The 57,671-nt window shown below is 67.4% G+C and carries 37 protein-coding genes and 1 pseudogene (1 of these 38 running past the window's edge); 20 read left to right on the top strand and 18 right to left on the bottom strand.

Going from position 1 to position 57,671, the window contains the following annotated elements; translation table 11 throughout:
- The 5 genes from QNO00_RS16845 to QNO00_RS16830 form a co-directional block, all read right to left on the bottom strand.
- Positions 1-368 carry the 5' portion of a hypothetical protein gene (locus tag QNO00_RS16845; RefSeq protein ID WP_284025363.1) on the bottom strand. The gene continues 301 nt to the left of window position 1, outside the view, so only the first 368 of its 669 coding nucleotides appear in the window; the start codon lies at positions 366-368; its stop codon lies beyond the left edge, outside the window.
- 38 nt (positions 369-406) lie between these two features.
- Positions 407-1,417 carry a glycosyltransferase 87 family protein gene (locus QNO00_RS16840; RefSeq protein WP_284025424.1) on the bottom strand — a complete coding sequence of 337 codons (1,011 nt, stop codon included), beginning with the start codon at positions 1,415-1,417 and terminating at the stop codon, positions 407-409.
- A 588-nt stretch (positions 1,418-2,005) separates the two neighbouring features.
- Entirely contained in the window at positions 2,006-2,302 is a 297-nt protein-coding gene (locus QNO00_RS16835) for a hypothetical protein (RefSeq protein WP_284025361.1), read from the bottom strand.
- A gap of 373 nt (positions 2,303-2,675) precedes the next feature.
- Complete coding sequence (locus tag QNO00_RS17445; protein WP_502863514.1) at positions 2,676-2,852, bottom strand: HIT family protein; 177 nt, start codon at positions 2,850-2,852, stop codon at positions 2,676-2,678.
- Between the two features lie 349 nt (positions 2,853-3,201).
- A complete protein-coding gene (locus QNO00_RS16830; RefSeq protein ID WP_284025360.1) occupies positions 3,202-5,280 on the bottom strand; it encodes a hypothetical protein in 2,079 nt (692 codons plus the stop codon).
- A 248-nt stretch (positions 5,281-5,528) separates the two neighbouring features.
- On the opposite strand from QNO00_RS16830, the gene QNO00_RS16825 reads away from it, so the two are divergent.
- From QNO00_RS16825 to QNO00_RS16800, 6 genes are all read left to right on the top strand, one after another.
- Positions 5,529-14,186, top strand: coding sequence for a DUF6603 domain-containing protein (locus QNO00_RS16825; protein WP_284025359.1), 8,658 nt, complete (start codon positions 5,529-5,531; stop codon positions 14,184-14,186).
- The gene (locus QNO00_RS16820; protein WP_284025357.1) at positions 14,176-17,292 is read left to right on the top strand and encodes a hypothetical protein; all 3,117 of its coding nucleotides are present in this window, start codon (positions 14,176-14,178) and stop codon (positions 17,290-17,292) included. The genes QNO00_RS16825 and QNO00_RS16820 overlap by 11 nt, the downstream gene beginning before the upstream one ends.
- Positions 17,293-17,314: 22 nt before the next feature.
- Positions 17,315-23,626 (top strand): hypothetical protein, encoded by a 6,312-nt coding sequence (locus QNO00_RS16815; RefSeq protein ID WP_284025355.1) that lies wholly within the window; start codon positions 17,315-17,317, stop codon positions 23,624-23,626.
- Between the two features lie 9 nt (positions 23,627-23,635).
- Positions 23,636-25,450: a hypothetical protein gene (locus QNO00_RS16810; protein ID WP_284025354.1), complete on the top strand. Its 1,815-nt coding sequence runs from the start codon at positions 23,636-23,638 to the stop codon at positions 25,448-25,450.
- 269 nt (positions 25,451-25,719) lie between these two features.
- Complete coding sequence (locus QNO00_RS16805; protein WP_284025353.1) at positions 25,720-26,307, top strand: hypothetical protein; 588 nt, start codon at positions 25,720-25,722, stop codon at positions 26,305-26,307.
- An 88-nt stretch (positions 26,308-26,395) separates the two neighbouring features.
- A complete protein-coding gene (locus tag QNO00_RS16800) occupies positions 26,396-26,794 on the top strand; it encodes an alcohol dehydrogenase catalytic domain-containing protein (protein WP_284025352.1) in 399 nt (132 codons plus the stop codon).
- A 174-nt stretch (positions 26,795-26,968) separates the two neighbouring features.
- Here the strand turns inward: QNO00_RS16800 and QNO00_RS16795 are convergent, their stop codons facing one another.
- Together QNO00_RS16795 and QNO00_RS16790 are read right to left on the bottom strand one after the other, a co-directional pair.
- Positions 26,969-27,214, bottom strand: a complete 246-nt coding sequence (locus QNO00_RS16795; RefSeq protein ID WP_284025351.1) for a hypothetical protein — start codon at positions 27,212-27,214, stop codon at positions 26,969-26,971.
- A gap of 10 nt (positions 27,215-27,224) precedes the next feature.
- Entirely contained in the window at positions 27,225-28,658 is a 1,434-nt protein-coding gene (locus QNO00_RS16790; protein ID WP_284025349.1) for an aminotransferase-like domain-containing protein, read from the bottom strand.
- Here QNO00_RS16790 and QNO00_RS16785 point away from each other — a divergent pair.
- Positions 28,657-29,581, top strand: a pseudogene (locus tag QNO00_RS16785) (DMT family transporter). The gene QNO00_RS16790 and the pseudogene QNO00_RS16785 sit on opposite strands and share 2 nt — an antisense overlap.
- 12 nt (positions 29,582-29,593) lie before the next feature.
- On the opposite strand, the gene QNO00_RS16780 reads toward QNO00_RS16785, so the two are convergent.
- Together QNO00_RS16780 and QNO00_RS16775 are read right to left on the bottom strand one after the other, a co-directional pair.
- Positions 29,594-30,229 carry an FMN-binding negative transcriptional regulator gene (locus tag QNO00_RS16780; protein WP_284025348.1) on the bottom strand — a complete coding sequence of 212 codons (636 nt, stop codon included), beginning with the start codon at positions 30,227-30,229 and terminating at the stop codon, positions 29,594-29,596.
- 78 nt (positions 30,230-30,307) lie between these two features.
- Positions 30,308-30,877 carry a hypothetical protein gene (locus tag QNO00_RS16775; RefSeq protein ID WP_284025347.1) on the bottom strand — a complete coding sequence of 190 codons (570 nt, stop codon included), beginning with the start codon at positions 30,875-30,877 and terminating at the stop codon, positions 30,308-30,310.
- Positions 30,878-31,062: 185 nt separating this feature from the next.
- Here QNO00_RS16775 and QNO00_RS16770 point away from each other — a divergent pair, with 185 nt between their 5' ends.
- On the top strand, positions 31,063-31,650 hold the full coding sequence (locus QNO00_RS16770) for a DJ-1/PfpI family protein (RefSeq protein ID WP_284025346.1): 588 nt from the start codon (positions 31,063-31,065) through the stop codon (positions 31,648-31,650).
- Positions 31,651-31,735: 85 nt separating this feature from the next.
- Here the strand turns inward: QNO00_RS16770 and QNO00_RS16765 are convergent, their stop codons facing one another.
- Positions 31,736-32,773 carry a TIM barrel protein gene (locus tag QNO00_RS16765; protein ID WP_284025344.1) on the bottom strand — a complete coding sequence of 346 codons (1,038 nt, stop codon included), beginning with the start codon at positions 32,771-32,773 and terminating at the stop codon, positions 31,736-31,738.
- A 248-nt stretch (positions 32,774-33,021) separates the two neighbouring features.
- Entirely contained in the window at positions 33,022-34,221 is a 1,200-nt protein-coding gene (locus QNO00_RS16760; protein WP_229966102.1) for an ROK family transcriptional regulator, read from the bottom strand.
- A gap of 252 nt (positions 34,222-34,473) precedes the next feature.
- Here QNO00_RS16760 and QNO00_RS16755 point away from each other — a divergent pair, with 252 nt between their 5' ends.
- The 7 genes from QNO00_RS16755 to QNO00_RS16725 all read left to right on the top strand — a co-directional run bounded on the left by QNO00_RS16755 (position 34,474) and on the right by QNO00_RS16725 (position 43,934).
- Positions 34,474-35,688: an inositol-3-phosphate synthase gene (locus QNO00_RS16755; RefSeq protein WP_229966039.1), complete on the top strand. Its 1,215-nt coding sequence runs from the start codon at positions 34,474-34,476 to the stop codon at positions 35,686-35,688.
- Positions 35,685-36,566, top strand: coding sequence for an SCO3242 family prenyltransferase (locus QNO00_RS16750; RefSeq protein WP_284025342.1), 882 nt, complete (start codon positions 35,685-35,687; stop codon positions 36,564-36,566). Before QNO00_RS16755 ends, QNO00_RS16750 begins: the two co-directional genes overlap by 4 nt.
- On the top strand, positions 36,563-38,068 hold the full coding sequence (locus tag QNO00_RS16745; protein WP_284025341.1) for an EboA domain-containing protein: 1,506 nt from the start codon (positions 36,563-36,565) through the stop codon (positions 38,066-38,068). The genes QNO00_RS16750 and QNO00_RS16745 overlap by 4 nt, the downstream gene beginning before the upstream one ends.
- A 2-nt stretch (positions 38,069-38,070) precedes the next feature.
- Positions 38,071-38,949 carry a TatD family hydrolase gene (locus tag QNO00_RS16740; RefSeq protein WP_229966036.1) on the top strand — a complete coding sequence of 293 codons (879 nt, stop codon included), beginning with the start codon at positions 38,071-38,073 and terminating at the stop codon, positions 38,947-38,949.
- Positions 38,949-40,073 carry a metabolite traffic protein EboE gene (gene eboE / locus QNO00_RS16735; RefSeq protein ID WP_284025338.1) on the top strand — a complete coding sequence of 375 codons (1,125 nt, stop codon included), beginning with the start codon at positions 38,949-38,951 and terminating at the stop codon, positions 40,071-40,073. Before QNO00_RS16740 ends, eboE begins: the two co-directional genes overlap by 1 nt.
- 39 nt (positions 40,074-40,112) lie before the next feature.
- Positions 40,113-41,513: an alkaline phosphatase family protein gene (locus tag QNO00_RS16730; protein ID WP_284025335.1), complete on the top strand. Its 1,401-nt coding sequence runs from the start codon at positions 40,113-40,115 to the stop codon at positions 41,511-41,513.
- Between the two features lie 309 nt (positions 41,514-41,822).
- Positions 41,823-43,934 (top strand): PQQ-dependent sugar dehydrogenase, encoded by a 2,112-nt coding sequence (locus QNO00_RS16725; RefSeq protein WP_284025334.1) that lies wholly within the window; start codon positions 41,823-41,825, stop codon positions 43,932-43,934.
- Between the two features lie 102 nt (positions 43,935-44,036).
- Here the strand turns inward: QNO00_RS16725 and QNO00_RS16720 are convergent, their stop codons facing one another.
- The 4 genes from QNO00_RS16720 to QNO00_RS16705 form a co-directional block, all read right to left on the bottom strand.
- Positions 44,037-45,287, bottom strand: coding sequence for an ROK family protein (locus tag QNO00_RS16720; RefSeq protein WP_284025332.1), 1,251 nt, complete (start codon positions 45,285-45,287; stop codon positions 44,037-44,039).
- 151 nt (positions 45,288-45,438) lie between these two features.
- Positions 45,439-46,518, bottom strand: coding sequence for a polyprenyl synthetase family protein (locus QNO00_RS16715; RefSeq protein ID WP_229966031.1), 1,080 nt, complete (start codon positions 46,516-46,518; stop codon positions 45,439-45,441).
- Positions 46,519-46,589: 71 nt separating this feature from the next.
- Positions 46,590-47,642, bottom strand: a complete 1,053-nt coding sequence (locus tag QNO00_RS16710) for an ABC transporter permease (protein ID WP_442860497.1) — start codon at positions 47,640-47,642, stop codon at positions 46,590-46,592.
- Entirely contained in the window at positions 47,639-49,156 is a 1,518-nt protein-coding gene (locus tag QNO00_RS16705; RefSeq protein ID WP_284025331.1) for a sugar ABC transporter ATP-binding protein, read from the bottom strand. Before QNO00_RS16705 ends, QNO00_RS16710 begins: the two co-directional genes overlap by 4 nt.
- 151 nt (positions 49,157-49,307) lie before the next feature.
- Here QNO00_RS16705 and QNO00_RS16700 point away from each other — a divergent pair, with 151 nt between their 5' ends.
- The 4 genes from QNO00_RS16700 to QNO00_RS16685 all read left to right on the top strand — a co-directional run bounded on the left by QNO00_RS16700 (position 49,308) and on the right by QNO00_RS16685 (position 55,310).
- A complete protein-coding gene (locus QNO00_RS16700) occupies positions 49,308-50,351 on the top strand; it encodes a substrate-binding domain-containing protein (protein ID WP_284025330.1) in 1,044 nt (347 codons plus the stop codon).
- Between the two features lie 79 nt (positions 50,352-50,430).
- Positions 50,431-51,609 (top strand): Gfo/Idh/MocA family protein, encoded by a 1,179-nt coding sequence (locus tag QNO00_RS16695; RefSeq protein ID WP_284025329.1) that lies wholly within the window; start codon positions 50,431-50,433, stop codon positions 51,607-51,609.
- A gap of 44 nt (positions 51,610-51,653) precedes the next feature.
- A complete protein-coding gene (locus tag QNO00_RS16690; RefSeq protein ID WP_284025327.1) occupies positions 51,654-52,655 on the top strand; it encodes a sugar phosphate isomerase/epimerase family protein in 1,002 nt (333 codons plus the stop codon).
- 177 nt (positions 52,656-52,832) lie between these two features.
- Entirely contained in the window at positions 52,833-55,310 is a 2,478-nt protein-coding gene (locus QNO00_RS16685; protein ID WP_284025325.1) for an alpha/beta fold hydrolase, read from the top strand.
- Between the two features lie 25 nt (positions 55,311-55,335).
- Here the strand turns inward: QNO00_RS16685 and QNO00_RS16680 are convergent, their stop codons facing one another.
- Genes QNO00_RS16680 through QNO00_RS16670 form a run of 3 tightly spaced genes read right to left on the bottom strand, consistent with a single transcriptional unit; the run spans position 55,336 to position 57,014 of the window.
- Entirely contained in the window at positions 55,336-55,602 is a 267-nt protein-coding gene (locus QNO00_RS16680; protein WP_229966025.1) for a hypothetical protein, read from the bottom strand.
- A gap of 39 nt (positions 55,603-55,641) precedes the next feature.
- The gene (locus tag QNO00_RS16675; RefSeq protein WP_284025323.1) at positions 55,642-56,454 is read right to left on the bottom strand and encodes a putative protein N(5)-glutamine methyltransferase; all 813 of its coding nucleotides are present in this window, start codon (positions 56,452-56,454) and stop codon (positions 55,642-55,644) included.
- The gene (locus QNO00_RS16670) at positions 56,451-57,014 is read right to left on the bottom strand and encodes a DUF4334 domain-containing protein (protein ID WP_284025321.1); all 564 of its coding nucleotides are present in this window, start codon (positions 57,012-57,014) and stop codon (positions 56,451-56,453) included. Before QNO00_RS16670 ends, QNO00_RS16675 begins: the two co-directional genes overlap by 4 nt.
- Before the next feature lie 408 nt (positions 57,015-57,422).
- Between QNO00_RS16670 and QNO00_RS16665 the strand changes: the two genes are divergently transcribed.
- Positions 57,423-57,671: hypothetical protein (locus tag QNO00_RS16665; RefSeq protein WP_284025319.1), on the top strand; the 249-nt coding region annotated here is incomplete at its 3' end.

The raw sequence follows: 57,671 nt of genomic DNA, 5'->3' as shown, positions 1-57,671 counted from the left end.
TCAAGGTCGTAAAGCTTATCGTGGAGCGTGCTGCTGGTCTCGGCGTGCCTCCGGTCCAGGGCCTCGGTGTTCAGGAGCGTGAGGTCATCCCAGGCGGATCCGGTAAAGACATGCTCATCAATCAGGGCAGCCACAGCGGGATCGGCCTTGAGGAGCCGAACTTCCTCCTCGGTCTCCGGATCGATGGCTTCATCAGCAATCCGAATAATGTCTGCGACGAGGGGCCGGTCGTTAATTGCCGCGGCTTCGGCGGCTTCCGCTTTGTCGATGCTGATCAGGGCACCGATGCAGCTGGCAAGAACGGCGGCCAGACCCAGGCCCAGGAGTGCGTAAACATACGGAGGCAGGCGTCCGGCGGACGTGGTCATGGGATTCCTCACTGGACGCGCGGACGTTTTCGTCCATGCTAGCGGGAGGATTCCGGGGACGGCGCGGCACTGCTGCCGACACGGTCGGTCGCCCAGTAAACCAGCGCCAGGACCGGCAGAATCACGCCGAGACCGGTGAACAGTTCCAGCGCCACCGGCCCCTGCCCGCTGACCTCGCCCGTGAGCATCATCGTGACGGTGATGGAGGAGAGCATAAACACCGGCAGCATCGCGGCCCCCAGCGCGATGCCCCGGGCGGGCGCCGCCGCGCGTCGTCGTCGTACCGAGACCCACAGCGCCGGCAGGACCAGCGCCATCCAGACCCAGTGGTGGAACCAGGAAATCGGCGAGATGGCCAGCATCACCACGGCATTGGCGCTGATGGCCGCCAGCGTGTCCCCGCGCCCGTCGGCACGCTTGATGGCGAGGAAACCCAGGACGACGACGGCGGCGGCGGCGAGCAGCCAGAGTGGACGCTGCAGGAACCCGGGAGCGCCCAGATGCGTGATCAGCGAGTTCAGCGACACGTTGTACATGTCGGTGGTGTCGCCCACCCGGCTGGGATCGGAGAGGGCATGAAACCAGAAGATGCGGGACTGCTCGGGCGCGGCCAGCCAGCCCGCGGCGACCGTGGCCGCGAACGTGAGACCCAGGGTCAGGATGGCCCGCCAGTCGCGCCGGACCAGGAAGATCAGGCCGAAGGCCAGCGGCGTGAGTTTGATGCCGGCGGCCAGACCAATCAGAATACCGCGGGGGATCCGGCCGGCGGGACGGATCAGATCCGCCACGATCAGCACCATGAGCATCGGATTGATCTGCCCGAAGCCCAGGCCCTCGCGCCACGGTCCGAGCACGCCGATCAGCAGGGTCGCCAGCACGACGACGCCGGCCGTGCCGCCCAGCGCTGCCCGGATCCGTTCCGGCAGGGCGTCGTTGTCGCGGAGGTAGCGGGCCACCAGGATCGCGGTCAGCACCAGGCAGAGGCAGGAGGTCGCCGTCAGCAGCACCAGCCCCGCAGCCTCCGGAAGGAAGGCGAAAGGCGTCAGCAGCAGTGCAGTGAACTGGTGCTCACTGGACGTCTGAAATCAGTTGTTCGTTCGGACGTCTGAAATCAGTTGTTCGTTCGGCAAGCGCTGTCGTCCCCGAACAGCCTGTCGACTTGCCCAGCGGCGGCCATCTGCAAGGCGAGATTCGGGTCCGCACTGGATACGCGGATGTATCTAAGCTCTGACCTGGATGCTGTGTCCAGCCCAAGAGCTTTGCGCGATACTGTTGCGGTAGGACTAGAGGCACCAGGTCGGCCTCGGAGCGGACGACGCCGACGGGCCGGACAGCTGACGCGCGCGGGAATGCGGGCAGTGGGGGAGCCTTGTCGGTCATGTATTCCACTGTGCGGCGGGGAGCTGTGGGCTTCGCCAGAGGGAGACTCGTTCGACCGTTTGTGACCGATTTCGGCGGCTCCAAGCGGTCGGAGGCCTATGCATCATGGGGGAGAGGGGTTCACGACTCCAGGCCTACCGGTCATCAGGTCCCGACTATTCCGGATTTCCGTCTTTGACGTCGCGCATGCCGTCGCCTCTACCGGTACAGCGACCCTGGCATCCGCCCGCAGGCCGCGCGGAACGCGGTGATGAACCTCAGATCGCCGACACGACAAACACACCTGTTCCTAGGAGAATCAGCGCGATGCAGAAGGGAGCGATCGACCACGAAGTCCAGATCGACCGCTCAGGCACGTACTGGCGGATAGCCGCCCTCCAGTTCGACAACGCTGGTGCGTCATCCGGAAGCGGCTCGTCGGCATCCACGGGGTCAGGCGTGAACAGCGGGATCTTGCCGCTGGACCGCGCGACGGTGTTGTAGAGCCTGCGGAACTGCTTCTCGCTCCGGAGGTAGTTCGCGTCGAGGTAGGCGAACAGCACCACGGCCACCATGCCGAGGCAGCCAGCGGCCAGGAGCTTTGCGTGAGCGCGCGAAGCCGAACGTGGCCGTGACGATGGGGAGCAGCACTCCTTCGCCGACGCGGAGGCCGCCGCTTGCCTCGTGACCACGGCCTGGATGTAGTCGAGGTGCTTGCGTCGGTCCTCTGGGGCGAGCGGAGGCTCGGCCGAGGCCCGAGTCGTTGCACTGCGCCTCGGACGTCGAGCATCGCGCGTTCCTTCGAGGTCTCTGGGTAGTCCGTCTCATTCGGCCAGATCCGGCCCATCGCGTCATTCGCCCACCGTGGCACGGGGTGGACGTGGAGGTGGGGCACGGACTGGGTCGCGGCTTGGCCGTTTGACTGGATGATGTTGGGGCCCTCCGGCTTCACGGCGTCCCGGATTGCAATTGCAAGGAGCAGCGCTGCCCCCGTGAGAGCTGTGACGTCTCATCGGGCTGCAGCCCCCAGAAGTCCGGTACGTGTCGCCGTGGCACGAGCAGCACGTGTCCGAGAACCGCGGGCTCCGTCGGGAAGAAGGCGACGAAGTTCTCGTCGCGGTACACCTCCCGGACGTCGAGATCATTGCGGTCGATGATCTCCGCAAGACTCGCAGGTGTCGATCACGATAGACGAGCCTTCGCCTGAGCGACCCATCTCTCCAGATTGTTGACGAGGTTCGCGTAGGTGGCCTTCGTGTCGATGTTCCCGGTCCAATCCGTGCTCAGGTTGGATACGCGCGGCCGTGTAGATCGCCGCACTTATGGCGGTACATCAATGCGCTCGTCCTGACAGCCATTCCCCCAACTCGTCCAGTAGTGGCTAAAGGACCTCGAGCTGGAAAACCGTAACCGACGACGATCACAGGTCACTCCCTGCCTCGTGTGAGTACGCGCAGCTCGAGGTGTACCGCGTTCAGTCGTCCCACTGGGCGGCGATCCAGACACGCTGCGGTCTGTTGAACCATGTGATCTGTCCGCCGACGACCGCACACTCACTGTCCTTGCCGAATTGGTCGACGACCACGAGGCCCGACGGCGTTCCACCGACGACAGGCATATAGGTGCGGAACAAGGGCGAGTGGCCGTAGCACTTGATCTTCCCCACTCGGCTGCGCTCCACACGGTAGTCGTCGGCGCGGTTCCAGAACTGCAGCGTCGTGCCGGGCGTGAGCGCCATGAGCATGTCGTTGACATTACTCGTCAGCTCGGCGGCGGTGGGGCTCGGCGCGACGTGCGGCGGCCGAGTGATGTATCCCGTCGACAGGCCGATCGCCACGATTGCGCCCGGGGCGCCGCATCCGACGTGGTCGTTCGAGAAGTTGCGCTTGGTGCCGTCGGCCTTCAGTACATCCTCGATCGTCTGCCACAGCGTGTAGAACATCTGCCCGCCGCTCAAGACCAGGGTGCGGTCGAGGACCCCCGTGCCGTCGATGTCTTTCGCGGGAACATCCTGGGGGAAGCACGCGATCCAGACCTGCTCGAGATCGCGAGCGCGCCCCGGCGATGCGTCGGGCGGTGGGTTGGCGTTCAGCAGCATGCGCGGTGCGGCGGCCAGCGCCTTCTTCACCCGCGCGGAGGCCGTGGGATCGTCGGGCCACGCGTTCTTCATGAGGTCACGGGTGACCTGCGACGTTTTCAGCCCCTCGTTGGTGAGCCGACCGCCGGTCATGCGGTGATCCACGAACGCCCGCGTGGCACGACGCAGCGACATGTATGTGCAGCGGTCTTCGCCCGGAGCCGGAAAGACGGGGTCGGTGAGGATCTCGTCCTTGAGCGGTCGCCGCAGGATGACGTGGGTCGGGGCGGCGGTCGACAGCGGAACGGCTGTCGTGCCGCTCTTGACGCTCCACGCCTTGGGAGTCGCGCCCGCGAGGAACGTCGTCGGCAGCGGCGTGAACGACCTGAGCGACAACGTAGGGATGGGTGGCGGCGCACCACCACCCGGGTCCTGGGGCACGTACACCTCGCCGTGAGCGGGCACCTTGAGAGTGATGGATGCCGCCGGCCCCGTGCTGACGACGGCGCTGCGGGGCGGGAAGAGCACCGAGAAGTTCGGGATCTTCTGCCACGTGCGAGTGATCTGGAACGGGAAGTAGCGGCGCGCCGCCGGCCACGCCGTGAGACACGCGTCGGGGACCGCGGTGCCGACCGCGGCATCGATCATGTGAGGCCGCAAGACCCGGTACGCGTGGCGCGCCGGAAGGGGTGCATTGCGCGGATGCCGGGTGTCAGTCGCATCGATGCCCGGCGCCAGTGCGTCGAGCGCCGCGTCTGGGCCGTCCTGCGGTGTCTGCGCCCGGGCGATGACGATCTTCAGCACGACTTTGCCGTCGGCGGCCATCACCACCGTCGGCATGTCGTGCGCGATCACGTCGTCGTCGGTCGCCTTTTTGCCCAGGCGCAGAACGGGCTGGTACTTGCCCTGCAGAAACCGCGAGACGGCATGCTTTGGCCACTCCGGCCGCGTCGGCTTTACGGAAGGCGGCGGGGTGGCGACGTTGTCCTTCTTGAGCTTCGTCGTCAGGGTCGTCAGTAGGAACGACTGCGTCAGCTGGATCGGGGAGTAGAACGCCGCGTTCGGCTGCACCTCGAGCGCGGATCCGTGATCCAGCAGCGCCTGCGCGGTCCAGGCATCCATCACCATCACCCGCAGCGAGCCCCGGGTGCGCCAGGTTGCGAAGCCCGCCGCTGTGAGATCCGTTGCCGCGGGTTCGGGCAATGCCCCCGGCGCTGCCGGGTCGGCCGTGAACGTCATGGCGCCGGGAAACAGCGGCCGCAGCTGGGGAGCGCCGGACAGCGGGTCGGCGATCGTGAACGAGACCTCCATCGTCGCCGGTCCGTCGATCGGGCCCTCGCTGACGGTCAGGCTGCCGGGCTTGACGCGGGCCTGGTCAGAGGCAGTAAGGAAGAACCGCAGGAAGTCCCGGTTGCCGCTTGCCGTGGTCACCCCCAGTCCCAGGGCCTTCAGGATGTCGTCGACGACTGTCATCATGCACCTCCTGTCGCGATGATTTTCGCACACCTGTGCGGCGCGCGCACCACCGGTCTTTCGGCGACCGCGGCACACAGCGCCCGCATCGCGAGGCGCCCCTGTTGCCGGGAAGAAGGTTCGGCTAGAGTGTGGCTAACGTCGCGCTTGTTCCGGGATGACACCGCGAAGTCGACCTTCATGGTGACCCGGATCGGGGGGCGCGCCGCGGACCGTGGCCAGTGCACTGGCTGCCTGGCAGGGGGCGTTCGATGACTCTCGACATCAGAGTTGACCCACAGACCGCGTCCTTGTTGACGGCAATCGGGGTCACGGATGCCGATGGACAGCTGGTCGGCGCCTGGTTCGATAACCCGCTCATCGCCGTCCGCCAGGTGCTCTCGAACCCGACCCAGCGTGCTGCGCTGCTGCGTCTGCTCGACGACCTGCTGACTCCGGATCCGAGCCTTCCAGGGTGGTATCCCCTGCTCGATACCGAGGTCGGGAATCTTTACCTGACCGTCGAGAACGACGTCGTCGGCGTCGCGGCGGCGCTGCACAGCGGAGTGCTCGGCTCGGGCGTAGGCCAGGTGCAGGGCACTGTGCGCGTACCGCTCATAAGTGTCGCGGGTGACTTCGAGGCGATCGCGGGCACTGCCGAAGGGCCCCTGCTCATCGGCGTCGACGTCGGGTTCACGGATGTCGCGATCCCGATGTCGCGCATCGGCGCGGCCGTGACCGTGCACCTCGACGACACCGCGGCGCTCGGCGTTCAGGCCGGCGTGCGGGTGACCGTCTACGACTTCAACCTCGGCGGCGGAGACCCCGTCGACCTCGTGATCGAGTCGGCGAGGGTCGGGGCCGATCTCATCAGCGCCCTGAAGCTGCTACTCGAAGAGGTCGTCGACCTGCTCGTCGCCGAAGCCGGGGGCAACGAGCAGCTCGCGAGGCTCGGCGACCACCTGTTCGAACTTCTAGGCATGAGCCGCGATCCGGCATCCGACATCCCGGCCCTTCCGATCGAGGATCTTTTCCAACGGCCCGGGGCAGTGCTCGACTGGCTCGTCGACATAGTCGACACACCCGACACGCTGACCGCATGGGCGACTCATCTCGCCGGGCTCATCGGCGACGACTTGGAGATGACCGGTACCGGAGAAGAGGGGTCGCCGTTCCGGGCGCGGCTGCTCGACTCCGACGTCGTCGACCTGTTCCTGCTGCTCGAGGTGTCGGCGGATCGCCAGCTCGAGATCGGGCTCGAGGTGCGTGTCGACGCCGGGCCCGTGGCGCTGTCGGCAGTCGCGACGGTGCTGCGAATCCCGTTGCCCGCGGTGCCGGGCGTGCCTGCCGATCCCAGCGCACCGCCGCGGTTCACCAGACTCGCGCCCGAGGTCACCGTGGGCCTCGTCGCGCCGACCGCCGGCAACCTCGTCGACGACGCGCCCGCTCTGCAGATCGGCCGGGTCGGCGCGGGATTCCGGCTCGTCGACGGCGACGTGGAGCCGTGGCTCGAAGTCTCGGGGGTGGTGATCGACGGCGACGACTACGGCGCCGTCAGCCTCGCGGACGCCGACGCGGTCATCGGGGTCGCATCGGGTGCCGCGCTCAGCGTGCTCGAGGACGCCCTCGGCGACGTACCGGTCGCGGGAGCGCTACTCACGCTGCTCGGGCTTCGCCGGCCCATTCCCGACAACACGTGGCCGCTGCTCGATCCGGCAGCCCTCGGCCGGGGCCCGACAGTCGCGCTCGGTGGGCTGCACCGGGAGCTGCTGGCGAGCACCGCGCACCCCTGGTCGCACATGCTCGAGCAGGTCGCGGTGCTCGTCGGACTCGCGCCCGCCGTCTCCGGCAGCGGCAGGACCGACGAGCCGTGGGTCACACCGATCGCCACGGCGGGGTCGGTCACTCTGTCGCTCGCGGCGTGGAACGCGCGCGTCGACACCGATCCCGCGGGGCTGCAGCGGCTGCGCCTCGGGATCATGGCGGGAGCGACCCAGGGCGTCTTCCAGGGGACGCTGCTCCTTGAGCTGCTGGCGATCGACCTGCCCGAGACGGGCTCGGGCTTGGTGTCGCTCATCGGCCGCTCCCAGCTCGCGATCCAGCTCACCCCAGACGGGCCGCTCGACCTGTCGGGCCTCCAACTGACGGCAGGACGCGCCACGGCGATGGTCGGCTGGCGACCGGGCGAGGCTCCCGTCTGGCGGGTGGGCATCACCGATGTCACCATGACGGTCGACGGCGGGACGTTTGGTCCCTACGCCTTCGAGCTGCCGGGCCTCGAGCCCGACCTCGGGCTGGGCGACGATGCCATCCGCCTCCTCGGTCAGCTCCTGAGCTCCGCTCTGCGTTCGTGGGCGGGCAAGCCGGCCTACGTCCTCACCGCGCTGCTCGGCATGCACCGCGACCAGCGCGAGCTCGCCGACGACTGGCCGCTGCTGAGCGACCTGTTCACGGGCGCGGGACAGCTGCAGCAGCTGCTGGACGACCCGCGCACGGTGCTGCGCGCGCACCTCCAGCGTCTGCTGACCGGCATCTCCGCAGACGACACCGCCTACGTCACCGCTGTGCTGCAGCTGCTCGGACGCCTGCTGCCCGACGACGTCTCGCTCAGCGGGCTCGGCGGCGCGGTCGGCGACCTCGACTCGTCCACGCTGCGCTCGATCACCGGCAACGGCAGCTATGACGACCCGTGGGTCATCCCGATCGTCGAGAGCACGAGCGACGACTCCACAGGCGTGACGAAGGTCGACGGCCTGGTGTGGCTCGATCCCGCAGGACCGCCCGCCGAGTGGATCGCCGCCCTCGCACAGGTGGCCGACGCGGTAACAGACGGCGAGCTGCTGACGAGCTTCCTGTCTCGCGCCTCGGCCTTCCACCCGCGGCTCGCGACGCTCCTGCGCGGTCGCAATCCGGATGCCGTCGCGGTGGGCTTCGATGACCTCTCGGCGTGGCTCATCGAGGGCGACGGCCTGGTACCGCTCGTGTCGCAGCTGCCCGACGGCTGGGTGCACGGCACGACGGTCGGCTCCCCGCACGGCCTGCTGCCACAGGACCCCGCGGTCATCAGTCAGGTCGTCACGCGGCTGGCAGCAGCGACCGGGCCCGTGCTGATGATCGCCCCGCCGTTCGCCGACCGCACGATCTTCGTCGACATGATCCGCGCCGTGACCGGGGCCCCGCCCAGCGCGGGACGCCACTTCGACCTTCGCGCGCTCCCCGACCCCGCAGAGGTCGACCTGACCCAGGTGGTCGCGGTCGCGGGCGTGTACACGGCAGACCTCCTGCCCGACAGCGCGGTGACCGAGGTGGAGCAGCTGCGCCGGGTCGCGCAGCGCATCCGTACCCTCACCGGGCAGGCGCCGCGCGTGGTGGGCCACTCGACGTCGGGCGTGGTCGCCCGCACGCTGGCCGCCGACGATGCGAGCCTCGTCGCGGGGCTCATCACCCTCGGCTCGCCACACGCCGGCTCCGACCTGTTGCCGCTCGTCGACGACATGACGGCGGATGCCGTCCGTGCCGCCTCGTCGGTGTCGGATGCCATCTCGACCAGCACGCTCGGCAGCGTCGTCAGGTCGCTAAACGGCCTGCTCGACGGCACCGGGGGAGCGCTCGGCGGGGCGATCACGCCGGTCTGGTTCGCGGGTGCCGCGATGGACATCGTCGACACGGTCCCGCGCTTCGCGATCGGCTCTCAGCTCGACGGAGACCTGATCGGCCTGCTGGTCGGCTCGACGATCTCAGGGCTCGCCGCCACCGCGCCGCCGACCCACGTGAGCTTCGGCATCCGTCTCGGCCTCACCACCCCGCACTCCGACGAGGACGGCTCCGACCCCGACGTGCCCCGCGACATCGTGCTCAGCGCGGATGCGCGGCTCGATCTCGCTCGTGTTCGTCTCGTCGAAGGCGCCGTCGAACCGGCGCGGCCCGCGACGGCGCTCAGCGTCAGCACCGCGACGTTTCGTCCCAACGGCTGGCTCGTCGGCGCGGGCACTCTACCCGACGGCCAGATCTCGGCGCGCGTGCGGCTGATCGAGGCGGGCGTCACGGTCACCCCGGGCGGTGCGCCCGCGACGGGGACCCCCGGTGCCGATGTCTCGGCGGGCGGCCTCGGCATCAAGCCCTGGCTGCGGCTCGTGGATGCCTCGGTCGACGCCTCTCTCGTGCGCGAGGCGATCTCACTCGGCGACGACGGGCTACGAGAAGCCCTCGATGCAGTGCTGGCCGAACTGCGATCGGCGCCCGCCAACCCCGCAGCGCAAGCCGTACTCGACCTGCTCGAGGCGGCCGGTGCGACGATCGCCACCACGGAAGGGCCGCGCGCGTCGATCCAGGGCATCACGGATCTCGCGACGGTGCCGATCCGCACGCTGACCGAGCGCCGCGCCGCGCTGGGGGCGTGGCTGCGCGGCACCCTCGGCGATCCCGACACGACCGGCATCGACCTCGGCGGCCTGGACGCGGGCGCGCTCTCGATCACGCTGCCCGAACTGCCGCTGCGCCTGAGCCTCGACGACACCACCATGGTGGTCCGCCTCGAGACCGTGGAAGACATCACGCTCACCGAGCCCTTCCAAGTCGGCGGGCACATCGACTTCGACACCCGGACTCTCGCGGCGACGCTCGACGTGTCCCTCTTCGCGGGGCCCACAGTGCTGCGTCGCACAACCGACGGCACGATCACGGTGAGCGGCGCCCCATACATCGCGAGCCCGATCGTGATGCGGCCCTTCGACGGCGCGGTGCTGCAGTCCCGACTAGTCGAGCTCATCCCCGATCTCGCGGTGTCTGCCGTGGTGACCGCTGTGCTCGGCGACATGGCATCGAGCGGCATCTCGGTGCCGCCCATCAGCGCGCTCGTGCGCGACCCCGTCGGGTGGCTGAGCAGCACGGCCGCGCTCGGCACGGCCACGGGACTGCTCGACGGCGACACCATCAACGACCTCCTGCGCACGATCGCCGGGGCCCTGGGCCTCGACGACGCCCTGGGTCTGGCTCTTCCCGGCGGGTTCCTGCTCACGGCCTCTGGGAGCGACCCGCTGCACGTGCAGCTGTCGGGCGCGTTCGTCGAGGACTCCGACGTCGTCAGCGCCACCGTCCGGCTCGGGCTCGACCTGCGCACGGCCGGTCCGGTGCCGGACGACGTGCAGGTGACGCCGGCCGGCGACATCACGATCGACCTCACGCTGCCGGGCGACTGGGGCGACCTCTCGATCGCGTTCGGTGTCGCCGCGTCGGGCGTACGGCTCGTCGTCACGCCCGACAACGTCGGTCAGATTCAGCTGCTGCCGACCGTCACGGGGCTCGGCGAACTGCTCGGAACGGCGGGCGCGGCGCTCGTGCCGAAGGTGCTGCAAGAGATCACGGATGCGCTCATGCCGAACGCGCCACACCCCGTGCTCGACATCGCGCTGCAGATCGCCGAGGCGCTCGGCATCTACGACCCCGCTGCCGGCGGATTCGTCGGCGCCGGGCAGGCGGCGCAGCTGCGGAGCATGCTTGACCCCGACTGGCTCCAGGCGCAGGTGACCGATCCTGCGCTCATCATCGGGCACATCCAGAGCCTCTTCCCGAGCGGCGCCAACCCGGGCGTCATCCCGCTGCCCGCCGGTCACCGGATCACCCGCGTGGAAGACCGCCTGCGGTGGGAGATGGACCTCTTCGCCGGCAGCGTGCTCGGCGCCGAGCTGGGCTGGGCCGCCGCCGGACACCCGCAGGTGCTCGTGTCGCTCACGGGTTTCGACACGGGTCCCGTCACGATCGGCGAGGCCCGGCTCGGCTACCTCGATGACTTCGAGGGGCTCGTGCAGGCACGGCTCGAGGTCGGCGATCCGATGGACTGGTTCACCCCCGAGGTGGCGTTCAGCCTCGTCGGCGACCGGGTCGGCCTGCGAATCCTCCCGCTGGGTGACGAGGCGGCGGACCAGGTAGCGGTCGTGCTGGTGCCGGTCCCCGACCTCACCCTCACCCCCGAGGGAGGACTGCGGCTGGCGGGTTCGTGGCTGCTGCCGCTCGTCATCCGGTATGTCATCCCCCAGCTCGAGGCGCTGCTCGAGCAGGTGCTGTGGAGCGACGGACCGAGCGCTCGGGATCTCCTGGCCGGAGCCGGAATCATCACGAGCGCCACGGGTCCGCTGCGCATCGTCGCGCGGTTCCCCGAGCCGCCCGTCATGGGCATCGGCGCCCTCGAGGCCGCGCTGTCGGGCGTCGGCGTGCAGCTCACGGAGGGACTCGACCTCCAGTTCGCCGAAGACGACGGTCGTCTCGGCATCCGTCTGCAAGGAGCCGTGACCATCCCCGGAGACGTGTCGGTCACGATCCTCTTCGGCGAACAGCAGTGGATCGGCGACGACGCCGGCATCACCGCTTGGGTGATCGGCCCCTCGCACACCCCGGCCATGCCGATCGCCCCGGCCCCTGGCCTCGACGTCATCGGCGTGGGCCTGCGCATCTCGGGCGCCGACGACGATCACCCGCTGTTCGGCGGCGAGGAAGACAGCGTCGTACAGCTCGGAGGCATCGGCGCGATGTTCTTCGGCAACTTCGCATTCTGGGACCCGGCGACCAGTCAGGCGACGTTCGCCGTTGACAGCTTGGGTGCCGCCGTGGAGTTCGACAACACCGCCATCCGAGTCAACGGCAGCGACGGCGACTCGTTCGTCGCGAAGCTCATTCCGCAGGAGCTCGGCGCGGGCTTCACCATCGCCGTCGCGTACCGCAACGATCGACTGGAGGTGCACGGCGGGCCAGGCGACCTCGAGAACGGCATCCAGCTCACCTTCCCGTTGAACGTCAACGTCTTCGACGTCATCCTGCTTCGCGAGCTGTACCTCGCTGCCGTCTTCGGAGACCGCACCGACATCGTCGCTGCGCTCTCGGGCAATGCTGAACTCGGCCCCATCGCCGTCACGGTCGACCGCGTCGGACTTCGCGTCACGATCTCGGGCTCGGGTGCCGTGCTGTCGTTTAAGGCACCCGACGGCTTCGGATTCTCGCTGGATGCCTCGACCATCCGTCTCGGCGGCTTCCTGCTCGTCGACGAGGCGCGCGGCCGGTACGTCGGCGCGCTCGAGATCGCGGTGCTGCAGAAGTTCTCGCTCACCGCGATCGGGATCATCACCACCAAGAGGCCCGACGGCTCACCAGGGTTCTCGCTGTTGATGCTGATCACCGTGACGCTGCCGGTGCCGATCCCGCTCGGCTACGGGTTCTTCTTCGCGGGTGCGGGTGGCCTTCTGGGGCTCAACCGCGGCATGGATGTCGACCGTATCCGCGATGGCCTCCGCACCGGCACGGCCGACTCCATCCTGTTCCCCACCGACATCATCAACCGCATCGACGTGATCGTGCGCGACCTGGAGGAGGCCTTCCCCGCGCAGGAGGGTCACTTCCTCATCGCCCCGATGGGCATGATCACGTGGATGAACCCGGCGCTGGTCACGCTCAAGATCGGCATCATCCTCGAGATCGCCCCGCAGCCGAACATCGCCCTGCTCGGGGTGCTGCGCCTCGCGCTGCCCACGCCCGACGAGGCCGTCGTCGACCTCAAGGTCGCCTTCATCGGCGGTATCGACATTGGCGCGAGCCTGCTGTACTTCAACGCGGCGATCTACGACTCGTTCATCGGCTACGCCGACTTCAAGCTCAGCCTCGAAGGCGACATCGCGATCCGGCTGTGCTGGGGTGCCAAGCCCGATCTGGTCGTTTCGATCGGCGGCTTCCACCCGAGCTACAAGCCGGCATCCCATCTGAAGCTCCCGGCCATGCGCCGGCTCACGCTGTCGCTGCTGAAGGGCAACCCGCGTCTCACGCTGAAGCTGTACTTCGCGGTGACGAGCAACACGATCCAGTTCGGCGCCCAGCTTGCGTTCTTCGTCGGCGTCGACGGGTTCTCGATCAGCGGCGATCTGGGCTTCGACGTGCTGGTGCAGTTCGTGCCGTTCCTCATCGAAGCGCACATGTGGGGCAGGCTCGCCGTCACGGCGGGCGGCACCGACGTCTGCTCGATCAAGTTGGATCTGCAGCTGCGCGGGCCGACGCCCTGGTACGCGCACGGCACCGCGAGCATCGGCTTCCTGTTCTTCTCGATCAGCGTCGAGGTCGAGGCCAGGCTCGGCGACGCGCACGAGACGAGCATCCCGGCCGAGCCCGTGCTGTCGAAGCTGCTCGATCAGTTCCGCGATCCGCTCAACTGGACCGCGTCCCTCGCCGCATCCGCGTCGGTGGGCGTGACGCTGATGCCGCTTCCGAGTGGTGCTCTCGTCGTGGATGCCGCCGGGCTGCTGTCGGCGCAGCAGAACCTCATGCCGCTCGAGACCGACATCGGTCTCGTCGGCAAGACCCCGCCGAGCGATGTGCAGCGGGTCTCGATCACGGGGCTCACGTTCGGCACCACTTCGCCGCAGCCCATCACGTTCGCCGATGTCACGGCGCCCTTCTCACCCTCGACGTTCGCGGGCTCGACCAGCACCAACCCCGACCTGCTGACGGCTCCCGCCTTCGAGGATCGTCCGAACGGCGTGCGGGCGAGCTCCGGAGAGTCGCTTGAGGCGGACTTCGTGCTGCACCACCCGCAGGCCTTCGAGATGATCGTGATCGACGACCCGGATCCGGGCGCGCCGACGCCGCCCGCCGTGCCGGCGAATCCGAAACTCATGTTCTCGAAGCTCATCGCCGGGGGCGCGATCGCGAACTCGGCCGGGTCGCGCCTGCAGGCCAAGCTCAACGAGGGAGGCAGCGTGCGGCAGGCGGCGGTCACCGAACAGCTCTTCGCCGTGACGGCCAAGGACTCGCTCGCGCCCGTCGGTGCGGCGGGCGAGCCTGTGGCCGAGACCGTGCTGCTCAGTCGCACCGACGCCGAGCAGCGACTTGCGAACATGCCCGCCGACGGGCGCCGTTTCCAGATCGTCCCGGGGGTGCAGGTTGGCCTTTGAACTGCCCGAGTACAGCTTCCTGCCGTGGTCGCGGCGGGGCATCGCGACGCGGGTCGACCAGGTCGACCACCTGGGAAGCACCCCGAATGCGGGGCCGAAGGATCGCGCCACGCTGACGGCATCCATCACGCTCGAATCTGTCCCGATTCCGGGTGCCGCACCGCTCGCGCCCGCCGCCGTCAGCCAGCAGGTGTCGCTCGTCGGCCCGGGTGACATCAAGAACTTCCGACCGGATACCGTGCTCCGCGTCATGCCCGTGGCCGGCAGCGTCAGCGCCAGCCCGGGTGAGCTCGCGTACGTCGAGTTCTACGACGAGGACTTCCCGTGGCGGTACACCCCCGCCCGCGCCACGGTCGACCACAAGTTGCGGCCATGGGTGGTGCTGCTGGTGCTCGCGGAGGGGGAGTACTCGCTCACCCCCGTACCCGGTGAGGTCGCGATCCTCACGGTGAAAGACGCTGCGCCGCTGCCGAGCCTCAGCGAGACATGGGCGTGGGCGCACGTGCAGACGAGCGGCGACCTCCGCGGCGGCGACGCCGGGGACAAGCTCGACGCGAAGGTGACGCAGGCTCCCGATCTGGCACTGTCGCGGCTCATCAGTCCCCGCCGGCTCGACCTCAACATGGGGTACCGCGCATTCGTTGTGCCGGCCATGGAGGCCGGCCGGCTCGCGGGCCTCGGCTCGCCGGCCGCGCCAGGCACGATCCCGGCGCAGCAGCCGTCGTGGGGGCAGGGGCAGCCGCGCGTGTTCCCCGTGCTGTTCGACTGGAGTTTTCGCACCGGCGAACTCGCCGACTTCGAGGTGCTCGCGCGGCGCCCGAGGGCCTTCCGGATCGAATCCGGAGCGTTCGGCACGCGCGATCTCGACATCTCCGACCCCGGCGCCGGTGTCGAGGTGCCTGCGGGCACCACGGTCGGCTTCGAGGGTGCGCTTGCTCCGGTCGCCTTTGACAGCCGCGTCACGTATCCCGCATCGCCCGGAGCGCCCGTCATCAACCAGTTGCGCGAGGTCGTCGACCTCTCGGTCGAGTTCCGCGACAGCGGCGCGGACGGTGGCGAGGACCCGATCGTGACGCCGCCGGCGTATGCGCGCAAGCACGCGGGCCTGGAGCGCGTCGCGGATGCCACCACGCCCGACACTCGCTGGGTGGCCGAACTGAATCTCGACCCGCGCAGCAGGGCCGCCGCGGGGCTCGGCGCCGAGATCGTGCGCCTGCGCGACGAGGAGTACATGGAACGTGCCTGGGCGCAGGTGGAGCAGCTGGGTGCCGTCAACCAGCGCCTGCGCGAGGCTGATCTCGCCATCACCGCGAGCGACCGGGTCTACGTCAAGCACATCTCGCACTCCAGTACCGACCGGCTCATGGGCCTGAGCGCCGGGGTGCAGTCCGCGCTCCGCGCCGCCAGCACTGGCGATACGACGGTCCGCGGCGTGATGGATGCGAGTCGCGTACCGGCGGCCGCGCAGGCGCCCGCCTTCCGGCGGATCACGCGCCCGGCTCGCCCGCTTATCCAATCGCTCGCACCGGGATCCGTGATCGAAGCCGGGCTCATCGGCCACCTCAACACGTTCGCCGTCTCGGCCGCACCCGACATACCCGAACCCGTGCTGGGCGTCGCGCCGACGCTCGTGCAGGCCGCGGTCGCGGCGGTGGCGGCCCAGGTGCCGCACGGCCGCGACGCGTTCCCCGTGCTGGCGGGGACCGAGGTGGAAGCCCGCCGGGGCGCCGGCACGCTGGCGGGGACGACCCTTGCGCAGCTGCGCGCGGCCATCCGCGCCCGGATCGACCTGGAGTTCCCGGCAGCCGTCGCCGCCAATGCCGAGATGCGCGCCGAGGCCATCGCCCTCGGCGACTCTCTGACGACGCTCACAATCGGAACCGGGAGCGATCCCGCTCTGCTGTCGCTGCCCGACGCGACGTTCACCCAGTACTACGGGCCTAACATCGACGGTAAGAACTACCTCGGTGTTGTCATCGCTCGCGGTGCTACCACGACGTTCACGGCGCTCGCCCAGACCGCCGACTTCGACAATGCCAGCAACTTCGCCGCGGCCCTCTCCGACTTCTCCGCGCTCGCCACATCGCGGCCCATCCCGACACCGGCCGCGGCGCTCACGGCGCCCGACACCTTAGCCACGCAGGTGGCGATGCAGCTGCGGCCGCTCGTGGCGATGATCGCGCGGGTCGCGACCGTGGTGGAGGACGTGGATCTGGATGTGGATCTCGCCAACAACCGCCACCTCACCCCCGTGATGGCGTACCCGACGTTCGACGACCCGCTGTTCGAGCCGCTGCGGGTGCTCGGCCAGGACTACATCATCCCCAACATCGCCGATCTTCCCGCCGAGTCGATCGCGCTCATGGTGCCCAACGTGCGCTTCATCGAGGCGATGCTTGCCGGTGTCAGCACCGAGTTCGCCCGGGAGCTGCTGTGGAACGAGTACCCGACCGATCAGCGTGGCACGTACTTCCGCCGGTTCTTCGACGCGGCCGATGCCGGCGACACGCGGCCGCCCGATATACCGGAGCTCCACCGCTGGAGCGACGACCTGGGTGAGAACTCGCCGCAGCTGTCGGGCCTGCTGGTGCTAGTCGTCCGTGCGGAGCTGCTCGTGAAGTTCCCCGACACGATCGTGTTCGCCCAGCGCGGCAAGTACGTTGGATCGGGCGCGAGTAGGCCGCGCACGCTCGACCTGAACGGCGAGATCCGCTACCCCGTCGTGCGCGGCGGGCTGGATCCCGACATCTCGCTGTACGGCTTCGAGATGACGCCCGCTGAGGCGGCGGGCGATGACACCGACGCCGGCTTCTTCTTCTGCTTCATGGAGCGCCCGGGGAGGCTCCGCTTCGGGCTCGACGTCGACGAAGACGCCACGACGCCGCCTCCCGCCCTCGCCAGCTGGAAGGACCTGAACTGGAAGCACCTGCAGCTGCTGGCGGGTCAGGTGCCCGCCCAGGTGCTCGTCGGGGCGAACGCAGGGCTCACACCGGCCACGGGCGGGCTTCCGGCCTGGGGGCTGACATCGGCCCACATGGCATCGATCCTCTGCCAGAACCCGGTGTGGCTCGCCAGGCACGCCACCGACATGCTGCCCGTCGACTGATGCCGAGGGAGGGACGGATGCCATGAGCACGAGCGCTATCGATTGGTCGACGTTGACCACCGACTCCACCACCGCGGCCGCGGTGAACGCGCTCGGCGCGCTCGCGGCGGGCTTCGACACGGGCGTGCCCGCGGTGCTCATGCCGGTGCGGGTCGAGACGCGCTTCACGACGGCCGAGGTGCCGGACGTGGCCGATCACTTGGGCGATCTGATCGACAGCCTGAGCAAGCTCCATGCGGTCCTCGAGCGCCTGCGCGGGCGCCAGTACGCCACGGCGCTCGTGGGCAATGTACGAGAGAAGGCGATCATCAAGGCGACGGTCGAGGAGCCGCTCTACAAGGCGACCGACACCGACCTGGCCGCCGTCGGTGCGCAGCTCGAAGCGATGCAGGAGCAGCTGGAGCAGCCGATCCTCACCGGCACGGCCGAACAGCAGAAGCAGCTCGCGAAGATCGTGCCGGCGGTGCGCGAAGGCTTCACTGCAGCGCGCACAACAATCGCGTCGCTGCGGTCAGACTTCCAGCGCGAGCAGTACACGGCGCAGCTCGACGCGCTGGATTCCGCCACCGCGGCCGTCCTCAAGGCGATCGACGGCCGGGTCACCCCAGCCATCACGTTCATTGGCCAACTCGGCCTGCGCACCGGCGCGCAGGCCGCGCGCGAGCTCGGCCGCACTCCCGCGGGCAGGCCGCTGCGGCCCGAGGTGCTGACTCGACGGGATGCTGCAGCCCCTGCGGTGCGAGCGGGTGCATCGCCACAGCTGCCCGGCGCGGCGCGCGCGACATCCACGCCCGTCAGGCGGATCGTGATCGACGACGGCACCGCCGCTGCCGCCCTCGGGGCAGAGCGCGTCGTGCGTGTCGAGCGATCGCAGCTGGTCGCATCAGCCGAAGCGGCCGAGCTCATCGCCGGTCGGCTGGCCGATCCGATGGCGGCGCTCGACACCGACCTCCACGCCGCTGCGGCAGGGATCACGGTGCTGCCCGGTGCGGTCAAGGTCGACCTGCTGGCGAAGCTCGACGCCGCGGCCGGCCGCAAGGGCGCGGCCGAGCTTCGCGTCGAGATCGAGGCGACGCCGAGCGATCGGGCCGACCTCGACAAGAAGGTGCCGAAGCGTCCGGCGGGGACCGTGTTCACGGTGGCCGGTGCGACCACGACCGTGCACCAGCTGCTGATCCGCGTCTACCCCGAGTCGCTCGCAGTCGACACTCACGAAGAGGAGCTGACCGAGACCGAGCGCAGCGACGGGACCGCGTTCTGGGCGGAGACGGCCGCCGCGTCGACCGAAGAGCTGCGCAAAGGAGCCTGGCGAGGGCTCTGCATCGGTCGTAGCACGCATCGCGCCGCATGGATCGCCCGCGTCACGGCTCCGGTTGATCCCGCCGACACCGCGCCGACGGCCGGAGCCCTCGCGGCGACCGCGATCGACGGTGCGCTCACGGTGCTCGAAACGCGGCTGGCGGAGCTCGACAGCGACACCACGCCGACGCGCGAGGGTCCGATCCGCATCGAGCGGCCGCCCGGACCGCTGCGGCCGGTCGTGCCACGACCGGCCAAGACGCTGACCGCACGCCAGCTCGCCGCGGTCGCGAAGGCGCTGCAATCGCTGGAGTCGTCGATCGAGGGCGCCGCGGCGGCACTGCCCGAAGCCCCGATCGGCACGATCACTGCCCGGCTGCAGACCCAGATGGCGGTTGTCGAGGGACTGCCCGCGGTGTTCTCGAACATGCCGCCAGATTGGCTGCGCCAGCTCGGCAGACTCGCCGAACGCGTGCCCCGCATCCCGATCGAGCCCGTTCCCACGCCGACGAGTCCGGACGTCGGCACCCGCACGGGCACTTGGACGCGCGCGGCATCGTCGACGGTGCTGCCCGACCGTTTCGCGGTCTTCACCGTCACAGACGGCAAGGCGGGCAAGGTCGCTGCGGGCAAGCCGATCCCGGTCGATCTGAAGCTCGGATTCGACCCCGGCGGCGACACGTTCAGTCTCGACGACGACGGAAACCTCGTGGTGCCCGACTCCATCCACTGGATGACCGACTTCGACGAGGCGGAGGCCAAGGGGATGGCCCTGCGTCTCACGATCTCGGCGCAGGAGGCGGCGCGCGGCTTCGACGAGCTGCTCGTCCTCGGCCTGTCGGGCGGCGACGCCGCAGACGGCGAGTCCCGGCTGACGGCCATGCTCGACGCGCACCACTACACGGCCCAGGGCTTGTCGCTGCTGCCAATCGGCACGCCGACCAACAACACGGAAGACGACCTGGCCGGGCTCTCGACCACCGACGACCCCGACCGGGCGTACCCGATCGAGCGCGGGGCGTCGCTCGCGACCAGCACGCCCGACTCCGACGGCCGCCGGCTCGCGACGGCGCTAGGTGTCGATGTCGACGTCGTCGCGCATGTGGCGGGCGCCGACGGAACGGACGCGCAGGACTCACTGCTGACGAACCGCGCACTCTACCCCGGCACGATCGGTCATGCGCTGGAGGAGCTGACGTCGGGACTGATCAGCCGCGACGCCCGCGACCGCCTGCGCGCGTACGCGCTGGGCGACGTCTCGGCGCGCGGCCTGCTTCCGGCCATCAGGGTCGACGATCAGCCCTATGCGCTGCTGCCGGCGGTTGCACTGAGCCGCTTCCGCACGGATGTGAGGGATGCCGGCGCCTCCGGCGCAGCGGCGAAGCAGCAGCGGTTCGACGACACGCTGCTGGCCCTCTTCCGCCAGCTGCACGATGACTGGTCCGACCTGCGCATCGGCGCCGAGGGTCGCCCCGGCGTGAAGCACGCCCACAGCCGGGAGGTCGGTCAGCCCGGCTTCGATGCGCAGCAGCACTTCCTCGGGATGTTGGGCCTCGAGTCGTCGTCAGTGGAGTCGAGCTACCGCTTCTCGGTGAACGTGGCGGATCGCGGCGGCGTGCGCGGGCAGCCCGATCTCGGGCTGGGCTTCGGCATCCCACCCGCCGACGGATCCGCCGCGAGCACGACGGCCGAATTCGGACCCTTCGCCCTCATGGAGCACCTCGAGAGCGTACTGCGCATCGCGCTGCAGCTGCCTCCGGCCTCGCGGCCCAGAGACCCTGTGACCCGGCTGCTATCGGACGATTGGGATCCTGTGCTCGAGCAGCTCACGACGTCGCGCGCGTACGGACTGCGGCTGCTCAACGGGCTGTGGCCGCTGCACGGCGCCGTCTCGGCTGCACCGGTCGCCGCGACGCCGGGTACCGGCACCTCGATCCTGAACCTGCTCACCCAGACGCTGTCCGACCTCCGCGCTCGCACCGAGGAAGACCTCCACAACGTGGGCCTGGCCGAGCTGCTGGTACGGCACGCACTTCTCGCCGAGGCGCGGCGTGCAGCGGCCGACATCCTCGTCTCTCGGGGGATGCTGTCGGAGGAGGCGCTCGCGAACCTCGGCACGTCGAGCCTGTACCAGACCTGGTCGGGCGGGACCATCTCGCGCACGTCTGCGTGGGGGCTGCTGTTCACGAGGGTCAACAGGCTCGCAGAGCTGGCCGATGCCGCCGTTCCCGTGCCGGTCGACCTCGACAACCGCTTCATGGCCGATGTCGTCGCATCGCCGCGACCGGCCGTCACGACGGAGCATCGCACGGCGATCACGGCGTTCGCCGGGTTGCCGGCCGACCGCATGACCGCGCTCACGCGCGAGCACCTCGATCTGTGCAGCTACCGGCTTGATGCCTGGATCGGCGGTCTCGCGCATCGGCGCCTGCGGGCGCTGCGCACCGCCAAGCCGCGCGGCGCCCAGGTGGGCGCCTACGGATGGGTCGAGAACCTCACGCCCTCACCGACCGCACCGGCTGCGACCGGCGTCCCGGCAGCGCTCGCAGGCCTGTCCGGTAAGCCGCTCATGCCGGACCCCTCGGGCGAGGGATTCATCCAGACACCGTCGCCCACCCACGCCGTCACCGCGGCGATCCTGCGTGCGGCCTACCGTTCGCAGACGGCGGAGGGATCGTTCGGCAACGAGATGTCGGTCAACCTCTCGTCGGACCGCGTGCGGGTCGCGCTCTCGCTCATCGACGGGGTGCGCGCCGGCAACGACCTCGGCGCACTGCTCGGCTACCGGCTCGAGCGCTACCTGCACGAGTACTACGCGCGACCCGACACACCCCACGTGGTGGAGCTCGACTCGACGATCTTCCCGCTGCGGCGGGCCTACCCGACGATCGCCGCGGTCGATCCGGCTGCGGCCGCTGTGACCGAGCCGACCCGGTTCGTCGTCGACGGCCTGGCGCTCGTGCGCACGATCCTCGACTGGATCGAGACGAACGATCCGGCAGCGGAGGGCACGTTGTTCCAGACGCTCTCACTGCACCCGGGCGCGTATCCGTGGGGAACCAAGCCCGGCGCGCTGCCGCCGCGCACCGACACCGACAAGCTGATCGGCGTGTTCCGTGGGATCGACTCGATCGCCGATGCCCTCGATGCCCTCGGGGATCTCACCACCAGTGAGACTGTGCACCAGCTGGTGCGTGGCAACCACGCCCGCGCGGCCGCCGTGCTCGCCGCGCTGTCGGAGGGCACGGCCATCCCGCACCCCGAGGTGACCGATACTCCCCGCACCGGCCTGCCAGTCAGCCACAAGCTCATCCTGCAGCTGCCGACCTTTCCTGCCGAGCCCGTCACCGGGCCCGTCGGCTGGGATGCCGTGCCGATGACTCCGCGCGCGTCCCTCGAGCCGTCCGTCAATCACTGGCTCGGCGGCCTGCTCGGCGACCCCGCCCTCATCCGGGTGAGGCTGAACGCCGACGGAATGGCTCCCGGCTCGGCGCTGCCCGAAGTGTCGCTCGCAGCCTTCGGCCTCCAGCCCCTCGACCTCGTCGCGATGCTCGCCGACGGGTTCGACTCCGCCGTGGGGGCACTCACCGCGCGGGTGCTCGACACCCGGCGGCCGGCCGACCTGCCACCGGACCAGCCCGGTGTGGTGCTGGCCGACGGGCCGCAGACCACCGAGACCGACGGGTGGCGCATCGAGTCGCTCCGGGCGTCCGCGTGGGGGCCCGGCATCCGGAGCATCACGGATGTCGCACCGCTGCTGGAAGCCGCGGCAGACCTGCTGGGCACGGCGAAGGCCGCGAATGCGTCGGACTACGCGGCACCCGAGTTCACGGCGATCGCCGGTGACGGCATCGACGTCGACGACCTGAGGGTGCGTGTGCAGCGGTTGCTCGATGGTGCGACGGCTGATGCCCTGCGGCTCGCTCAGCTGCTCGCCGAGGCCGGCGCGCCCGATCCGGCCGTGCTCGACGGCGATCCCGCCGTCTGGCTCGGCGCGGTGCGCGTACGCGTGCCCGGCGATCCCGCTGCGGAGCATCCGAGCGCGTGGCTGCCGACGTTCGAGCTCACGACGGGCACGCCCACCGAGCTCGCCGAGCGGCTGGCCCGGCTCGACGCCTTCTGGAGCGGCCGCGATGCCTGGCGCACGGCCGCCGCCGCGGCGCAGGCCTACGGCATCCGCGTCGGCCTGCCGCGGCGCTACCTCTCGCGCACGCAGGTCAGCACCGAGCTGCTGCAGTCGGCCGAGGTTGCCTTCCTCGACCTGGCCGCGCGCTGCCGCACGGCATCCGTCACCATCGCCGCCACTCCCGATCCGAAGCCCGCCAACGTGTGGCTGCAGGCGGCGAAGGACCTGCTCGGCGACAGGCTCACTGTGGTGCCGAAGGTCGGGCTCGATCCCGTGCGTGCCGGTCTGCAGACTGCGCTCGACGCGGACCTCGTAAGGGCCGACGACCTCGACGGCTGGCTCGAGGGTGCTGCGGCGGTGCGCCGCGGCGCCGCCGACCTCGCCGACGTGCAGGTGCTGACCGAGGCGCTCGGCGCCGGTTCGCTCGACGGCGCCGTCGCCCAGCTGCCACACGTCGACGGAGACCCGTGGCTCGGCGGTGCACTCGCGGACCCCACCGAGCTCACCGGAAAGGTGAGCGTCGTGATCTACGGTGCGGGCGACCTGCCCGCCGTCGGCGCTACCGGGACCGCGCTGCTCGTCGATGAGTGGAGCGAGACTGTGCCGTACCGCGACGAGATCACGGGCGTGGCGCTGCACTACGACCAGCCCGATGCGACGGCACCGCAGGCGATCCTGCTGGCCGTGCCGCCGGTGCGCGACCAGGCGTGGACGCTCACCGACTTCGCCGCAACTCTGCACGACACCCTCGAACTCGCTCGCAACCGCATGGTCGAGTCGGAGCACATCGGCGCGAGCCGTTACGGCCAGCTGCTGCCGTTGCTCGTTGGCGAGGTCGTTCCGCATGCCGCCGGCACGGCCGACGTGGGCGACCGCGTCATCCTCGACTTCCACCAGAACAACCCCTAGGAACCCGCGATGGCCTTCATCTCAGCGACATGCGAACCGCTTCGCATCTGGTCCCGGCTCGAGCCTCGAGCCCGGCAGGTCGACTTCGCGGGAACCCTCGCGGCGAAGATCGCCGACCCGATGTTCATGCTGGGGCGGCAGTGGCAGTTCGGCGAGTTCGCCGGCGCCGACGCCGGCTCGGCCATCTTCGCGACGATTGCCCGTCAGGTGAACCCCATGGCGATCCCCGGTGCGGGCCCCGACGATGGCGTCGACACGATCATCGAGCGACTGCCCATCACGTTCCCCTTGATCGTGCGAGCCCGGCTGGGGCGGACGCTCCTCAGCCGGCTCGACGCGGCGGTGGCGGCATCCGGTGCCGCTCCGGCCGGCTATGGCCGGCAGGAGATGCGCGAGATCTTCTTCCGGTTCTTCGGGCCTCAAGACGTCGAGCCGACCGACCCGGTCGCTGCCGCGCGTGACCGCACGGCGCCGCGCGCGGTCCGGGCGCGCCACGCTCTGCGCGGACGCAGCGTCGACGGGGTGCGCGTCTACGAGTTCACGCGTCCGGATCTGACCGTCGCGATGTTCCCCGCCGAGTTCGCCGGCGCCCTGCCGCCGAGCCTGCTGACTGTCGTGCGCGATGTGCTGCTCGAGTTCCGCATGTGGTTCGAGAACACCTATCAGCAGCCTGGCGCGGGCACGGGGCCCAGCCGGTGGGAGGGCGACCAGCTGGAGTATGCCGTCAGCGGCATGGTCTCGCGCGGAACCACGACGACGACGGTGGACGCGGCCGAGCACCAGGGCGGACACCTCGATTGGTACTCGTTCGACCAGGGCGCCACACGGCCAGCGGCGGGCGATGAGGCGAGCGCCATGACCGTCGACGTCCGCACCGTGATCCCGACACCTGCGGAGTATCCGGGCATGCCGAAGCCCCGATGGTGGCAGTTCGAGGACGCGGCGGTCGATCTTGGAAAGCTCAGCGCCAACGCCACCGATGCGGCGCGGATCGTCGTCAGCGAGTTCGCCCTGCTCTATAGCAACGACTGGTTCACTATCATCTGTCGGCAGCCGGTCGGAAGCGTCGCCGAGCTTCAGGGTGTGATCGTCACCGACACGTTCGGCTGGCGCACCCTCGTCAAGCCGATGGTCGAGCCCGCGGGGTCCGACTGGACCGGATGGGACGCTTTCAGCCTCTCGCCCAGGCCCTCGGGCGCCGCGCAGGCACCGATGCCGCAGCACCTGTTCGTGCCTCGCACACTGCCGCAAATCACCGACGGCGAACCTCTGGAGCAGGTCGTGTTCGTGCGCGACGAGACCGCCGACATGGTGTGGGCGATCGAGCAGCGCATCCCCGACGGGCTGGACATGTCGCGGGATGCTGCCGAAGCATCGCGTCGCATACGGCAGCAGCTCGACCCGACCGCCGATGCCGCATCCGGTCCGGTCGTGCCGCACGACGGCACACAGGCTGTGCCCCTGCGCTACACGCTGCAGACCGAGGTCGCCGAGAACTGGATCCCGTTCATCCCGGTGCACATCGAAGGCCAGCTGCGCGCGATTCAGCTGCAGCGCGGCACCATGCGCCGCACGATCGGCCACGAAGACACGCTCATCAGGCCCGTGACCTCGATCCTTCGCGGCGGCATTGACGAGCACGACAACCGCGTCTCACCGTACTACGTGCACGAGGAGGAAGTGCCCCGGGCGGGGGTCCAGGTGCAGGGACTCCTGCGGCGCGCCCGCCGGTGCGACGGGACGCCGGTCGTCTGGCACGCGCGGAGGGTCACGACGGGCCGCGGCGAGGCGCGGTCGGGGCTCGCGTTCGACCGCATCACCTGATAACAGGGGATGGATGCCGGCATCCGCATGTCTTCGTCGTGCGCTCTGATCGCAGGGAGGGACCTTGACAGCGGGAGGGACCTTGACAGCGCCTCTGGCCCGCCAGAAGATAGAGGCACCAAAGGCAGTGCAGTGCACACTCGAATTTGAGACGAGGGATACGGAAGAATTTCCGAGCTGATGGGAGTCCTCCTGGGCGGAAGCTCGCGCGTTCTTCTCTGTGGACACAGAGTTCCGATCTTGCTCACCGTTCAGGGGGCACTTAACCCATGCGCTTCATCGTTCTGAGGGGTCTGCCGGGCGTCGGCAAGACCGCCATGCTCGAGCGACTGGCCCTTGCGGGTGAACAGGTCATCGATCTCGAGGGGCTGGCGGGTCACCGCGGCTCCAGCTTCGGACGCGTCGGACTCACGTCGACCGAGCCGACCAAGCTGGAGTTCGACGCCTTGGTCTCTTCGGTCCTCGCGGCGTGCGACCCCGAGCGGCCGGTGTGGCTCGAAGACGAGGGACCGCACATCGGCCGGCTGTGGCTTCCCGACGAGATCGTGAGCGGGATCGTGACGGCCCAGACAGTCGACCTGTCTTGCCCGCTCGAAGTGAGGGTCGCGCGGCTCTGCGCCACGTACGGCACGGCGGACCCCGACGAGCTGATTGCCGCGACGCAGAAGATCCGCCGCCGGCTAGGCAACAGCCAAACCGACCGCGCGATCAGTCATTTTCACGCCGGTCGGCCCGAAGCGTCGATCCGAGTGCTGCTCGAGTACTTCGACGAGGGCTACGCGCTGCGCGCCGCCGGCGACACTCGTCAGCCGCTGCCCGCCGAGGAGATGCCTGCTGTGCTCCGCGACGGCCGCTGAGGGCCGACCCCGCCTGCTCCTCGTGCGTCGTTCCCTCGCTGGCTCGCCGAAAGATCACTCTGATCACGTCACCTGCGTGCGGGTTCCGGTGACCCAGCAGGTGACCCAGCATGGGAACGATGACGGATGCCGCGCGGCGGGTCGGGCGGCTGCGAAGCGCGTCGTCTCGATGGGCGACCGCATCGCGGGTGAGCAGATCGTGCAGTGCTGGACGTGCCGCTACTGCCTGGCGGGCGCCGACTGGATGTGCGCCGTGCACGACATGTTCGGGCTTAAAGGGTTCGACCTGCCATGGCGGAGTCTGTGCTGTGCCCACCGCTCCGCCACGTCCGATTTCGACGAGCTCAACTGGCACACGCGACGGTACGGCAGGGGATCGGGCGGGTACGAGCAATCCAAACTGGCGGACCTGCTGTTCACCCTGGAGTTGCACCGCCGGCTCGACCGGTCCGGGTCGCCGGTGATCGCGACCGCGGCACACTCATAGCCCGGCGCTGAAGAAGGGCGACGCCAGCGAGTAGTGCAGCCAGGCCAGAGGCTACAACCATGGCGTAGGTCATGGCAGCGTAGCTGCTTACTCAGCTTGCGACTGAACGTGAGCCACTAGCTGATCTTATGTGTTGTGATCCAGCGGGACCCGCTTGGGGCTGAATCACGAAGTTCAACCACCGGTGCTTTCCCGCGCCGTGATTATTGAGGTGGGGAGTGGTCTGCCCCTCGCCCTGGTCTGCCCGTTCGCGAGGAAGGCCCGCGCACCCTCGCGGTAGACGGTGAAGTCCAGTCCGTGGATCTGCGCCCCGAGAACCACCAGTACCAGCGCCACCGGCAGCCCGAGAATCAGCCAGAGGAGCTTTGTGCGGGGAGAGGTGCGCTGCTGGGAGCGGGAATCCGCCGTCGATAATGCCATGCCTGCAAGTTTAGATGGAAGGCTCAGGGTGCCGGCGCTGCCCGGCCAGCGCCCGGCCGATGATCCGGGCGCCCTCGGGAAACGCCCCGGGGTTCACGCCCGCGTAGTTCAGCCGCAGGTAGGGGCCGGTCGGTTCGGCCGGGAACCACTCGTTTCCCGCGGCCACCATGACGCCCGCCTGTTCGCAGTCCCGGACAAGCCGCACGACGTCGGTGGCGTCGGGCAGCCGCACCCACAGGTTCAGCCCGCCGCGCGGCAGCGCGGGCAGATGGGCTTCGGGAAGGTGGTCCCGCACCGCTGCGGCGAGGAGGTCGCGGCGCACCCCCAGCTGCTGGCGCAGCGAGCGCAGGTGGGTGGCCCACCCGGGATGGGTGACGACGTCGAGCGCCGCCGCCTGCAATACCCCGCTGACGTACATGGTCTCGGCCTGGACATCGGCGAGGATCCGTTCGCGCGCCGGGCCGCGGGCGATGATGCCGGCAATCCGCACGGCCGGGGACACGCTCTTGGTCAGTGAGCGCAGATAGACCACGTGTCCGCTGTCATCGCGGGCGGCCAGTGGAGCGGCTTCGGAGGTGATGCCGAAGTCATGCGCCCAGTCGTCCTCGATCAGGAAGGCTCCGTGGCGGCGGACGACGTCGAGCACCTGATCCGCCAGCGCCGGCGACCACTGGGCACCGGTGGGATTGGCGAAGGTCGGCTGCGCGTAGAAGGCGCGCGCCCCCGTCTGTTCGAAGGCGCGGACCAGATCCTCCGGGTCGGGACCCTGCGGGCCGGAGGGAATGGGAATGACTTCCACCCCGGCCTGCGCGGCCGCCAGGATCGCTCCCCAATAGGTCGGTGACTCCATGAGCAGCGGCCGCCCGGCGCCGGCCAGGGCGCGGAACGCGGTGCCGAGTCCGCTCTGGCTGCCGGGGAGGACGACGACGTCGGTTGGCACCGGGGGAGCGATTCCGGCCGGTGCGCCGGCGCCGAGTTCGGCGGCGAACCAGGCCTGCAGCTCCGGCAGTCCGGCGGCGGGGGACCGGCTCACGGCGGCGCTGCTGCGGACGGCCCGCGAGAGAGCGGCGCGGACCAGCCGCTCGGGCAGCAGTTCGCGGTCCGGATAGCCCGAGTGCAGAGCAATCACGTCGGCCGGCGTGTTCCGCAGGGCGGTCGAGAGCTGCGGCACGGGATGGGCCGGTGCGCCCAGTGCGGCCGTCTGCCAGCCGTAATCGTTGGGGCGCGCCAGCCGGACGGTCCGGACGAAGGTTCCGACGCCGGGGCGGCTCTCCACGAGTCCCTGCCCGGCCAGGGTGCGCAGGGCCTTCTGCACCGTGACCGGGCTGGCACCGTACTGCGCCACCAGCGCCCGGGTGGAGGGAAGCATCGCCCCGGGTGCCGCCGTCGTAATCCAGGCGCGGAGTTCTGTTGTGATCCGTTCGCTACTGCTATCGTGAGACATGTCACAGCATAGTAGCGCTACTCTCCTGGCAGCACCACCGCTATCGGCTTCACGGGCCGGTCTTGGCTGGGGGCTGCTCGGAGTGGCCGCCTTCTCCTTCACCCTTCCCCTGACCCGGATCGCCGTTGCCGGCGGCGGCCTCTCACCGCTTTTCATCGGCTCCTCCCGGGCGGTCATCGCTGCCCTGCTGGCCGCCGCAGCCTTGGCGCTCACCCGGCAGCGGCTGCCCGGCGGCCGCCAGTGGGCCCGGCTGGCGGTCATTGCCGGCGGGGTGGTGGTCGGCTTTCCGGTCCTGACGTCCTACGCCCTGACGACGGCGCCAGCCAGCCACGGGGCCGTCGTCATTGGCCTGCTGCCCGCCGCGACCGCCGTCGCCGCCGTCCTGCGGGGCCGCGAGCGGCCTCCGGTTTCGTTCTGGTTGATGGCGGGCGCCGGGGCCGCGGCCGTTTTGGTGTTTGCCGCGGTGGCCGGGGGAGGCTTCGGCGGGCTGCACCGGTCCGATCTGCTCCTGATCGGCGCCGTGGCCGCCGGTGCCGTCGGCTATGCCGAGGGCGGGCTTCTTTCCCGCGAGCTTGGCGCCTGGCAGACAGTGTCCTGGGCGCTCGTCCTGGCCTCGCCGGTGATGTTGGTGCTGACCGGCGTCTCCGTGATCCGGCAGCAACCCGGCCGGCACCGCGGCGGAGTGGGCGGCGCTGGCCTATCTCGGCGTCGTCAGCATGTTTCTGGGCTTCTTCGCCTGGTACCGCGGGCTGGCGATCGGGCCGATCGCCCAGGTCAGCCAGGTCCAGCTGGTCCAGCCGGTGCTGACCATCTGCTGGGCGGCGCTGATCCTGAACGAACCGCTCACCTGGCCGACGATGCTGGGCGGAGCGGCGGTGATTGCCTGTGCCGGAGTTTCGGTCCGGGTCCGGCTGCGCCGATAAGAACCGGCAGGTTCAGTCCAGGACCGTTGCGTTTGCCTGCTTCATCCGGTCCGCCAACGCCGGGTTCCGGTAGGGGCCGGGCTGCTCGAGGTGGTCAATAATTCGCCGAATAGTCTCCGGCTCCTTGTTCTGGTTCATCTTTTCCTTGCCCTCGATGCGCGTAATCGGCAGCCGGATTCCCACCGTGCCGCGCACAATCCGGTGGGCGTATTCACTGTTCTCCAGCGTGGCGTGCAGCAGATGCGGTTCCGGCAACGGGGACTCGAAGTGGGTCACCAAGCGGTCCAGGACCGCGAGGTTGTCCTCATCGGAAAGGATTTCCGGGGTTCCCCAGAGATGGGCGGTGGAGAAATTCCAGGTGGGCACGTTGGGGCGGGACCCGTACCAGCCGGGAGAAATGTAGCCGTGCGGGCCGGAGATGATCGCCAGCATTTCACCCGTGCCCAGGCCGTGCCGGACTTCGTCCGGACGGCCCATGTGGCTGAGCAGCACGATGCCCTCGGCCTCTTCATCCAGCAGCACCGGGTAATGCGAGGCAATGATGCCGCTGCCCGGGACATGGCTGACCAGCGTGCACCACGGGTGATCGCGAATCAGTTCCTTAATGGCCTCGATGTCGTCCAACGCGTAGGTCGGGTTGTGCCTCATTGGTCTGCTCCCATGGTTTCCGGCCGGTTGGACCGCTCCCGGGAAAATCTACCCGACCGCAGGGCCAAAGCCGCTGCTTCAGCCCTCCACGTCGTAGACCATGGCGGGGTCGCGTTCGAGGATCCGGTCGCGCATTTCGACCTTGAGGTCCTCCAGATGGGCGAGCTCTGCCGCGGTCTTGTCCGGCTTCGCGGTGAGATTGATGAACTCGTCCGCAACGATGCCGTCGTCGCGGATGATGCACGTGACGCATGCGTCGCCTGCGCTCACCTCGAACACGTAGCGGGCCAGGGTGTTGCCTCGTTCGGCCCGGGCGAGCTCCGGAAGCACGGCGTAGCGCTCCCCGGTGACCGCGCGGGTCACGAGCTCGAAGGCATCCCGGGCGCCGGGGCCGGCGAAGGGAGTGCGCACCCGGATGCCGCGGCGCTCGACCCGGCCGCCCGGGATGCGGGCTGCAAGCTCAGGCAGCGCCCGCCCCAGCGCTGCAAAGGCGTGAGCCACTCCGCCCGGGAAGCCCGGCCCGTGATATTTCATGCAGTCGGCGAAGGTGAAGCTGAGCTGCACCCCGTCCTCCCACAGGGTGAGCGTGCGCTCGGGGTTCGGAACGGCTGACTGGGTGCGTGCGGTCGGTGCTGAATTGCTGCTCATGTCCGGATCTCAATCTTGGTGTCTGGGGGTCTCGGCGGGGGAAAGCCGAACAAAGAACCGTATCAGGACAGGAAATCTCCGGTCTAACTGCCTGGCCTTCGTGGGGTCCATTCCTTCCTGTCCGGCTCTGCCCTGACGGTGTGTCGTCCCGGGCTGCGGCTGACGGCGCTGGCAGGATCGGGCCCATGAAACACATCGGAATTCTGATCTTTGACGGGGTGGAAGAACTCGACGCCGTCGGACCGTGGGAAGTGCTGGCCTACTGGACCCGGAACTTTCCGGAGGACGGATACGACGTCGCGCTGCTCTCGGCTGACGGTGGACCCGTGATGGCGGCCAAGGGAATGCTGCTCACGCCGCACGTCTCCCGCGCCGCCGCTCCGGACTTCGACGTCTTTCTTCATCCGGGCGGCCACGGCACCCGGCCGCTGGCCCGGGATGAAGAACATCTGGAGTGGATGCGCAAACTGCGCGAAGAAGTGCCGCTGATGGCCAGCGTGTGCACCGGCAGCCTCGTGTATGCCGCGGCCGGGCTGCTCACCGGACGCCCCGCCACCAGCTACTGGGACGCGCTGGGTGACCTGGCCGGGCTGGATCCCAGCATCACTGTCCGCCCGGAGGCCCGCTGGGTCGACGACGGCGACGTCGTCACCAGCGCCGGTGTCAGCGCCGGCATCGACATGGCACTGCACCTGGTCCGCCGTCTGGCCGGCGAGCAGCGTGCCCGCGAGGTTCGGCGCGGCATTCAATACGACCCGGAGCCTCCGGTTTAGGGCGGAGGGGTCCGGTGTCAGGGCCAAAGGGCGAGGGGCTGTCCCTGGCCCGGGACAGCCCCTCGCGCGGCGGTACCGCGTGCCGTTAGAAGCAGATCTTCCGAAGATACCGGTAGCCGACTTCCGCAGTCCTCAGCGGTGTGACGTCCGGCTGGTCGTTTTCGACGATGTACTCCTGCGGCTGATGCGCTTTGAAAATGCGTGAGAAATCGATGGTTCCGGCACCCAGATCTGCGAAATCGCCGGTAGCATCGCGGTCCTTCACGTGGTACTGCAGAACCTTCTGCGGTGCCTGTTTAATCGTGTCGATAGCGAACCGGACGGGGTCGGCAGCTCCGACTCCAACACCGCCGGTGACCGCCCAGTACAGGTCGACTTCCAGATGGACCAGCCTCGGGTCGAGGCGGCTTGTGAAAATGTCCCAGGGGGTGAGCCCGCCCCCGAGGTCAGTGGTGAACTCGTGCGCGTGGTTGTGATAGCCGTATTTGATCCCGGCCCTGCGTACGACAGCCGCTTCGGCGTTCATTTGGTCTGCCCACCGGTACCAGTCATCCGCATTGTCGGACGCAAGGTACGGAACAACCATGTACGTCTGACCGAGCGTCTGTGCGTTGGAGATCTTTGTGCGCAGTTCCGCGGGTGTCGCGCTGATCCCTTCGTGGCTGGAAGAGGCCTGAATTCCGACACGCTTCAGGGTTCTCCGCATTTCTTTGGCTGTACGACCGTAGTACCCGGCCAGTTCGACGCGCTTGTACCCGTACCGGGCAAGCTGTTGGAACGTCCTGTCGACATTCTCCTCGGTGATGATCGACCGCAGCGTGTAGAGCTGAATGCTGATGAGCCCCGGGGAAACCCGCCGATTGTCCTTGTGCCCGTGCCCGTGCCCGGGCTTGCCCTGGTGCCCCGGCCCGCGGGCGATGGCAGGAGCCGCCCCGGAACCGGCCAGGCCGACGCCAACGCCCGCGGCGAGTGCTCCGCGGATGAAATTGCGCCGGTCCACCCCCTTCTTCTCGAGAGAACGATTTAGTGCACCTGATGCGTCAAATCCAAAGCACATGCTGTTGCCTTTCTGACAGTAGAACGCATTTTCGCCGCCTCCGTTGGCAAGGGCGAGAACACGCACTGGAAGGTCGCTGGTGCAGTTCACCGAGCTGATCGAGAAAGGCCGCCGTCGCCGACAAGCTGTCCGCAACAACTCGGTACCAGCATTAGGGTCAAGATGTCCGTTTTGTTGTCTGGAACCACTAGCAGGCGCCGGGCCGTACCGTTGGTGGAACAATGGCGGTGACTGGAAATGAGTCCGTCGCATGAGGCTAGGTCGGACTTTTGGTGTCTGTCAAGCAAAAGTCGCCGACGGGACGCCGGGGGAGCTCAGCTGGTACTTGTTTCCGAGAGTCCGGAGACCATGGCGTCGATGCGCTGGGGGGACATGGCGTGGTGAATGGCCAGCATGCTCGCGCCCAGCACACCGGCGTCGAGGCCGGAGCTGGAATGCACGATCTGAAGGTGCTGGGTGGCTAGCGGGACGGTACGCGAGTACACCGTTTCCCGGATGCCGGCGATGAAATGTTCGCCCGTCAGCGCCATGGATCCGCCAATGACGATCACCGAGGGGTTGATGAGGCTGATGCATGCCGAAAGTACGTCGCCGACGTCCCGCCCCGCCTGCCGCACTGCGTGGATCGCCTCCGTGCTTCCGGCGCGAACGAGTTCCACGACGTCTTCACTGCCGCTGGCCTCAAAGCCCTGGCGGCGCAGCTTGGCCGCCACGGCCGGGCCGGATGCTATGGCTTCCAGGCAGTCCGTATTTCCGCAGTGGCAGGGGACTCCGCTGCCGCCGTGCACGCGGATGTGCCCGATGTCTCCGGCGACACCGTCAGCCCCGCGCTGCAGCATGCCGCTGGAGACAATGCCTGAACCGATTCCGGTGGCAACCTTGACGAAAAGCAGGTTGTCCACCTGGGGCCAGGCCATATTGCGCTCGCCCAGGGCCATGATGTTGACGTCATTGTCGACCAGGACAGGTACATGGAATCGTGCCTGCAGGTACCCGGGGACGTCATAGCCGTTCCATCCGGGCATGATGGGGGGATTGATGGGCCGGCCGGTGCGGTGTTCCACGGGCCCGGGCAGTCCGATGCCAACAGCCAGGAGGTCGGTCAGGGAACGTCCGGTGCCGTCGAGCAGTTCCGTGCCGAGTTCGACAACCGCCTCCAGGACTGCCTCCGGGCCCCGCGTGATTTCCAGTGCGCGCGCAGACTGGGACAGCAGATGCCCGGTGAGGTCGGTGACGGCCATCTGGAGGTGCGACGCGCCAATGTCCACTCCGAGCACGACCCGGCTGCCTGCCTTGAGCGCAATCCGGGACGAAGGCCGCCCGCCGGTGGATACAGCATCCTGAACGAACCCTACGAGTCCCAGGTCCATAAGTGCTTCGATCCGAAGCGTGACTGTTGAGCGCGCCAGTCCCAGCTGCTCGGCGAGCTCTGACCGGGTGCGTGGGTTCCCGTCGCGGAGGATTTGGAAGAGCTCGCTCGCTCCGGACGATGCAAGACCGTTAACGTTACTTATGTCACTCACCGACTCATTACAGCATAAAGGCGACGGAACCCTTGACTTCACTGCCGTCGCGCACTCGTCCGCACAAAGTATCGACTGAATGACGGTACCGCGAAGCAAAGATATATCGGAATACCTCATAAGTTCGTTGGTCCCTGACGTTACCTATGTTAGGTTCCCTGTGACGGGCGTCACCGGCGTCACTGGTTGGTTCTTACGACGCCGGGCTGGCAGGCGTTTGCGGAATGACTTCGAGGAGGAAGTTTGCTTAGGGACACCCATGGGGGCTGGACGTACGGCAAGACAGGCATCTGGCTCATCGGCGCACGGGGATCGGTGGCAACTACCGCAGTGATGGGCCTGGCCGCCATCGCGGCCGGGCTGGCGAAACCGCTGGGATGCGTCACGGAACATGGTGATTTCCGCGGCGTACACCTCCCGAACTACGCAGACCTGGTGGTCGGCGGGCACGACATCAGCGGTGTTTGCATGGCCAAGCGGGCGGAGAAACTTGTTGATGCCGGCATGGTCCCCGGCGAGCTTTTTGAATCAGTCCGGCCCCAGCTCCTTGACGCGGACAGCCGGGTGCGTCCCGGGTACGACCCCGTCGGAGGAACAGAGTCGCAGGCTGATGCTGCGCTTCGTCTGTCCGGCGACATCCTTGCGTTCCGGGAGATAAACAGCCTGCAGCGGGTCATCGTCTTGGACGTCGCCTCGACAGAGGCGCCGCCGGACCACCTCGACGAGTTCGACGACGTCGGCCTCCTGAAAGCGGCCCTGCAGGATCCGGCACGGTCCGTCCTGCCCGCCAGCTCGGTAGCGGCCTATGCAGCGGTTCTGGCGGGCTCGCCCTATATCTGCTTCACGCCGTCGACGGCGCTGAACATTCCTGCGCTGCACGAGCTTGCCGGAGCGGACGGGGTTCCGACAGCCGGACAGGACGGCAAGACCGGCCAGACCTGGCTGCGTTCGGTACTGGCTCCGGCCCTGTCCGCACGCGGGCTGCGGGTGCTCTCGTGGGCTGGAACGAATTTGCTGGGCGGCGGTGACGGCGCCACGCTTGCGGACAGCAGGGCAGTTTCCGCGAAGCTGCAGTCAAAGAACCGGGGGTTGAGGGAGCTCACTGGAGGTGCGGCAACTCCGCTGCACATTGACAACGTGCCGGACCTGGGCGAGACCAAAGTGGCCTGGGACCACATCCACGTCGAAGGCTTCCTGGGCTCCCGCCTGACGATCCAGACAACCTGGAGCGCCTATGACTCCATGCTGGCAGCTCCGATGGTGCTGGACCTCGCCCGGCTAATGGCACTCGCCGACGCCGCCGGAGAAACCGGGCATGTTGGTGCCCTGGGCTTCTTCTTCAAAGACCCCTGGGGCAGCGACGAGCATTCCTTCGCGCAGCAGACGAACAACCTGGTGCAGTGGGCGCATGGCGCCAGCGGCCGCCTTACTGCCAACACGGACGGTGATCAGCCGTGACCCGGTTCGGTGATTATCTCGAGCTGGTCCGGGCTCCTGCTGTCCTCACCGTCCTGGGCGACACCGTGGCAGGCGGCGCTGCTGCCGGCCGCGCCCTGAGCGGCCGGTGGATGTGGATGCCTCTGGCGAGCGCGTGCCTCTATGCCGGGGGAATGGCCCTGAACGACTACGCGGACCGCGACATCGATGCCCGCGAACGCCCGAAGCGCCCCATCCCGTCCGGAAGGGTCAGCGCCGGAAGTGCCCTGGCCGCGGCCTCTGCCCTCACCGTCGCGGGACTCGGGTTGTGTGCCGCGGCCGGTGGACGGAGCGCACTGGCTCTGGGGATCCCGCTCGCGGCGTCCATCTGGACGTATGACCTCATCGCGAAGGACCACGCGCTCATCGGAGCACTCTCGATGGGCAGCTGCCGGGCCCTGGACGTCCTGATGGGCGCGGGCGCAGGTCATGTGAGGCCGGCACTCGGGGCGGCGGGCATCATGGGCGGCCATACCGTCGCCGTGACGCTCCTTTCCCGCGGTGAAGTCGAAGGGACAGACGCCGTGACCGCTTCCGGCGCCGCCGCAACCACCGGACTGGTTGCCGCCGCAGTCGTGGCCGGCTCGTCCGGACCGCCGGCCAGGATGCTTGCCGTTCTCGCTGCCACTGCTGCCTATGCCGCAAGATGTGGGCCGGCCCAGATAAGGGCAGCGCGGAGTCCGGCGGCATCAAACGCCTTGGCCGCGACCCGGGCCGGCATCCGCGCGATGATTCCGCTCCAAGCAGCGCTCGCGGTTCGGTACGGACATCCGACGGCTGCAGGTGCACTGGTGGCACTGGATGTCCTGGGCAAGATCCTCCGGTCCCGTCCCAACGGCAGGAAGGTGAGCGAGTCATGACCGTCACGCCATCGTCAGTTCCCTTCAGCATCGGGTACGGCACCAACGGCTTCATGGACCATCCCCTGCCCGACGTACTCGAGCTGCTGCACGAACTCGGCTACGGCTCGGTGGCCCTGACCCTCGGCCATCCCCACCTTGACCCGTTCGCCCCCGACCTGAAAGCCCGGCTGAGCTGGCTGCGCAGCCGTCTGGAAGAGCTGGAGCTTCGCCTGGTCATAGAGACGGGAACGCGTTTCCTGCTCAATCGCCGAGAGAAGCACCGCCCCGCTCTCGTCGACGAAGAGGCCGCAGCCCGTGTCGATTTCCTGCGCCGCGCGGTAGACATCGCGGCGGTGCTCAACGCCGAATGCGTCTCCTTCTTTTCGGGGATCCTGCCTCCGGGAGCCAGTCCCGAGTCCGGTTGGCAGCGGCTGCAGACCCGGGTTGCCGAGGTCCTGGAGCATGCCGCCGAAAACGGGGTCGTGCTCGCCATTGAACCGGAACCCGGGATGCTCGTTGAGACGGTTGCTGATGCGCTCGAGCTTCGGACCCGGCTCGGCAATCCGGAAGGGCTCAGGGTGACCGTCGACATCGGACACTGCGTGGTGGTTGAGCCCGGAGGCGTGCGCGGTGCGCTGATGGAAGCTGGAGCGCTGCTGGCCAACGTCCAGCTCGACGACATGAGATCCGTTGCCCACGAACACCTTCCGTTCGGGGAAGGGGAGGTCAACGTTCCGCTCGCTCTGGCAACGCTGGCGGAGCTGGATTACCGCGGCGTGGCCGCCGTGGAGCTGCCCCGCCACTCCTTCGATGCTCCGAACCTGGCTGCCCGGAGCATGGCCGCTCTGCAGGGCGCCTGGCGGGAAGCGCAGGCCGGCAAGGCCGCGGAGGAGTGGCTGCTGGAGAGCACGGGCAGGATCGCCGAAGATCCCAGTGCCCTGCCGGGAATCTTCGCTGCAGCCGGTCGCAGGGTGGGCCGCAGTCCGGTGCATCCTGACACCGATCCCACGGGGGTTCTCCATGGCAGCAGCAGCGATTATGCCCGCGGTGAGCTCATTCGGCGCCTGAAGGAGTTCCTCCCGCCGGAAGACCTGGCCGGGACCGTCCTGTCGCTCTACGACCGGGGGGACTCCTCGGAACGGCGCGGAGTGCTTCGGGGGCTGGGGTCACTGGCAGCGCAGGATCCGGACCTGCCGGCTCCGGTCGTGGCAGCGGGCCTGCGGCTGACGGTCGAGGCGCTGCGGACCAACGAGACCGGGCTCGTCGCGGCCGCCGTCGGCCCCTTCGCCGCTGCCCACCTTGATCAGCACAACTGGCGCCACGCAGTCCTGAAACTGGTCTTCATGGGCGTCAGCCTTGCGGCCGTCACCGACCTGAACGATCGCGCCGACGCTGAACTGGCGCGCATGGCCGCCGATTTCGCCGCCGAACGGCAGGCAGCGGGACGTCCGGTACCTGACGACGTCGTTCTCCTGCTGAACCGTGCAGCCAGCCCCTCCGTCTCTCGCAAGGAGTCCTAGCCATGCGTATTTTCGACCCGCATATCCACATGACCAGCCGCACGACCGACGACTATGCCGCCCTCTACGCGGGCGGGGTGCGGGCACTGGTTGAGCCCGCCTTCTGGTTGGGGCAGCCCCGGACCAGCGTCGGATCGTTCATCGACTATTTTGATTCCCTGCTGGGGTGGGAACGGTTCCGGGCTTCCCAATTTGGTATTCGCCACCACGCCACGATCGCCCTTAACCCCAAGGAAGCAAACGATCCCAGATGCGTCCCCGTCCTGGACGAGATTCCCCGGTACCTGGCGAAAGAAGGCGTCGTTGCCGTCGGGGAGATCGGCTTTGATTCGATGACCCCGGCCGAGGATGAAGCCTTCATCCGCCAACTGGACCTGGCCCACGAGTTTTCCCTCCCTGCCCTGGTGCACACCCCGCACCGGGAGAAGCTCCTGGGCACGCGCCGCACACTGGACATCATTCGTGAGTCGGCGCTTGCTCCTTCGATGGTGGTGGTGGACCACCTCAATGAGACGAACGTGGGCATGGTGAAGGACGCCGGAGCCTGGATGGGGTTCTCCATCTACCCGGACACCAAGATGGACGAAAAACGCCTGGTCGCGATACTCCACGAGTACGGAACGGACAAGGTACTGGTTAACTCTGCCGCGGACTGGGGCAAGTCCGACCCGCTCAAGACGGTGAGCACGGCGAAAGCCATGCTCACCGGCGGATTCACGGCGGACGACGTCGAACGGGTCCTGTGGCAGAATCCGGTCGACTTCTACGGCCAAAGCGGCCAGCTGATCCTCGATCCGATCCCCGGGTTCGACGGCGCGGAGCTGGGCGGAGCCGGGGCGACGTTCGAAGGCAACTCACTGCTGCGGGGTGTCCGCGCCTAATGCGGCTTTCCTACTGCACCAACGTGCATCCGGCGGAGGACCTTGACGGGGTAATCCGGCAGCTCCGCGACTACGCCGGCCCTGTCCGCCGCAGAGCAGACCTGGACGTTCTCGGCGTCGGGCTGTGGCTGCCGGCAGGCCTCGCCAGCCGTCTGGCGGGAAGCGCCGGGGACATCGCGGTGCTTCGGGAGGTCCTCACCGAGCAGGGCCTGCACATCCACACCCTGAACGCCTTTCCCTACGGCGGCTTCCACAACGAGGTAGTGAAGACGGACGTCTACAAGCCCACCTGGGCACAGCGGGAGCGGCTGCAGTACACGCTGGAGTGCGCCGAGGTCCTCGCCGCCCTGCTGCCGGACGACACCCCGGGGTCAATCTCCACGCTGCCCCTGGGCTGGCGTGATCCCTGGACGGCCGACGACGACGACGCCGCCACCGTGGCGTTCGCTGAGCTGTGCGAAGGGTTGCGAACACTGAAGGAGCGCACGGGAAAGACGGTCCGGATAGCTGTGGAACCGGAACCGGGCTGCGTGCTCGACACCGTCTCGGATGTTGCAGGTTGGCTGGCGGCACGCATCCCGAGAGGCATCGACCCCGAGTACGTCGGCCTGTGCATAGACACGTGCCACCTCGCGGTGTCCTTCGCCGATCCGGCCGCGGCCGTCCGCAGCGTCGGGGCAGCAGGCCTGCGCATCGTCAAAGTCCAAGCTTCCGCCGCACTGCACGTGGCCGCGCCCTCGGACGAGGCCGCCCGCAGCGCGCTCGAGGCGTTCGCGGAACCGCGCTACCTGCACCAGGTCCGGGAGCTGGGACGCGACGGGACCGTGTTGATGGCAGACGACTTGCCGCAGGCGCTGAACGGGCTGCCGGGCAGAGGCCCCTGGCGAGTCCATTTCCACATGCCGCTGCACCTGGTGCCGGACCTTCCGCTGGAGACGACGGCGGAAGTGCTGGAAAGAACCGTGGCTGAAGTCAGCAGCCTGCCGTACGGGCACGAAGTGCACCTGGACATTGAAACCTACACGTGGAGTGTCCTGCCCGGGAAACAAACCGATCTCGTGGAAGGAATAGCAGGTGAAATCGCCTGGGCCCGGTCCCACCTGTTGGCCCCGGCGCCGTCCTGACGACAGCATGCATGCCCCACTACATCTAAGGGAGAATCCTTGAAACCGGTACTGCTGCTCGACGTCGTGGGGCTCACTGCCCTGTCACTGCGGCACATGCCCCGTCTGTCCAAACTCGCTGCCGGGGGGTGGTCCTCCGAACTGGCCACCGTCCTTCCGGCCGTCACCTGCACGGTCCAGTCCACCATGCTCACCGGCCTGGCGCCGTCGGAACACGGGATTGTCGGCAACGGCTGGTATTTCCGTGAACTGGGGGACGTCTTCTTTTGGCGCCAGCACAACAAGCTGGTCGCCGGAGAGAAGATCTGGGAAAGTGCCCGGCGCAAAGAACCGGATTACCGCGCCGGCAACATTTGCTGGTGGTACGCCATGGGCATGTCAACGGACCTGACAGTGACTCCCCGCCCGATCTATCACGCGGACGGAAGGAAATCGCCGGACGCCTACATCCGTCCGCCGGCGCTGCATGAGGACTTGGTGTCCCGGTACGGCGAGTTTCCGCTGTTCCAGTACTGGGGCCCGGGCGCAGGCATTCAATCCACGCAATGGATCGTTGAGTCGACCCGGCACGTCATGCGAAGCCAGGCACCGGAGCTCCTCATGGCGTATCTTCCGCATCTCGATTATGACCTTCAGCGTTTTGGCCCCAACCACCCCCAAGCCGCCACCGCCGCTGCCGAGCTTGATGCGGCACTGGCTCCCTTGCTGGACGAAGCCCAGGCCCGCGGGTACGCGGTCATCGCCGTCGCCGAGTACGGGATCGAAGACGCACATCTGCCCGTGGACATTAACCGAGTCCTGCGCAGGGAGGGCTTGCTGGAGGTCTATGTACAGGACGGGAAGGAGCAACTGGATACGTGGGCCTCCCGCGCCTTTGCCGTCGCAGACCACCAGGTGGCGCACGTTTACGTCCAGGACGCAGGCGACGTGGCCCGCACAGCGGATATTCTCAGGGCGACCCGGGGGATCGATGAAGTCCTGGACCGGAATGCCCAGGGGAGGTACGGGCTGGACCATGAGAGGTCCGGAGAACTCGTCGTTATTGCCGAGCCGGGCGCCTGGTTCACGTACTATTTCTGGCTCGATGATGCCCGTGCGCCCGAATATGCACGCGGCGTCGATATCCATAGAAAGCCGGGGTATGACCCGGGCGAACTCTTCTTCGACCCGGCTGACAAGCTGGCGAAGGCCAAGGCGGGCCTGAACCTGATCAGGAAAAAAGCCGGGCTGCGCTATGCCATGAGCACCGTGCCTTTGAACCCAGGGCACGTCCGCGGGACTCACGGGCGGCTTCCCGGCTCCCGGAACAGCACGCCGATGGTGATCTCTTCCGAAGAACGAATGCCGCCTTTTGCCGAAGAGCTGCTGCGCCGAGGGAAACCCGTCCCTGCTGCAGCGGTCAAGTCCCTCGTCCTCCAGACACAGGGACTGCCCGAATGACCAGCTGACTTTTGTTTGACTAACAACAATCCCCGGAACTCGATTGCAACCCGACAGGGGCGCTTTTGGTGTGCCCGGGGTGAGCGCGTGAGCCGGGGCGTGTGAAAAATGAGTGACTTTGTTCTTTCAAACCACTAGCGATTCCAGAAGGCCTCCGTTAGCGTTCAACGAACCTGACTCGGGCTGGTCCGGGTCCCTCAATGGCGAGAAGAGAGAGCGATGACAGTCACAAGACGCGGGTTAGCTCAATCACCCGGGCATCCGACGGATGCCAGCAAAACTTCGGCCAAACGTGCACGGCGCGGCAGCATGGCGCTGGCGCTGGCCGCGCTGATGGCCGTATCGCTTGCGGCAGCTCCGGCACAGGCGAAACCGCGGCCGGGGGCGCCCGAAGCGCCTCCGCCGGACTCGGCGTTCCAAAAAGTAACCCTGAACGACTTCCCGGGCGAACCCGTCGACCTCGCGGTGCTGCCCAATAAGGACGTCCTGCATACCACCCGCCAGGGTGAGGTATGGCTGAACGACGCCGCCACGGGCCTGAATACCCTGGCGGGGACCCTCGACGTCTATGAGCACGACGAAGAAGGTTTGCAGAGCATCGCGATTGATCCGAAGTTCGGGAAAAGAGGCCACAACTGGGTCTACATGTACTATTCCCCGCCCCTGGATACGCCGGTTGATGATCCGGCAACCCCGGGTGTCAACGAGGGCGATGCGCCTGCCACGGGTACGCCCGCGGATTTTGAGCCCTTCAAGGGATACCTCCAGCTGTCGAGGTTCCGGTTCGACGGCTCCACCATCAACCTGGCCAGCGAACAGCGGATGCTGGAGGTGCCCGTAGACCGCGGCCTCTGCTGCCATGTCGGGGGCGACATCGTCTTCGACGCCCAGGGGAACCTTTACCTCTCCACGGGTGACGACACCAATCCCTTCTCGTCCGGCGGCTACAGCCCGCTCGACGAACGGCCCGAAAGCAACCCGGCGTACGATGCCCAGCGGACCTCCGGCAACACAAACGACCTCCGCGGCAAGGTGCTGCGGATAACCCCCCAGAGAGACGGCGGATACACCATCCCCAAGGGAAACCTCTTTCGGCCAGGAACTCCTCTCACGCGTCCCGAAATCTACGTGATGGGGCTGCGTAACCCGTTCCGCATTGAACTGGACCGGAAGACCGGCGAGCTCTTCATCGCGGATTATTCACCCGACGCCGGCAGTGCCGACCCACTCCGGGGTCCGGCGGGAACCGGCAAATGGGCAGTTGTGACCAAGCCGTCCAACTACGGCTGGCCCTACTGCGCCACCGCGGAGCTCCCTTACGTGGACTACGACTTCGCCACCAATACCTCCGGTGCGGCGTTCAACTGCGCGGCACCGGTAAATGAGTCGCCCAACAACACGGGTCTGCGCAGGCTGCCCCCGGTGGCCCAGCCTGAGGTCTGGTATTCCTACGACGCTTCCGAGAACTTCCCGGAACTGGGCACCGGCGGAATCGGCCCGATGGCCGGCCCGGTCTACGATTTCGACAAGAAGGCGAGCAAGGGACGGTCGTCCGTGGCCTGGCCGAAATACTACGACGGCAAGTCGTTCCTGTACGAGTGGACACGTGACTACATCAAGGCGATGACCATGAAGAGGGGCGAGCTCGCCTCGATCGAGGACGTCGTCAGCTCAATGGTGGTCGACAACCCCATGGATATGGAGTTCGGCCCTGACGGCGCGCTGTACGTGCTGGAGTACGGTGACGGGTATTTCGGTGAGAACCCGGACGCCCAGCTCTCCCGCATCGACTACATCGGCGAGGGCGGGAACCACAGCCCGGTAGCCGTGGCTTCCGGTAATCCCACCGTGGGCCTGCCTCCCCTGACCGTCCAGTTCTCCAGTGCGGGCACCACGGACGCGGACGGCGACAGGCTGCGCTACGCATGGGACTTCAATTCCGATGGCGTGGTGGACTCGCGGAATCCCAATCCGACGCACACCTATGAAGAGATCGGAACCTACAGGGCAAGCCTCCAGGTGACCGATCAGGGTGGCAAGCACAGGGGCAAGTCCTCGTCCGCGGAGGTTGTTGTTGAAGTAGGCAACCAGGCGCCGGTGGTGGAGTTTGTGACGCCTGTCGCAGGCCAAACCTTCCAGTTCGGTGACACCGTCAGCTACGAAGTTGTCGTCACCGACGACCAGCCTGTGGATTGCTCTCAGGTCCAGGTCACCTACATTCTGGGTCACGACGCCCACGGTCACCCGCAAACGAGCACCACGGGCTGCACCGGGACCATCACCACCACCGTGCCCGAGGGGCATGATCCCGGCGTCGACAACCTGTCGGGCGTTTTCAGTGCTTCCTACACGGATGCGGGTGATGGTGGAACGGGTCCCTTGACCGGAACCGCCGAAGTTGTTCTGACTCCCACCAGCTAGCGTTGCTGCGGGACGAAGGAACTCGAGTCCCTGGAAAAGGAGCATAAGCAGGAAAGGACCCTGTGCCGGGAAACCGGCACAGGGTCCTTTCCCTTGACCCTGTTATTCGCCTGCCTGTGATTCGCCCGCCGGCCCCTGCAGGAAGCCTGCCGGGTCTGACAGCAAAGGTTCGAAAACCAGCTCCGCTGCTCCTATCAGGATGGGATCGTCCCCAAGCGGAGCAAGCTCAATTCTCACGTTCTCCCATGGCCCGCGGGTGCCGGACCCGTGCAGCGCCTCGTCCAAGGCGCCCGGTGCTGCACGGACCAAGATGCGGAGGAACCCTCCCAAAACCACAACTGAGGGGTTGACGAGGCTGATCACTGTTTTCAATCCCACAGCGAGCAAGCCGACCTGCTGCTGGATCACCGACCGCACCTCATCACCCGCGGACCCGTCCTGAAGCTTCTCCATGAGGATTTCTTCGAGGTTCTCGGTCTCGCCGGGCGGCAGACCGATGGCTTTGATAAGCGCTTCCCTGGTGACCTCGGCCTCGAGGCAGCCACTGGAGCCACAGGTGCAGGCGGCACCATTTGTGCGCACATGGGTGTGGCCCAGCTGTCCGGCGAACCCGGTTGCGCCCCGCACCAAATGGCCGCCGCTCATGATTCCGCCGCCAATCCCGCTTGCCCCGCCGTAGAGGTACACCAGGTCCGGAACGTCCTGCCCGGCTCCGAAGGCAGCCTGCGCAATCGCCCCCACTACGGCGTCGTTGGCGCTGACTGTCCTCAGCTGGAGCGCGTCGCTGAGCAGGGCGGGAAGCGGCTCGTCACGCCAGCCGAGATGCGGTGCCTCTATGACTTTTCCGCCGCCGGGTTCCACCAGCCCGGGAATGGCGAGTCCGACACCCACGACACGGTGCCCGGGCGGCAGTGCAGTACGCATGCCTGAGTAGACCGCGGACACAATGTTTACCACTTCGACTGCTGACGGAGCCCTGACAGTGTGGAAACGGACTGCGTTGACGATGCGGCCGCCCAGCGAGACCAGGGCGACGCTGACGACGTCGACGTCCGGGTTGACGGACAAGGCCAGGGTGGCGGGACTCGGCTCGATCATGATGCTCGGACGGCCGTGCTGCTGGGCCTGGTCAATGTCGCTTTCGATCACCAACCCCAGCTGTGAAAGCTCAGAGACCAGCGCCCCAATGGTGGAACGGTTGAGTCCTGTGGTCCGCGTGAGCTGGGCACGGGATACGCCGGCCGTGGAGTGCACGAGCTGCAGGACTGTGGAGAGGTTGTGCTGGCGGCTTGAATCCCGGTTGCTGCCGAGGTACGTTCGCGCAGTGTTCTTGCCCTGTGCCGCGGCAGTCATGCGGCAGGTGTTCGTGAGGTCGGATTCCAGGCCTGCATATTCTGCCCCCGTTGTAGGTCCCTCTGGCGGACGGCGCCAGAACCGGACTAGTTTCCCATAGTATTTCTGCTCGCAGGTACCAGCTCGGAAACACCACCTCCGCAAAGGAGGCTCAAAGCGAACGAAGACCGTCAACCACCGAAGACAGAAGTCCTTCCAGGGTCTCGCCGAGCCCAGCCGGCACTTCCTCTCCCAATTGCTTGAGGGCGGACTGGGCATGTTCGGATGCCAGTTGGACAGCGTGTTCCCGCGCCCCGCATTCCGTCAGCAGGGTACGGACCCTTTGCGCCTCCGCAGCCGTCATCCGGTCGGATCCTATGAGTTCCGCAATCCGCCCCCACTGAGGTTTCGTCGCCGCGTAGGAGAGCATGGCTGTCCGTTTGCCTTCCCTGAGGTCTCCCCAGTTCGTCTTTCCGGTGTGCTGTTCCTGCCCGAAAACCCCGAGGACGTCATCAGCAATCTGGTAGGCAATTCCGGCGTCGCGTCCGAAGGCTGCGAGTGTTGCTGCAACGGAGGCCGCGGCTCCCGCCAGCACCGCGCCGGCCTGAAGCGGGGCTTCAAAGGAGTAGACGGACGTTTTTCGGCGGGCCACCGTCCGGATCTCCTCCGGCGAGGGCATCTCCACGGCGCGGGCGAATTCGACATCCAGGAGTTCTCCGCCGATCGAGGAGAACACTGCGTAGTCCAGGATGCCGTCGAGTTTCTCCCGGACCTTGGCGCACGTTTCGACGCTTCCGTGGAGGCGGTAGGCCCCGGCAAGGACCAGGTCTCCGGCAAGGAGTCCGGATGTCATGCCGGCATGCTGGGCGGCCGAGGCCGAAGCGCCTGCGCGCCGGGCCTTGTTGCTGTAGTGCCCGGAGACGTTGGGAACGCCGTGCCTCATGATGTCCCTGTCGATGACGTCGTCATGGATGAGGAACGCATTGTGGAGGAGTTCATAGGCGGCTGCGAGCCTGGCCGCGGCGGCGGGCTCCGTTCCTCCCAGCTGGCGGTAGGCCAGCAGAAGAAGACGCGGGCGAAAGCGTTTTCCGCTGGCGGCGCTCCGTTCGATGGCTTCCCAAAGGCTGAGGTAGGCCGGATGGACGGAGACCGCGCGCAGCTTGGCGTCCGTGAAGAACCAGTCCAGCACTTCTTCAACCAGGTCCAGATCGGCATCCGTTTCCAGTGCGTACTCTGTGTTAAGGAAGTTCACTGCTGCGCCCCCTGCTTGTTCTTCGCTGCCTGCCGATGCCCGCTGCCGATGCCGTCGCTGCGTGCGTGAGACTAGCCTCCCCGCTTGGATGGCCGCCCGGCCGCGAAACGCTGCTGCAGGAGGACCGCGACCACGATGATCGAGCCTTTCACTATGGCTTGGACGGAGGTGTCCAGGTTGTTTTGCGTAAAGACGTTGGTGAGGGTGCTGAAGATGAGCACACCGAGGACCGTGCCCATAATGGTTCCGCGGCCGCCGATAAGCAGGGTTCCTCCTACGACGACGGCGGCAATCGCGTCGAGTTCGTAGAGCAGGCCGTGGGTTGAGGTTCCTGCCGTTGTTCGGCCGAGCATCATCACTGCGGCAATGCCGGCGCAGAGCCCGGAGAGAACGTAGAGCGTCACCAAGTGCCGTTTGACCTTTATGCCTGCGAGCCGGGACGCTTCGCGGTTGCCTCCAATCGCAACGGTCCTCCGGCCGAAGGTGGTGCGGTTCAGCAGGAACCAGCCCGTCGCAGCCGCCACGATGAAAATCCACACGAGAACCGGAACGCCGAGGAACTCGCCCCTCATGACCTTGAGGAAGTCCCGGTTCGTCACGATTTGGGTGCTCCGGCCTGAGATGAGTTCGGCCAGGCCTCGTGCCGCCACAAGCGTCGCGAGCGTGGCGATAAAGGCCACCACGTTTCCGTAGGCAATCACCACCCCGTTCAACAGCCCGACTCCCGCGCCGACCGCGAGAGGGACCAGGACCATGATCAGCCACGATGATTCGGTTGCCGCGAGCTGGACGCTCTTCAGGCTGGCGACCACCGTGGCCAGGCCCATGACGGACCCCACGGAAAGGTCGATGCCCCCGGCGGTAATGACGAAGGTGACGCCAATGCTGATGACGCCGATGACGGACGCAAGCCGCAGGATGGTGAGCAGGTTCTCCACATTCAGGAACCGGTCGCCACTGGTGACCGCGCCCACCACGAACAGCAGGGCCAGCGCAATGACCAGACCGAGGCTGCGCCCCACGGAACCGCCAAGGGCACCTTTCAGCGGGTTCGTCCGGGCTGGGCTGGAGCCGCCGGGCGGGGTGTCAGCTGGATTAGCGACAGTGGTGTTTGGCTCGCTCACGCGGCACTTCCCTTCATAATCAGGTCGAGCACGCCGTGCTCGTCAATGTCGCTTGGGTTGGTTTCGGTGAGGACGTTGCCGTCATCGATGACGAGCACCGTATCCGCAAGCCCCAGCACTTCCTCGATCTCGCTGGAGACGACGATAATGGCTGTTCCGTCCGCGGCGAGCCGGCGGATCAGGCTGTAGATTTCCGCCCGCGCACCGACATCGACGCCACGGGTCGGTTCGTCGAGCAGTAATACCGGAGTCCCGTGCACCAGCCAGCGGGCAAGGAGGATCTTCTGCTGATTACCGCCGGAAAGGGTGCGGGTGGGGCGGTCCGGATCGGCCGGCCGCAGTTCCAGGGCGCTGATTTGAGCTCGGGCAGCGTCCCGTTCCGCTTTTTCGTTGAGGTAGCCGGCACGTGCGAACCGTTCGAAGGTGGACAGCGTGACGTTCTTGAAAAGCGGCTCATCCAGTATCAGCCCCTGGCTTTTTCGTTCTTCCGGGGAGAGCCCGATCCCGGCGTTGACGGCGGCGCTCACCGAGCCGGGGCGGATCCTCCGGCCTTTAACCGAGACCCGGCCCGACGTTGCTTTCCGGACCCCGCAGATGGTTTCCAGAATTTCGGAACGCTTGGATCCGACCAGTCCGGCGAAGCCCAGGATTTCACCCGCCCTTACCTTGAAGCTGACCTTCCGAAAGAGCCCCTGCAGCTCCAGGTCTTCCACGTCGAGCACGACCGGCGCGTCCGGATCCACCGGTTTCCGTTCGGGAAAGACGTTCTCGACGTCCCGTCCCGTCATGAGCCGAATCAGCTCGGATCTGGAGGTTTCCTCAACCTGAAGCCCGCTCGCAGTGCTCCTTCCGTCCTTGAGCACTGAAATCCGGTCACCGATCTGGCGGATCTCCTCCAGGCGATGGGAAATGTACACCACCGCGATCCCCTGGGTGGTGAGCTCCCGCACCACGCGGAAGAGGTTGGCCACCTCTCCCGAATCGAGGACGGCACTTGGTTCGTCCATGATGATCAGCTTGGTGTCGCGGGACAGTGCACGCGCCAGGCTGACGATTTGCTTGTTTGCGGCCGACAGCGTCCCCACCTCGACGGAGGGTGAGAGCCGGCCGTGTCCGAGCCGTTCCAGCAATGATCGAGTGAGGGCATTGACCCTCCTGACGTGGAGGATCCCTGCGCTGGCCTTTTCATGGCCGAGAAAAATGTTCTCGGCCACCGTCAGGCCGTCCACCACGTCCAGTTCCTGGTACATCGTTGCAATGCCCAGGCCCAGGGCCTCTGTGGGATGCGAAAGCGAGACCTCCCGGCCTTCCCAGAGGATCACGCCTCCCTCCGGCTGATGCACGCCGGAGAGGGTCTTGATCAATGTGGACTTCCCGGCACCGTTTTGGCCCATCACGCAGTGGACCTCTCCGGGGCGCACCTGCAGGTCCACGCCTTTGAGCACCTGTACTGCACCGAACCGCTTCGTGATGCCGCGCACCTCGAGCAAAGGGGGCTGGTCTCCATCGAACATGTGAGGAACCTAACACATTATGTCGGTGCTCGGTATAAGGTCGTCGATTATTTTCGATCTTCTGTTATTGTGATGCAGGTCACGCAAAGTTGCGGCTTCAGAGGTGGCCGTGTCCTTGGCGAAGACGCACCTACTCAATGAGGAGACACAGATGCCCGCAGTTCTTAAGAAACGGAAAATGCTCATCACCACCGGTGCCTTCCTGGCTGTAGGTTCGCTGGTCACCGGGTGCACAGCCGACGGCGATGAAGGTGACAGCCAGCCCACAAATGCATCGGTTGAAGGGAACCAGGCTGAGGGGGACACGGTAGTCATTGGATTCTCGGGACCGGCTGCCGACCACGGTTGGCTCGGTGCCATCAACAGCGCTGCTCTCGCGGCGGCAGAGGACCTGCCGGACGTGGACCTGAGAGTGGCCGAAGGCACCAATGATGCCAACCTCCAGATCAGCCAGGTGGAACAGTTCATCAACGACGGAGTTGATGCCATTGTGTTGCTGCCGACCGATGGTGCGGCCCTGACCCAGGTCGCAACGCAGGCCACCGAGGCCGGTATTCCGGTGATCAACGTTGACCGTGAGTTCTCCAGCCCTTCCGCAGCCCGCGCCACCGTCCTGGGGGACAACTACGGCATGGGCGTGAGCGCCGGGAACTATATTTGCGAGAAGCTCAGCGGGAACAGCGATGCCGTCGTCGCCGAAATCGCCGGGATTGACTCGCTGCCCCTGACGCAGGACCGCAGCCGGGGCTTCGCGGATGCCCTTGAGTCCTGCGGGCTGGACGTGGACAACCGGGTCGCCTCGGACTTCACCGTCCAGGGCGGCGAAGCGACCACGTCGCAGCTGCTGTCGGCCGCCCCGGAAATTGACGCCATCTGGAACCACGACGACGATCAGGGCATCGGGGTCCTGGCGGCGATCGACAACGCCGGCCGGGATGAGTTCTTCATGGTGGGCGGTGCCGGATCAGCAAACGCCATGCGCGAGATCCAGTCCGGGGAAAGCGTCCTGGAAGCCACGGTGATCTATCCCTCCACGCAGGCGGCGGACGGAATTCGCCTGGCCAGGCTGATCGCCCAGGACAAGGCAATGAGCGACCTGGTGGAAGTCGAAGTCCCGAAGCGCATTGTCCTGAATGCTCCGGTGGTCACCCAGGAGAACGTCGACCAGTATCTGCCCACCGCCTTCGAATCCTAGGACCTGGAGGCGGGGCGCCCTTGTTACGGGTGCCCCGCCGCCGATCCTGGTTCCTAACAGCCGCGGAATAAGAGGAAAAATGTTGAACGACGTACCGTCCCTGAGGGTTGCCATGATTGGCCACGGCTTCATGGGTGCGGCCCATTCGCAGGGATGGCGGGTGGCGCCGCGGTTCCATGATCTGCCGGCCGCCCCGGAGATGGCCCTGTTGGTGGGGAGGAACAGCACAGCGGCTGAGTCCGCTGCCCGCAAATGGGGCTGGGCTGAGGTGGAAACGGACTGGCGTGCCGCCGTAGCGCGCGACGATATCGACGTCGTCGACATTGTCACCCCAGGCGCGTCCCATGCCGAGATTGCCATCGCTGCCCTCGAAGCCGGCAAGCACGTGCTGTGCGAGAAACCGCTTGCCAACACCCTTGAAGAGGCCGCCGCCATGGCGGCCGCTGCGGAGGCCGCGGGCGGCAGCGCCCTCGCCATGGTGGGCTTCACGTACCGCCGCGTGCCGGCGGCAGCGTTCGCCAGGGAACTGGTGCAGTCCGGGGCCGTCGGAGAGATTCGGCAGGTACGCGCCGCCTACCTGCAGGATTGGCTGGTTGACCCGGAAGCGCCATTGACCTGGCGCCTTCAGAAGGACCAGGCAGGCTCCGGGGCCCTGGGCGACCTGGGCGCCCACGCCGTCGACCTCGCACAGTTCATCACCGGGCAAAAGATCGCTGCCGTCAGCGGCACCCTCCACACCTTTGTCCATGAGCGGCCGTTGCTGGGCCGCGCTTCAGGGCTGGCCGGGACGGCAACTGAGGAGAGGGGCGCCGTCACGGTGGACGACCTGGCGCTCTTTCACGGCCGGTTCGACGGCGGTGCCGTGGGCTCCTTCGAAGCGACCCGGATGTCCACCGGCCGCAAGAATGCACTCCGGATTGAAGTCGCCGGCTCGCGCGGCGCCATCAGCTTCGATCTGGAAAAGATGAACTCGCTGGGCTTCTATGACGCAACAGCTCCCGCGACGCGCCAGGGGTTCACCGACATCATGGTCACCGAGCCCGATCACCCCTACATGTCCGCGTGGTGGCCCACCGGACACATGCTCGGCTACGAGCATGGCTTCACGCATCAGGTCAAAGACTTCGTGGAAGCCATAGCAGCGGGGCGCCAGCCGGAGCCCTCCTTCGCCGACGGACTGCAGGTGCAACAGGTCCTCAGCGGGGTCGAACGCAGTGCGGCAGCCGAGAGCATCTGGACCAAGACGACCGAAATCTGACCAGGGCCGAACACCGTCCGGTCCAACACCCGAGGAGAAATTCCATGACACGCAATTTCACTCTGTTTACCGGACAGTGGGCGGACCTTCCGCTCGAGGAAGTGGCCAGGCTGGCCTCATCCTGGGGCTACGACGGGCTTGAGATCACCGTTGCCGGCGACCACCTCGACGCCTGGCGCTGGGACGACGAGGACTACGTTGCCGAAAAGCTGGAGCTGCTTGAGAAGTACAACCTCAAGGTCTGGACCATTTCCAACCACCTCAAGGGGCAGGCCGTCTGCGACGATCCCATCGACTTCCGCCACCAGGCGATCGTCGGCTCGCGGGTCTGGGGCGATGGAGACCCGGAAGGCGTGCGGCAGCGTGCAGCGGAGGAACTGAAGAACACTGCTCGGCTGGCGCGTGCACTGGGCGCGGACACTGTTGTCGGCTTCACCGGCTCCTCCATCTGGCAGTTCGTGGCCATGTTCCCGCCGGTCCCGCAAAGCGTGATCGATGCCGGTTATCAGGACTTCGCGGACCGCTGGAACCCCATCCTTGACGTGTTCGATGAGTGCGGTGTCCGATTCGCACACGAGGTCCATCCGTCGGAGATCGCCTACGACTACTGGACCACGGTCCGGGCTTTGGAGGCAGTGGACCACCGGCCGGCCTTCGGGCTGAACTGGGACCCGAGCCATTTCATGTGGCAGGGCATTGATCCAGTGGGCTTCATTCGGGACTTCAAGGACAGGATTTACCACGTGGATTGCAAGGACACCTTGCTGAACCTCAGCGGACAACGGACAGTGCTCGGGTCCCACCTGCCGTGGGGCGACCCGCGGCGCGGCTGGGACTTCGTCTCCGCCGGACGGGGGAGCGTCCCGTGGGAGGCCAGCTTCCGTGCCCTGGCCGCCATCGGCTACGACGGTCCGATCTCCGTGGAATGGGAAGACGCGTCGATGGACCGCTTGCACGGCGCACCCGAAGCGCTGGAGAAACTGCGCGCTTATGACTACCCGCCGCCGTCGGCCTCCTTCGACGCCGCGTTCGGCACCCAGGACTAACGGCGTCGGCTCCGGCTCTGCCGGACAACGGCAGGGGACGACGGCGTGGGTCAGCCGCTGGAACCTGTCGGCGGGTGCCGAATGTCTGAAGGGTCCGATAGTGTCGGCTTCAGTGGGCATGAAGGAGTGCCTGTGCACCGCAGACGAGCCGGAATGTGCTGGTCGGATCGGGGAGTCATGGAACCCAAGCAGGACGTGGAGCACCTGGACGTGCTGATCATCGGCGCCGGACTGAGTGGGATCGGCGCCGCCTGCCGCCTGCGCACCGACCATCCCGGCCGCTCCGTTGCGCTGCTGGAGTCGCGCGGACGCGCCGGCGGGACCTGGGACCTCTTCCGCTATCCGGGAATCCGCTCCGACTCCGACCTTTACACCCTCGGGTACGGCTTCCGGCCGTGGCGGGAGGAGAAGGCCATCGCAAAGGGCCCGAGGATCCTGCGCTACCTCGAGGAAACCGCTGCGGAGTACGGGATTGATGCGCTGATCCGCTACCACCACCGGGTTGTCTCAGCGGACTGGTCCGGCCGGGACGCACAATGGAAAGTGCGCGTGGAACGCACCAGGGTGCCTGAGCCGCACCCGGACGGAACCGCGAAGGAACCGGTGGGAACCGGAGAGTTCATAAACTTCACGGCCGACTGGATCTTCAACGCCGCCGGATACTACCGCTACGACAAGGGCTACACTCCGGACTTCCCCGGAGCGGAACTCTTTTCAGGGCCGATTGTGCACCCGCAGCACTGGCCCGAAAACCTGGACGTGGCCGGAAAACGCGTCGCAGTAATCGGCAGCGGCGCCACCGCGGTCACCTTGGTGCCGGCGCTTGCCGACCGCGGGGCACAGGTGACGATGGTTCAGCGGACTCCTTCCTATATTGTTCCGATCCCGGCGGAGGACCCGCTCGCGCGCGGGCTGTTCGGCGTTCTCGGCCCTGACCGGACCGGACGGATCATGGCCGAGGTCAGCGCCCGCCGGCAGCAGGCCATCTGGTCCTTCTGTCAGCGCTGGCCGCGAGCATCCCGCAGGGTCATCCGCGCGATCCAGGGCTGGGTGGTTCCTCCGGGGTTTGATGTGGACTCGCATTTGAACCCGCCGTACGGTCCGTGGGACCAGCGGCTGTGCACGGTGCCGGACGGAGATTTCTTCGCGGCCCTGCGCAGCGGTCGGGCAGGAATGGTCACCGGCCAGGTTGCGCGGTTCACCGGTCGCGGAATCGAACTGGCGTCGGGGCAGGAAGTGGAGGCCGACGTCGTCGTAACCGCCACCGGTTTCACCATCCAGATTCTGGGCGGCATGGAACTGCGCGTCGACGGTGTGCCGGTGAACCTTGTCGACACAGTGGCGTACCGGGGAATCATGCTCAGCGGGGTGCCCAACATGGCCTTCGCAATCGGCTACACCAACGTTTCCTGGGCCCTCAAGGTGGGGCTGCTGGCCCAATGGTTCGCCCGGCTGCTCACCCATATGGACCGGCACGGTTATACCGCCGCGGTTCCGGAGGCCCCCGCCGGTCTGGCTACCCGGCCGCTGCTGGACTTCGGCTCCGGCTACGTCCAACGCAGTCTGGACACCCTGCCCCGGCAAGGGACCGAGGCGCCGTGGCTCATGAGCATGAACTTCCTGGCCGACCGGAGGGATCTGCAGCACGGTGCGCTGGTGGATGAGCATCTGCGTTTGACCGGGCCGGAGGGGGTTGATCCGCGGGTGGGCCCTGAATCGCGGGAAACCGAAACAGACCGGTTCGCCACTCTCGGAACCGGCGTGCGGCTGTGTTACCGGGTCAACGGGCCCGACGACGGCGAACCGGTGGTCCTCATCGCCGGCCTGGGCTTGGACCTGACCTCGTGGCCGGCCGCGTTCGTTGACGGCCTGGCCGCTGCCGGCTACCGCGTGATCCGGCCGGACAACCGCGACGGCGGCCGCTCCAGCCGGATGCGGACACCCGCTCCAACCCTGCTGGACCAGGTGTTGGCGCGTCCGGTGGCCGGCGCCTACCGCGTGGAAGACATGGCCGACGACGTTGTCGGGCTGCTTGATTGCCTGGGTCTGCCGCGCGCCCATCTCGTGGGAATGTCGTTGGGAGGAATGATTGCCCAGGCTGTGGCCGCCCACCATCCGGACCGGACCCTGACCCTGACCTCCGTGATTTCCACCACCGGAGCCCGCAAAACCGGTGCGGCGGCGCTGTCCACCAAGCGGCGCTTCGCGGCCCGGCCGCCGCGGACCCGTGACGAGTTCATCAGGTCCCGGGTAAGCATGATGCGGCATCTGGCCGGGCGGACCCATCCGGCCGACCCGGAGGACGAGGCCGAAATGGCGGGTCTGGCCTGGGACCGGGGTGCATTCCCGGACGGCGGATCTGCGCGGTCGCGGCAGCTCGGCGCCATCAACGCCTCGCAGGACCGCACGCGCGACCTGGCCCTGATCGCGGCGCCTACCCTGGTAATCCACGGAGACCGGGATCCCATCGTGCACCCCAGCGGGGGAGTGGCCACTGCTGCTGCAATTTCCGGCTCACGCCGTGTGACGATTCCCGGAATGGGCCACTATCTCCATCCGGCCGTGCTGCCCGAGCTGCTGCGGCTGATCACCGGGCATCTGGCGGCAGAACGGCGGGTGGCAGCAAAAAGCTCACTGCAGCCGCGGCGGCAGTGAGCCAGTTACAGTCCGGCGGTCGAACCTACTGGCCCATGCCGGGGTGCACGGGAACGAAGTTGATCTTGTTGTTGTCCAGGACCCGCTTCTTCGCGATGCGGGTGAATCCCTTGGCATCCAGGTTGTTCTTGAGGCGGAAGTCCGCCAGGGCGGCGTCGTACGCCTTGTTGATCGTTGCACCGGAGATTTCCTCGGTGGTTCCGTCGGCGAAGGTGATGGTGACGGACGCCGACTGGGGGAAGTGGCGTTCCATGTGGATGAAGCCGTCGTTGTCCTGCTGAAGATTGATCAAGTGGTTCCACCTTTGGAGATTGCGAACCTCCAGTCTTCCCTATCTTGGTGCCTCCGCAGTACCAGACCCCCGACGGCCGATGGCGACTGTGGCATCAGTCTCCTCCCGGCGGACAATTTCGGGGCGGAAGTCCGCGGACGCCATGATCCCGGCCACTGCCTCCGACTGATGCTCGCTGCACTCCAGCAGCACACAGCCGTCCGGGCTCAGCCAATCGGGTGCCGCGGCTATGATCCGGCGGAGCAGGTCCAAGCCGTCGCTGCCGCCGTCGAGCGTTATCGCCGGCTCATGATCGCGGGCCTCCCGCGGCATGGTGCCCAGCTGCGCGGTGGGAATGTACGGAGCATTGGCGACGACGGCGTCGATCCGGCCTCGCAGTGCAGGGGGCAGGGGAGAGAACAGGTCACCCGCGTAGACGGTTGCCAATCCGGTGAGCGTGACGCTGGCTCGTTGCACCGACGCCGGCTGGATGTCGACGGCATGCAGCTCGGGGGACGTGGTCGTGTGGGCTGCCATGGCCAGGCTGATGGCGCCGGAGCCGCAGCAGAGCTCCACCACCGCCGGACGGTCCCTGCTCGAGATGACGTCGACGGCGCGCTCCGCGAGCAGTTCTGTCCGGCGCCGCGGAACGAACACCCCTGGAGCCACAGGGACCCGCAGCCCGAAGAACTCTGACCACCCGAGGACTTGTTCCAGCGGCAGCCCGCTGATGCGGCGCCGGACCATCTGTTCCAGGGTTTCAGCGCTCGCCGCCTCAGTGATGAGGAGCGCCGCTTCCTCTTCGGCAAACACGCAGCCGGCCGCCCGGAGCCGTGCCACAAGCGGGGGCCCTGTGGAGGGGGAGGTGCTCACGGGATCCTTTGGAGGGAGAAGATGAACGGTGAGCCGGGTCCGCGGAGATCCATGGCACCGAGCAATGTGGTCGAGTCGACCCTCCGGAAGGCGTCGTTGATCGGCAGAGCGTCGTAAATCATGGTGGCGGAACCGACGCCGCGGTACTCCATCATGCGAAGCCGTGCCCGCGGCCGAGTAGTCCGGGCCAGCTGCAGCACCGGGCGGATGAGCCTGCCGACCGCCCGGCGGCGCAACAGCGGGGCAAGGTGCAGGGCCAGCTTCAAGGGAACCAGTCCCGGATTCACCTCGAAGAGCCGGCCACTTCGTGTTTCGAAAACCAGGGGATGGGCGGCTTCGACGCCGTCGAACCGCTTTCCGTGCCAGCCCAAGCTGCCCAGGACGCCGTTCAATGGATGTCCTGTCGGTACCTCGGATCCGCGCCAGGAACCGGCTGCTTCGTCGAGGTGAAGCGGAGGGAGGGAGTCGAAGAAGGCCAGGGCTTCCGCTGCGGTGGTGCCCCCGCGCAAGAGCTGCAGCCGTTCAGCGGCGGTGCGCTGGTCCTGGTTTGGTTGACTCACTGGCGTTCCACCTCTGTCGTGTTGCTGACTCTGCTGTTTGCTCTGACTCTGCTGTTTGTCTGACGCTGGTGCTGGCTCAGGAATTGCTCAGGAACGATGCTGGCAGAAACACGATTCTCGGCCCATCGGCGGCAGGATGCAATGACGGTGGAAGCAATCGCCGTTTACGGGGCGGTTGCGCTTGCACGAACATGGTGGGCGCTCGCAGCCAATCAACCACCATGCCGGCCACCCCACTTCTGCCAGGGGAAGCGGGTGAAGTTGGACGCCGTGGGAGAGGCAGCGCGTAGGGCAGCGGCCGACAGCCCAGGAGCTTAGAGCGCCGACTCAGAAATAGGGTAATTAGGTGGACAACTCCAGTAATCCCAAACCTCTGAGATTGTGCTTTGCGCCACTAAAATAGAAGACATGTACTACTCCCCAGCTGCCAAAGACGACAGCCGAGCTCCCGGCCCTGACGCTTCCACCGCGTTTTCCGACGCGCCGTTGCCGGTCTCCGGGGCTGCCGGGGTTGGCGTCAGGCCTTCCACGGGTGTGGAGGATTTGGAGGCTGCGGAGCGGGTCTGCCTGATCAACGAGATCCGGGCGCTGGAGGAATTGAAGTGCGTGGCCGCCGCCGCCCAGGCCAAGGCCGCGGCGGCCTTTGACGCTTCCACC

This window comes from Arthrobacter sp. zg-Y1219 (assembly GCF_030125545.1).
In the GTDB taxonomy this organism is placed as follows: Bacteria; Actinomycetota; Actinomycetes; order Actinomycetales; family Micrococcaceae; genus Arthrobacter_B.
This window is presented reverse-complemented; position numbering and strand designations above follow the sequence as displayed.

Bases quoted from the DNA above. Each gene is read 5' to 3' on its own strand.
- QNO00_RS16835 (WP_284025361.1), bottom strand. From the start codon at position 2,302: ATGGTGGCCGTGGTGCTGTTCGCCTACCTCGACGCGAACTACCTCCGG.
- QNO00_RS16830 (WP_284025360.1), bottom strand. From the start codon at position 5,280: ATGATGACAGTCGTCGACGACATCCTGAAGGCCCTGGGACTGGGGGTG.
- QNO00_RS16825 (WP_284025359.1), top strand. From the start codon at position 5,529: ATGACTCTCGACATCAGAGTTGACCCACAGACCGCGTCCTTGTTGACG.
- QNO00_RS16815 (WP_284025355.1), top strand. From the start codon at position 17,315: ATGAGCACGAGCGCTATCGATTGGTCGACGTTGACCACCGACTCCACC.
- QNO00_RS16810 (WP_284025354.1), top strand. From the start codon at position 23,636: ATGGCCTTCATCTCAGCGACATGCGAACCGCTTCGCATCTGGTCCCGG.
- QNO00_RS16805 (WP_284025353.1), top strand. From the start codon at position 25,720: ATGCGCTTCATCGTTCTGAGGGGTCTGCCGGGCGTCGGCAAGACCGCC.
- QNO00_RS16795 (WP_284025351.1), bottom strand. From the start codon at position 27,214: ATGGCATTATCGACGGCGGATTCCCGCTCCCAGCAGCGCACCTCTCCC.
- QNO00_RS16790 (WP_284025349.1), bottom strand. From the start codon at position 28,658: ATGTCTCACGATAGCAGTAGCGAACGGATCACAACAGAACTCCGCGCC.
- QNO00_RS16780 (WP_284025348.1), bottom strand. From the start codon at position 30,229: ATGAGGCACAACCCGACCTACGCGTTGGACGACATCGAGGCCATTAAG.
- QNO00_RS16775 (WP_284025347.1), bottom strand. From the start codon at position 30,877: ATGAGCAGCAATTCAGCACCGACCGCACGCACCCAGTCAGCCGTTCCG.
- QNO00_RS16770 (WP_284025346.1), top strand. From the start codon at position 31,063: ATGAAACACATCGGAATTCTGATCTTTGACGGGGTGGAAGAACTCGAC.
- QNO00_RS16745 (WP_284025341.1), top strand. From the start codon at position 36,563: ATGACCGTCACGCCATCGTCAGTTCCCTTCAGCATCGGGTACGGCACC.
- QNO00_RS16740 (WP_229966036.1), top strand. From the start codon at position 38,071: ATGCGTATTTTCGACCCGCATATCCACATGACCAGCCGCACGACCGAC.
- eboE (WP_284025338.1), top strand. From the start codon at position 38,949: ATGCGGCTTTCCTACTGCACCAACGTGCATCCGGCGGAGGACCTTGAC.
- QNO00_RS16725 (WP_284025334.1), top strand. From the start codon at position 41,823: ATGGCGCTGGCGCTGGCCGCGCTGATGGCCGTATCGCTTGCGGCAGCT.
- QNO00_RS16720 (WP_284025332.1), bottom strand. From the start codon at position 45,287: ATGACTGCCGCGGCACAGGGCAAGAACACTGCGCGAACGTACCTCGGC.
- QNO00_RS16705 (WP_284025331.1), bottom strand. From the start codon at position 49,156: ATGTTCGATGGAGACCAGCCCCCTTTGCTCGAGGTGCGCGGCATCACG.
- QNO00_RS16700 (WP_284025330.1), top strand. From the start codon at position 49,308: ATGCCCGCAGTTCTTAAGAAACGGAAAATGCTCATCACCACCGGTGCC.
- QNO00_RS16695 (WP_284025329.1), top strand. From the start codon at position 50,431: ATGTTGAACGACGTACCGTCCCTGAGGGTTGCCATGATTGGCCACGGC.
- QNO00_RS16690 (WP_284025327.1), top strand. From the start codon at position 51,654: ATGACACGCAATTTCACTCTGTTTACCGGACAGTGGGCGGACCTTCCG.
- QNO00_RS16685 (WP_284025325.1), top strand. From the start codon at position 52,833: ATGGAACCCAAGCAGGACGTGGAGCACCTGGACGTGCTGATCATCGGC.